The 57,671-nt window shown below is 69.5% G+C and carries 49 protein-coding genes (2 of these 49 running past the window's edge); 23 read left to right on the plus strand and 26 right to left on the minus strand.

Going from position 1 to position 57,671, the window contains the following annotated elements; genetic code table 11:
- Together ACEXQC_RS07395 and ACEXQC_RS07400 are read left to right on the plus strand one after the other, a co-directional pair.
- Positions 1–1,115: the 3' portion of an O-antigen ligase family protein gene (locus ACEXQC_RS07395; protein ID WP_374820005.1), read on the plus strand. Its footprint begins 226 nt before the window's first position; only the last 1,115 of its 1,341 coding nucleotides appear in the window; its start codon lies beyond the left edge, outside the window; its stop codon occupies positions 1,113–1,115.
- Between the two features lies 1 nt (position 1,116).
- Positions 1,117–2,022 carry a glycosyltransferase family 2 protein gene (locus ACEXQC_RS07400; protein ID WP_374820007.1) on the plus strand — a complete coding sequence of 302 codons (906 nt, stop codon included), beginning with the start codon at positions 1,117–1,119 and terminating at the stop codon, positions 2,020–2,022.
- Here the strand turns inward: ACEXQC_RS07400 and ACEXQC_RS07405 are convergent.
- Together ACEXQC_RS07405 and ACEXQC_RS07410 are read right to left on the minus strand one after the other, a co-directional pair.
- Positions 1,943–2,788 carry a glycosyltransferase gene (locus ACEXQC_RS07405; RefSeq protein WP_374820009.1) on the minus strand — a complete coding sequence of 282 codons (846 nt, stop codon included), beginning with the start codon at positions 2,786–2,788 and terminating at the stop codon, positions 1,943–1,945. The genes ACEXQC_RS07400 and ACEXQC_RS07405 overlap by 80 nt on opposite strands.
- Before the next feature lie 10 nt (positions 2,789–2,798).
- Positions 2,799–4,079 (minus strand): polysaccharide biosynthesis protein, encoded by a 1,281-nt coding sequence (locus ACEXQC_RS07410; protein WP_374820011.1) that lies wholly within the window; start codon positions 4,077–4,079, stop codon positions 2,799–2,801.
- 55 nt (positions 4,080–4,134) lie between these two features.
- Between ACEXQC_RS07410 and ACEXQC_RS07415 the strand changes: the two genes are divergently transcribed.
- Entirely contained in the window at positions 4,135–5,115 is a 981-nt protein-coding gene (locus tag ACEXQC_RS07415) for a glycosyltransferase family protein (protein ID WP_374820013.1), read from the plus strand.
- On the opposite strand, the gene ACEXQC_RS07420 is transcribed toward ACEXQC_RS07415, so the two are convergent.
- The gene (locus ACEXQC_RS07420) at positions 5,112–6,575 is read right to left on the minus strand and encodes a hypothetical protein (RefSeq protein WP_374820015.1); all 1,464 of its coding nucleotides are present in this window, start codon (positions 6,573–6,575) and stop codon (positions 5,112–5,114) included. The genes ACEXQC_RS07415 and ACEXQC_RS07420 overlap by 4 nt on opposite strands.
- Positions 6,576–6,661: 86 nt before the next feature.
- Here ACEXQC_RS07420 and ACEXQC_RS07425 point away from each other — a divergent pair, with 86 nt between their 5' ends.
- The 3 genes from ACEXQC_RS07425 to ACEXQC_RS07435 are packed head-to-tail and all read left to right on the plus strand — an operon-like array spanning position 6,662 to position 9,454.
- Positions 6,662–7,399: a glycosyltransferase family 2 protein gene (locus tag ACEXQC_RS07425; protein ID WP_374820017.1), complete on the plus strand. Its 738-nt coding sequence runs from the start codon at positions 6,662–6,664 to the stop codon at positions 7,397–7,399.
- Entirely contained in the window at positions 7,396–7,779 is a 384-nt protein-coding gene (locus ACEXQC_RS07430) for a DUF2304 domain-containing protein (protein ID WP_374820019.1), read from the plus strand. Before ACEXQC_RS07425 ends, ACEXQC_RS07430 begins: the two co-directional genes overlap by 4 nt.
- A gap of 7 nt (positions 7,780–7,786) precedes the next feature.
- Positions 7,787–9,454: a DUF2142 domain-containing protein gene (locus ACEXQC_RS07435; protein ID WP_374820020.1), complete on the plus strand. Its 1,668-nt coding sequence runs from the start codon at positions 7,787–7,789 to the stop codon at positions 9,452–9,454.
- Positions 9,455–9,482: 28 nt separating this feature from the next.
- On the opposite strand, the gene ACEXQC_RS07440 is transcribed toward ACEXQC_RS07435, so the two are convergent.
- Together ACEXQC_RS07440 and ACEXQC_RS07445 are read right to left on the minus strand one after the other, a co-directional pair.
- Positions 9,483–10,436: an NAD-dependent epimerase/dehydratase family protein gene (locus tag ACEXQC_RS07440; protein WP_374820022.1), complete on the minus strand. Its 954-nt coding sequence runs from the start codon at positions 10,434–10,436 to the stop codon at positions 9,483–9,485.
- A gap of 56 nt (positions 10,437–10,492) precedes the next feature.
- Positions 10,493–10,996: a GtrA family protein gene (locus tag ACEXQC_RS07445; RefSeq protein ID WP_374820023.1), complete on the minus strand. Its 504-nt coding sequence runs from the start codon at positions 10,994–10,996 to the stop codon at positions 10,493–10,495.
- Between the two features lie 148 nt (positions 10,997–11,144).
- Here ACEXQC_RS07445 and ACEXQC_RS07450 point away from each other — a divergent pair, with 148 nt between their 5' ends.
- From ACEXQC_RS07450 to ACEXQC_RS07465, 4 genes are read left to right on the plus strand one after another with little or no spacing between them, the layout of a single operon-like run.
- Positions 11,145–12,350 (plus strand): nucleotide sugar dehydrogenase, encoded by a 1,206-nt coding sequence (locus ACEXQC_RS07450; RefSeq protein ID WP_374820025.1) that lies wholly within the window; start codon positions 11,145–11,147, stop codon positions 12,348–12,350.
- On the plus strand, positions 12,347–13,099 hold the full coding sequence (locus ACEXQC_RS07455) for a glycosyltransferase (protein WP_374820027.1): 753 nt from the start codon (positions 12,347–12,349) through the stop codon (positions 13,097–13,099). Before ACEXQC_RS07450 ends, ACEXQC_RS07455 begins: the two co-directional genes overlap by 4 nt.
- Before the next feature lie 20 nt (positions 13,100–13,119).
- Entirely contained in the window at positions 13,120–14,145 is a 1,026-nt protein-coding gene (locus ACEXQC_RS07460) for an NAD-dependent epimerase/dehydratase family protein (protein ID WP_374820028.1), read from the plus strand.
- Complete coding sequence (locus tag ACEXQC_RS07465) at positions 14,126–15,838, plus strand: hypothetical protein (protein WP_374820030.1); 1,713 nt, start codon at positions 14,126–14,128, stop codon at positions 15,836–15,838. Before ACEXQC_RS07460 ends, ACEXQC_RS07465 begins: the two co-directional genes overlap by 20 nt.
- Positions 15,839–15,890: 52 nt before the next feature.
- Here ACEXQC_RS07465 and ACEXQC_RS07470 read toward each other — a convergent pair whose 3' ends face one another.
- From ACEXQC_RS07470 to ACEXQC_RS07490, 5 genes are all read right to left on the minus strand, one after another.
- The gene (locus ACEXQC_RS07470) at positions 15,891–18,497 is read right to left on the minus strand and encodes a hypothetical protein (protein WP_445451968.1); all 2,607 of its coding nucleotides are present in this window, start codon (positions 18,495–18,497) and stop codon (positions 15,891–15,893) included.
- A 95-nt stretch (positions 18,498–18,592) separates the two neighbouring features.
- Entirely contained in the window at positions 18,593–20,647 is a 2,055-nt protein-coding gene (locus tag ACEXQC_RS07475; protein ID WP_374820032.1) for a glycoside hydrolase family 99-like domain-containing protein, read from the minus strand.
- A gap of 26 nt (positions 20,648–20,673) precedes the next feature.
- Positions 20,674–21,483 (minus strand): rhamnan synthesis F family protein, encoded by an 810-nt coding sequence (locus ACEXQC_RS07480; RefSeq protein ID WP_374820034.1) that lies wholly within the window; start codon positions 21,481–21,483, stop codon positions 20,674–20,676.
- 5 nt (positions 21,484–21,488) lie between these two features.
- The gene (locus ACEXQC_RS07485) at positions 21,489–21,752 is read right to left on the minus strand and encodes a nucleotide exchange factor GrpE (protein WP_374820036.1); all 264 of its coding nucleotides are present in this window, start codon (positions 21,750–21,752) and stop codon (positions 21,489–21,491) included.
- A 104-nt stretch (positions 21,753–21,856) separates the two neighbouring features.
- A complete protein-coding gene (locus ACEXQC_RS07490; protein WP_374820038.1) occupies positions 21,857–22,390 on the minus strand; it encodes a hypothetical protein in 534 nt (177 codons plus the stop codon).
- Between the two features lie 62 nt (positions 22,391–22,452).
- Here ACEXQC_RS07490 and ACEXQC_RS07495 point away from each other — a divergent pair, with 62 nt between their 5' ends.
- From ACEXQC_RS07495 to ACEXQC_RS07535, 9 genes are all read left to right on the plus strand, one after another.
- Positions 22,453–25,023 (plus strand): glycosyltransferase, encoded by a 2,571-nt coding sequence (locus tag ACEXQC_RS07495; protein WP_374820040.1) that lies wholly within the window; start codon positions 22,453–22,455, stop codon positions 25,021–25,023.
- A gap of 82 nt (positions 25,024–25,105) precedes the next feature.
- Complete coding sequence (locus ACEXQC_RS07500) at positions 25,106–26,017, plus strand: ABC transporter permease (protein WP_374820042.1); 912 nt, start codon at positions 25,106–25,108, stop codon at positions 26,015–26,017.
- 2 nt (positions 26,018–26,019) lie between these two features.
- Positions 26,020–27,216 carry an ABC transporter ATP-binding protein gene (locus ACEXQC_RS07505; protein WP_374820044.1) on the plus strand — a complete coding sequence of 399 codons (1,197 nt, stop codon included), beginning with the start codon at positions 26,020–26,022 and terminating at the stop codon, positions 27,214–27,216.
- Between the two features lie 9 nt (positions 27,217–27,225).
- Complete coding sequence (locus tag ACEXQC_RS07510; protein WP_374820046.1) at positions 27,226–28,263, plus strand: glycosyltransferase family 2 protein; 1,038 nt, start codon at positions 27,226–27,228, stop codon at positions 28,261–28,263.
- A gap of 59 nt (positions 28,264–28,322) precedes the next feature.
- Positions 28,323–29,465 (plus strand): glycosyltransferase family 4 protein, encoded by a 1,143-nt coding sequence (locus tag ACEXQC_RS07515; protein WP_374820048.1) that lies wholly within the window; start codon positions 28,323–28,325, stop codon positions 29,463–29,465.
- Positions 29,462–30,340: a glycosyltransferase gene (locus tag ACEXQC_RS07520; protein WP_374820050.1), complete on the plus strand. Its 879-nt coding sequence runs from the start codon at positions 29,462–29,464 to the stop codon at positions 30,338–30,340. Before ACEXQC_RS07515 ends, ACEXQC_RS07520 begins: the two co-directional genes overlap by 4 nt.
- Positions 30,341–30,407: 67 nt before the next feature.
- Positions 30,408–31,595, plus strand: a complete 1,188-nt coding sequence (locus ACEXQC_RS07525) for a glycosyltransferase family 2 protein (RefSeq protein ID WP_374820052.1) — start codon at positions 30,408–30,410, stop codon at positions 31,593–31,595.
- The gene (locus tag ACEXQC_RS07530; protein ID WP_374820054.1) at positions 31,585–32,565 is read left to right on the plus strand and encodes an NAD-dependent epimerase/dehydratase family protein; all 981 of its coding nucleotides are present in this window, start codon (positions 31,585–31,587) and stop codon (positions 32,563–32,565) included. Before ACEXQC_RS07525 ends, ACEXQC_RS07530 begins: the two co-directional genes overlap by 11 nt.
- Positions 32,566–32,588: 23 nt before the next feature.
- Positions 32,589–33,419: a glycosyltransferase family 2 protein gene (locus ACEXQC_RS07535; protein ID WP_374820056.1), complete on the plus strand. Its 831-nt coding sequence runs from the start codon at positions 32,589–32,591 to the stop codon at positions 33,417–33,419.
- Here the strand turns inward: ACEXQC_RS07535 and ACEXQC_RS07540 are convergent.
- From ACEXQC_RS07540 to ACEXQC_RS07570, 7 genes are all read right to left on the minus strand, one after another.
- Positions 33,400–35,058: a cell wall-binding repeat-containing protein gene (locus ACEXQC_RS07540; protein ID WP_374820058.1), complete on the minus strand. Its 1,659-nt coding sequence runs from the start codon at positions 35,056–35,058 to the stop codon at positions 33,400–33,402. The genes ACEXQC_RS07535 and ACEXQC_RS07540 overlap by 20 nt on opposite strands.
- Positions 35,059–35,213: 155 nt before the next feature.
- On the minus strand, positions 35,214–37,604 hold the full coding sequence (locus tag ACEXQC_RS07545) for a cell wall-binding repeat-containing protein (RefSeq protein WP_374820060.1): 2,391 nt from the start codon (positions 37,602–37,604) through the stop codon (positions 35,214–35,216).
- Positions 37,605–37,673: 69 nt separating this feature from the next.
- The gene (gene rfbA / locus ACEXQC_RS07550; RefSeq protein WP_374820062.1) at positions 37,674–38,546 is read right to left on the minus strand and encodes a glucose-1-phosphate thymidylyltransferase RfbA; all 873 of its coding nucleotides are present in this window, start codon (positions 38,544–38,546) and stop codon (positions 37,674–37,676) included.
- Positions 38,546–39,172: a dTDP-4-dehydrorhamnose 3,5-epimerase family protein gene (locus ACEXQC_RS07555; protein ID WP_374820064.1), complete on the minus strand. Its 627-nt coding sequence runs from the start codon at positions 39,170–39,172 to the stop codon at positions 38,546–38,548. The genes rfbA and ACEXQC_RS07555 overlap by 1 nt, the downstream gene beginning before the upstream one ends.
- Positions 39,173–39,191: 19 nt before the next feature.
- The gene (locus ACEXQC_RS07560) at positions 39,192–41,066 is read right to left on the minus strand and encodes a glycosyltransferase (protein ID WP_374820066.1); all 1,875 of its coding nucleotides are present in this window, start codon (positions 41,064–41,066) and stop codon (positions 39,192–39,194) included.
- A gap of 8 nt (positions 41,067–41,074) precedes the next feature.
- Positions 41,075–41,968, minus strand: a complete 894-nt coding sequence (locus tag ACEXQC_RS07565; protein WP_374820068.1) for a glycosyltransferase family protein — start codon at positions 41,966–41,968, stop codon at positions 41,075–41,077.
- A gap of 74 nt (positions 41,969–42,042) precedes the next feature.
- Positions 42,043–43,131, minus strand: a complete 1,089-nt coding sequence (locus tag ACEXQC_RS07570) for an acyltransferase family protein (RefSeq protein WP_374820069.1) — start codon at positions 43,129–43,131, stop codon at positions 42,043–42,045.
- Between the two features lie 153 nt (positions 43,132–43,284).
- Here ACEXQC_RS07570 and ACEXQC_RS07575 point away from each other — a divergent pair, with 153 nt between their 5' ends.
- Entirely contained in the window at positions 43,285–44,367 is a 1,083-nt protein-coding gene (locus tag ACEXQC_RS07575; RefSeq protein ID WP_374820071.1) for an acyltransferase family protein, read from the plus strand.
- Here ACEXQC_RS07575 and rffA read toward each other — a convergent pair.
- The 5 genes from rffA to ACEXQC_RS07600 are packed head-to-tail and all read right to left on the minus strand — an operon-like array spanning position 44,352 to position 49,782.
- The gene (gene rffA / locus ACEXQC_RS07580) at positions 44,352–45,494 is read right to left on the minus strand and encodes a dTDP-4-amino-4,6-dideoxygalactose transaminase (protein WP_374820072.1); all 1,143 of its coding nucleotides are present in this window, start codon (positions 45,492–45,494) and stop codon (positions 44,352–44,354) included. The genes ACEXQC_RS07575 and rffA overlap by 16 nt on opposite strands.
- Positions 45,487–46,554: a glycosyltransferase gene (locus ACEXQC_RS07585; protein ID WP_374820074.1), complete on the minus strand. Its 1,068-nt coding sequence runs from the start codon at positions 46,552–46,554 to the stop codon at positions 45,487–45,489. The genes rffA and ACEXQC_RS07585 overlap by 8 nt, the downstream gene beginning before the upstream one ends.
- 14 nt (positions 46,555–46,568) lie before the next feature.
- The gene (locus ACEXQC_RS07590; protein WP_374820076.1) at positions 46,569–48,413 is read right to left on the minus strand and encodes a hypothetical protein; all 1,845 of its coding nucleotides are present in this window, start codon (positions 48,411–48,413) and stop codon (positions 46,569–46,571) included.
- Positions 48,410–49,255 (minus strand): glycosyltransferase family 2 protein, encoded by an 846-nt coding sequence (locus ACEXQC_RS07595; RefSeq protein ID WP_374820077.1) that lies wholly within the window; start codon positions 49,253–49,255, stop codon positions 48,410–48,412. Before ACEXQC_RS07595 ends, ACEXQC_RS07590 begins: the two co-directional genes overlap by 4 nt.
- Positions 49,255–49,782, minus strand: coding sequence for a GtrA family protein (locus tag ACEXQC_RS07600; RefSeq protein ID WP_374820078.1), 528 nt, complete (start codon positions 49,780–49,782; stop codon positions 49,255–49,257). The genes ACEXQC_RS07595 and ACEXQC_RS07600 overlap by 1 nt, the downstream gene beginning before the upstream one ends.
- 161 nt (positions 49,783–49,943) lie before the next feature.
- On the opposite strand from ACEXQC_RS07600, the gene rfbB reads away from it, so the two are divergent.
- From rfbB to ACEXQC_RS07615, 3 genes are read left to right on the plus strand one after another with little or no spacing between them, the layout of a single operon-like run.
- On the plus strand, positions 49,944–50,930 hold the full coding sequence (gene rfbB, locus ACEXQC_RS07605) for a dTDP-glucose 4,6-dehydratase (RefSeq protein WP_374820080.1): 987 nt from the start codon (positions 49,944–49,946) through the stop codon (positions 50,928–50,930).
- A gap of 18 nt (positions 50,931–50,948) precedes the next feature.
- Positions 50,949–51,812, plus strand: a complete 864-nt coding sequence (gene rfbD / locus ACEXQC_RS07610) for a dTDP-4-dehydrorhamnose reductase (protein ID WP_374820082.1) — start codon at positions 50,949–50,951, stop codon at positions 51,810–51,812.
- Positions 51,812–52,951 carry a glycosyltransferase family 4 protein gene (locus tag ACEXQC_RS07615; RefSeq protein WP_374820084.1) on the plus strand — a complete coding sequence of 380 codons (1,140 nt, stop codon included), beginning with the start codon at positions 51,812–51,814 and terminating at the stop codon, positions 52,949–52,951. Before rfbD ends, ACEXQC_RS07615 begins: the two co-directional genes overlap by 1 nt.
- A 156-nt stretch (positions 52,952–53,107) precedes the next feature.
- On the opposite strand, the gene ACEXQC_RS07620 is transcribed toward ACEXQC_RS07615, so the two are convergent.
- The 4 genes from ACEXQC_RS07620 to ACEXQC_RS07635 form a co-directional block, all read right to left on the minus strand.
- The gene (locus ACEXQC_RS07620) at positions 53,108–54,529 is read right to left on the minus strand and encodes an LCP family protein (RefSeq protein WP_374820086.1); all 1,422 of its coding nucleotides are present in this window, start codon (positions 54,527–54,529) and stop codon (positions 53,108–53,110) included.
- Positions 54,526–55,035 (minus strand): 5-(carboxyamino)imidazole ribonucleotide mutase, encoded by a 510-nt coding sequence (gene purE / locus ACEXQC_RS07625; RefSeq protein ID WP_374820087.1) that lies wholly within the window; start codon positions 55,033–55,035, stop codon positions 54,526–54,528. The genes ACEXQC_RS07620 and purE overlap by 4 nt, the downstream gene beginning before the upstream one ends.
- A gap of 53 nt (positions 55,036–55,088) precedes the next feature.
- A complete protein-coding gene (locus tag ACEXQC_RS07630) occupies positions 55,089–56,225 on the minus strand; it encodes a 5-(carboxyamino)imidazole ribonucleotide synthase (RefSeq protein ID WP_374820089.1) in 1,137 nt (378 codons plus the stop codon).
- A 287-nt stretch (positions 56,226–56,512) separates the two neighbouring features.
- Positions 56,513–57,671, minus strand: the 3' portion of a protein-coding gene (locus ACEXQC_RS07635) for a cell wall-binding repeat-containing protein (RefSeq protein WP_374820091.1). It continues 788 nt past the right edge of the window; the window shows 1,159 of its 1,947 coding nt (coding positions 789–1,947); its start codon lies beyond the right edge, outside the window; its stop codon occupies positions 56,513–56,515.

Here is a 57,671-nt window from a genome sequence, read left to right on the forward strand (position 1 = left end):
TCCTGCCGATCTCGCTCATCGTCTTCGTGGCCTGGTGCGCGGTGACGATGCTGTGGAGCTCCTACCTGCTCTCCACCCTCAACGGGCTCCTCTATCAGCTGGCGTACGCCTTCCTCGGCATCTACATCGCGATCGTGCGCGACCTCATCCAGGTGGTGCGGGCCGTCGGCGACGTGCTGCGCGTGGTGATCTCCGCCTCCCTGGCGCTCGAGATCGTGGCGGGGCTGCTGCTCGACACCCCCGTGGCCTTCCTCAACGTCACCGGCGGCCTGGCCACGGGAGGGCCCATCCAGGGTGTGCTCGGCACCCGCAACATGCTCGGCTTCGTGGCGCTCCTGGCCCTCGTGACCTTCGCCATCGAGCTCGCCACGCGCTCGGTGCGGCGCGGCCTCGGCATCTACAGCGTGGCGATCGCGTGTCTCGCGGTGGTGCTCTCGGGATCGCCCATCACCGTGGGCGTGGCCGTGGTGACCGCGGTGGCGGCCGTCATCCTGCTCGGACTCCGGCGGGCCGCGCCCGAGACGAGACGCGGCTGGCACTTCGTGCTGCTCGCCGTCTCGCTGCTCGGCCTCATCGTGGCGTACGTGACCCGCGGCAGCATCCTGGCCCTGCTCTCGGAGCGCCGGGAGTTCACCTATCGGCTCGAGATCTGGCGCGAGCTCTGGCGGCTCATCGACCTCAACGCCCTCGAGGGCTGGGGGTGGACGGGGTTCTGGCGGTCGAACGTCTCGCCCTTCTTCGCGCTCGACGTGATCGGCAACCGCTCGCACACCTCGGCGCTCAACGCCTTCGTCGACGTCTACTTCCAGACCGGACTCGTGGGCTTCGCCGTCTTCGTGGGCTTCGTGGCCCTCGCCTTCGGGCGCGCCTGGGTGCTCGCCGCCGCCCGCAAGAGCATCGTCTTCCTCTGGACCGCACTCGTGATGGTGGTGCTCGTGGCGACCTCGATGGCCGAGAGCGCCGTGCTCGTGGAGTACGGCTGGCTGCTGCTCGTGATCTGCTCCGTGAAGGCCGCCGGCGACCTCAGCTGGCGACGCCGGCTGCGACGCGCCGACGAACCCGCCGCGCCCATCGCGCCGGCCGGGCCCGCCGCGCCCGTGCCGAGGAGCTCCTGAGATGCCATCCGTGAACCAGACCATCGACGTGATGATGCCGTTCTACGGCCGCTTCGACCACCTCCGCGAGGCCGTCGAGAGCGTGCTGGCGCAGACGGATGCCGACTGGCGGCTCGTAGTGATCGACGACGTGTACCCGGATGCGGCACCCGGCGAGTGGGTCGAGGCGCTGGCTCGGGAGGACCCGCGCGTGGAGTACCGCCGCAACGCGGTGAACCTCGGGGTGGGCGGCAACTTCCGGGAGTGCGTGCGACTGCTCGCCAGCGAGCGAGCCGTGCTCATGGGGTGCGACGACCGCATGCACCCCGACTACCTGGCCACCGTGCGGCGGCTCGTGGCCGCGCATCCGGAGGCCAGGATCGTGCAGCCGGGTGTGGAGGTGATCGACGCCGAGGGTGCCGTGCACTCGCCGCTCGCCGACCGCGTGAAGGGGCTCATCCGCTTCGGGGGCACCGGCCCGCGGGAGTTCTCGGGCGAGCGGCTGGCCACGAGCCTGCTGCACGGCAACTGGGCCTACTTCCCCTCGGTGCTGTGGCGGGCCGACGATCTGCGGCGCTTCGGCTTCCGGCCGGGATTCGAGGTGGTGCAGGATCTCGCGCTCATGCTCGACATCGTGTTCGACGGCGGCTCGCTGCTGCTCGACGACAGCGTGTGCTTCTCCTACCGGCGCCACGCGGCGAGCGTCTCGGCGGTCACGGGGCCCGACGGCGCCAAGTTCGCCGAGGAGCGCGCGCTCTTCGCCGAGGTGGCCGAGCGCGCCGCCGCCGCTGGGTGGCCACGGGCCGCACGGGCTGCGCGATCCCACCTCACCTCGCGGTTGAACGCCCTCAGCGAGCTGCCGGCCGCGCTCCGCGCCCACGACCCTGTCGGCCGCCGGGCGCTGCTCCGCCACGTGTTCTCGCGCTGAGGCCTCCCCCTCGCCCCAGCCCGCGGCGCACCGCTTCGGCGATGAGACGCACGAACATGAGTCGGGCGCCCAGGATGGTGCCGAGCGAACGGATGCCGAGCGGTGTCTGGTTCGAGTCGTGCAGGCGGCGTTCGACCACCACGTCGGCGAGGTGCGTGATGCTCTGCCGAACGTTTCCGGTGATGGCGACCCAGACGTCGTGCGATTCGTGGAGGTAGGTCGGCACCGGGAGGATGCCGCCGTCGATGGCCTCGCGGCGGAAGCCCATGGCGCACCCGAAGTAGGGGCGGTAGCCGATGAGCACGGCGAAGAGATTGCGGAGCGGCGTGCCGTCCATGCGCGGCTTCAGCGGCGGGTACCAGAGCCTCGCCCCGTTGCGGCCGAGGATGGAGTGGTTGCCCGCCACCACGAGCGTCGTGCGAAGGCCCTCGATCATGCGCTCGTGCCGGCCGGGCGACCACACGTCGTCCTGGTCGGAGAGGAACACGTAGCGGCCTCGGGAGCGCTTGATCGCCGCCTCGAAGGCGCGCACGTAGCCGGCGTTGGAGTCGGTGATCGTGAGGGTCACCCTCGACTCGCCGAGCCGCGCGATGGTCTGCACCACCACGGCGACGGTGTCGTCGGGCGAGCAGTCGTCCACGATCACGAGCTCGTCGTCGGGGCCGAGCTGGGCCACGATCGACTCGATCTGCTCGGCCACGAACGCGGATCCCTTGTAGGTGGCCATGCACACGCTCGCGCGCACCCGGCCGTCGGCGGCGGTCATGCGATCTCCTTCACGGTGTGGTTGTGGCAGTGTCGTCGTGAGCTGCCCGGCGGAGCGACGTGATGTGGATGGCGAGGCCCGCGAGCGGACCGATCATGAGGGCGAGCACCGCCCGCAGCTCGATGTCGAGGGGCAGCAGCAGCACGAGCACGGCGAGCACGGTGGCCGCGATCCAGCCCGTGGAGTAGGCGCGGTGCCTGTCGACGGCGAGGCACACCGCACCGGTGAGCGTGACGAGGGCGAGCATCCCGGCGGCGATGACGAGGCCGGCGATGATCCATCCGTTCACGTCGTAGTCCTCGCCGTAGAAGAGCACGAGCAGCACCGGGCCGAGGAAGCCGCCGAGCACGGCGCCGCCCGCCGCGATGACGGCGACGAGTCGCGCCACCGGCCAGAGCGCCTTGAGGCCCGCTCGGCGGTTGTTCACGAAGTGCGCGATGGCCACGCCCTGATAGGCGTTGAGCGGAATGAGCAGCGGAGCCCTCGTGAAGGTGATGGCGAGCAGCAGGGGCGCCGCCGCGATGTAGACCTCCTCGGTGGAGGTGAGGGCGAGCACCACGGGGAAGCCCACCACGAGCACGGCGCTCGAGCCCGAGGCGAGGCAGGCGTGCCCGATGCGCTGCAGGAAGGGCACGAGCGAGGTGTCGGCCCGGGCGCTCGCGGCCTGGCGCAGGGTGGGCGAGAAGAGCAGTCCGATGAGCCAAGTGACGGAGGAGATGCTCGCGGCGAGCGCGAAACCGCCCACGAACGCGGCGGTGACGGCCGCCGTGACCACGAGGGCGAGGCGGAGCAGCGAGTCGCCGATCACGAGCCGGGCGAAGGTGTTCCACTGCAGGCGACCGCCGAGCACACCCACGATCGTGGCGTGGCCGGAGAAGAGGGCGATGGAGCAGCTGAGCGGCACGGCGAGGAACGCGTACTCCGCGGTGAGCACCTGCGGCGCCCACCAGAGGCTCGTGGCCCACAGCGCGACACCGATGGCCACGCCCACGCCGAGGCCGACCAGGAGCATCCGCGGCTCGCGACGCGTGCCCTGCGCTGCCGGATTCCGGTCGCTCACGTGCACGGCGCGCGTGCTCTCGGCCGAGAGCCCGCCGAGGATGCCGAAGAAGGCGAAGAGCAGCGACCAGAACGAGATGAAGACGGTGGTGTCGGCCCTGTCGAGCACGTTCGGCACGATGAGCAGCACCACGAACCCCACGATGGCCGAGAGCGCGGAAGCGGCCCCGACACCCGCGAACGAGCGGCGACCGATGGTGCTCCCCGAGGTCTCGGGGCTCGGCTCGGTCATAAGGTGCAAGCATAGTGTTCGCTCCCTCGGAGGGTCCGGGGGCGGAGAGGTGCCCGTGCTCGAGGATGTGGCGGCGGTCGTGACGGCGTACCGACCCGGGGGCGGGCTCGTGCCGCTCGTGCGGGCGCTGCTCGCGCAGGTGGCCGTGGTGGTCGTGGTCGACGACACCGGCGCCGGGCTCGACGCCTCATCCGCGGTGCTGGCCGAGGTGGAGGCTGCGGGAGCGCTCGTGGTGCGGCACGCCACCAACCGCGGCATCGCCACCAACCGCGGCATCGCCGCCGCCCTCAACACCGGCATCGCCGCGGCCCTCGACAGTGGCATCGCCGGGGCCCACGACTCCGGCGCCGCTCCCTCCGCGTCGGCCGGGGGCCTGCGGTTCGTGGTGACGTTCGATCAGGATTCGGCGATCGACGACGGGTTCGTGGCCGCGCTCGTCACCACCGCCGATCAGGCCACCGCGGCGGGCTTCGCCGTGGGCCTCGTGGCTCCCGCGACCGTCGAGGGACTGCCCTCGCAGGTGACGGGCCGGTCGCGTGGGTTCCTGCTCGGCTCGACGCCCATCCAGTCGGGCATGCTGCTCCCGGTCGGCACGCTCCGGCGTGTGGGCGCCTTCGCCGAGGAGCTCTTCATCGACGGCGTCGACACCGACTACGCCCTGCGTGTGACGGCGGCGGGCCTGCGGGTGCTCGTGGCCGACCGCACCACCCTCCATCACAGCCTCGGCGACCGCTTCACCCCGAGCATCCTCGGCCGCCCCCTCTCGACCGGTGCGGCGGGCGGCTTCGTGGTGAGTCGGCCGTTCCGCTACTACTACCTGCTGCGCAACCGCGTGCTGCTCAACCGCCGGCACGCGCGGGGTGACCGCGCCTGGTCGATCCGCGCGACCTTCGGCGATCTGCGGCACTGCGCCATCGTGCTCGTCATCGCCCCCGGCCGTCGTGCACGCCTGCGCGCCATGACCGCCGGCCTCCGCGACGGCTGGGCGGGCCGCACAGGCCGCATCCCCACCCCCCTGGAACGCCGCCTCCCCTAGCCCCCCGTGAGGGTGTCGCAGGGGATCACGGCGGTCCAGCCCAGGGGGTGCACCGGGAGGGTGACCTCGGTGCCGGCGTCGAGCGCCGCGCACTGCTGCTCGCCGGTCTCGACCGTGCTGGCCCAGTCCGGGCCCGACGTGCGGAGCGAGGAACCCGCCGTTCCCGCCACCTGCCAGGCGATGAGCCCCACGACCACCACGGCCATCCCGAGCCCCGCCCACCGAAAAGCCCGCCCGCCTGCGCTGCCCCTCGACGGGCTGGCGGCCGACTCCAGCACGCCGGCCAGAGCGGGATGGTCGAGCGCGGGACGCCCGAGGGCGGCACTGCCGAGGGTGGCACGACCTAAAACGGAGCGGGCAGGGTGCACGAGTGTCGTCAGCGCGAGGATCACCAGAGCGAGCACGCACATGCCGGGCACGACGCCGTAGCGGAGGGGGCCGAGACCCTCCCACTGCTCCTGCCCGAACCCGGCGTAGAAGAACGACGGATTGGGGTTCACGACGTAGCCGGCCGTCCACAGCACCACAGCGCACCAGGAGAGCAGCAGGGCGGCGAGCGCCCGAGCCCGGCCGCCCCTCCACAGCACCACGGCGAGCGCCGCGAGAGCCGCGAGCAGCACCGGCAGCACCACGAGCCCTCCCGTGAGCAGCACGAGCCGAGCCGTGTGGAACTGCCCCAGGAACGGCATCATCACGGAGTTCACCGCGAAGCCCAGCACCGTCGACCACGCATCGGGCAGCACGGCGGGCCGAGGCGCACGGTCGCTCGTGAGCGCGGCGACCACCTGCACCGCGGCGGCCAGCAGCAGCGCCGCCGGCACAGCCCATCCGGCCCACCCGCGCTGTCCGGCCCACCCCCGCCATCCGGTGGCGGAGAGGAGCGGGAGCAGCACGAAGGGCAGCACCACCGCGGCCTGGATGTCGGAGAGACCGACGACGAGCGCGAGCACCCCCAGCAGCACCCCTCCCGTGCGAGTGCGCGGCCGCGCGAGCAGCAGCCACGGCGTGAGCCACAGCAGCAGCCAGTGCAGGTTGGCGAGGTTGCCGAGCACCTCGAAGCTCGCGGTCGGCACGAGCACCACGATGCCGGCGAGCGCGAACCGCGCAGGCAGCGCGGGCACCACGTCGCGCGAGCAGACGTAGACGGCAGCGCCCACGAGCCCCGCCACGAGGCACGTGCCGACGCTGATCCCCACCCCCGCCCAGGAGAGCGGCAGCACCGAGACCACGAGGTCCGCGAGCACACGCGGCAGCACGTGGAGGTACCCGTCGTAAGGCGCGAACCAGGTGGCGAAGGGCCCGTCCGCGAGCCGCTGGGTGAGGAAGACGGCGCCGTCCTCCGCCCACACCACCCCCAGGTCGGCGCGCGGGATGCGCAGCAGGCCCACGGCGGCCACGAGCACTCCGACCACGAGCGCGGTGAGCCCCTCGTGCGCCAGGAGGATCCGCCGCACCCTCATCTCGCCCTCACAAGCGACACCCTAAGGCCGTGCCGCCCGGCCCGCCTGACGGCTCGCGGAGGGGCCCCGGAGCTATGATGGGCGTCATGCCGACCGCCCTCGAACGCACGCTGATCGTGATGCCCGCGTTCAACGAGGAGGAGTCGGTGGCCGCCGTGGTGCGCGAGGTCTTCGCCACCGTGCCCGGCGCATCCTGCCTCGTGGTCGACGACGGGTCGGTCGATCAGACCTACCGCCAGGCGGAGTCGGCCGGCGCCACGGTGCTGCGGCTGCCCATCAACCTCGGTGTCGGCGGCGCCATGCGCGCCGGCTTCAAGTACGCCCTCGAGAAGGGCTTCGACAACGTGGTGCAGGTCGACTCCGACGGCCAGCACGACCCGGCCGGCATCGCCGAGCTCGTGGGCCGGCTGGCCGACCACGACCTCGTGCTCGGCGCCCGCTTCGCCGGCGTGGGCCAGTACTCGGTGAGGGGCCCCCGCCGCTGGGCCATGCTCGTGCTCTCCTCCATCCTCAGCCGGCTCACCAAGACGAAGCTCACCGACACCACCTCGGGCTTCCGGGCGAGCGGCCCGCGGGCCGTGGCGCTCTTCGCCCAGCACTACCCCTCGGAGTACCTCGGCGACACCGTGGAGTCGCTCGTCATCGCCGCGCGCGCCAAGCTCACGGTCGCCCAGGTGCCCGTGGCCATGCGCCCGAGGGCGGGCGGCGTGCCCTCGCACAACCCCTACAAGGCCGCCGTCTACCTGGCCAGAGCGGGCATGGCCCTGTTCGTGGCCCTCATCCGCCCGCCCGTCATCCTGCGCGAACCCGTCGTGAGCCTGTGAACACCGTCACCTACGTCTTCGGCATCGTCGCCGCCCTCATCGCCCTCGCCGTGGTGATCGAGTCGCTGCGCCGACGCCACCTGCGCGAGCGCCATGCCGTGTGGTGGCTGTTCGCCGGCGTCGTGGCCCTCGTGGTGAGCGTGTTCCCCGACACGCTCGGCTGGGCCGCTGCGCTCGTGGGCGTCACCGTGCCCACGAACCTCGTGTTCTTCCTCAGCATCGCCGTGCTCGTGCTCGTCTCCATCCAGCACTCAGGCGAACTCACCGAGCTCGAAGCCGAGACGCGTACCCTTGCCGAGACCGTGGCGCTGCAGGATCTGCGCATCAAGGAGCTCGAGAAGTCGGTCGCCGAGGCTCTGCAGTCCCGCCGGAATCCGTAAGGCACTCATGACGTACGTCCCCTCCCCCTCCGCCCTGCGCGCGCAGCTCGCTGCTCCCCACCGCTCGGCGGGGCGGCACTTCCTGCTGCCGTGGCTGCTGCTCGCCCTGCTGGGCTCGCTCTGGGCCGTGGCCACCCCCATCGGCGGGTCTCCGGATGAGCCGGCGCACGTGGTGAAGGCCGCGTCGGTCGTGCGCGGCGAGCTGCTGCCGAGCGAGATGATCGCCACGGGCGGCGTGCTCCACGTGCCGGCCGCGTACGCCGCCGAGTACGCGCAGGGATGCTTCGCCTTCTTCGCCGAGATCCCCGCCTCGTGCGCCCCCGGGTTCACCGGCGATCCCTCCGAGATCGTGGAGACATACTCCTCGGCGAGCCTCTACAACCCGGTCTACTACGTGCTCGTGGGCTGGCCGTCGCTCGTGCTGCCCGACACCATCGGCATCTACGCCATGCGCATCATGAGCGCCGTGCTCACCTCGCTCTTCCTCGCCGCCGCGTTCTGGGTGGTGGCGGCCTGGCGGCTGCCCAGGGTGCCGAGCCTCGGCATCCTCATCGGCACCACGCCGATCGTGCTCTACCTCATGGGCACGGTGAACCCCAACGCCCTGGAGTTCACCGGAGGGCTCGCGCTCTTCGCGGCCATGCTGGGCATCGTGCTCGATCCGCAGCCGAGACTCCTCGGCTCCCGTCTCGCACTCGTGGTGGTGGCCTCCGCCCTCGTGTCGAACACACGCGGCATCTCGCCGCTCTGGGTGGCGCTGCTGCTGGCCCTGCCGCTGCTGCTGCTCACGGGCCGCGAGCTCGGAGCCCTGCTGAAGAAGCCCGGCGTCATCATCAGCATCCTGCTGATCGGCATCACGGCAGCCTTCAGCGCCTGGTGGACCCTCTCGAGCAACTCCCTCGGCACCGGCCCGAGCACGGGCCCCGAGATCGTGCAGACCAACCCCGGCGTGGGACTCACCCCGCTGGAGGGCTTCATCGGCGAGCTCGGCAATACCTACCTGCGCCTGCGCCAGATGGTGGGAATCCTCGGCTGGCTCGACACCCCGCTGTCACCCCCGCTCTACTACATCGCCTACGCCCTCTTCGGGCTGCTCGTGCTCGGCGTGATCGTGTTCGTGCGCGGCCGCAAGCTCGTGTTCCTCGCCGTGCTCGCTCTGGCCTTCTTCTTCCTGCCCGCCTTCATCCAGTCGTTCTACGTCACGAAGGGCGGCTACATCTGGCAGGGCCGCTACACGCTCGTGCTCATGATGGCGCTGCTGCTCGGCATGGCCGCGTGCATCGCCGCGAGCGACCGCTTCGTGCGCTGGCAGCAGCGCCTCGACGAGCACGGCGTGGCACGCCGAGGCGCGCGCGGCACCGTGACGGTTCTGGCCTGGCTCGCAGGCATCGCCTGGGCCTTCATCGTGTCGTGGGCGTTCCTCACCACGATGCGCCGCATGACGGTGGGCTACTCGGTGGACTGGCTGCAGATGTTCGAGCCAGGCGCGTGGGAGCCACCCTTGGGTGCACTGCCGCTCATGATCGCGTTCGCCGTGGTCGCGCTCGGTCTCGGGGTCACGGTGGCCGCCGGCTTCCGCGATCCACGCCCCGAACCCGTGCTCGAGGACTGGCCGGCCGACGACAGGTACCCGTCGTCGCAGCCCGAGGGCTACGCCGCCTCACCCCGCATCTGACTCGACGGGGCGCGACGGCCGCACCCGGTCAGAGCTGCGAGGCGATCCATTCCTGCAACCCGGCGACCCCGCGGTCGAGCGGCCAGCGCGGCTCCCACTCGAGCGCGGCCAGCGTGGCGTCGATGCGGCACTCGGCGTGCCGCACGTCGCTATCGCGGTACTTTCCCGTGATGTGCGGCGCCGGGGCCGAGTAGTAGGCGGCGATCGCCTCGGCGAGCTGCAGGATGGTCGTGCCGACCCCCGAGCCCACGTCGAAGGTGGGCGTGCCCGCCTCGATGCCGGTCGACGGCGTCTCCGCGAGCGCCGCCACGAAGGCATCCGCCACGTCATCGATGTAGACGAAGTCGCGCGTGATGGCGCCGTCCTCGTAGATGGGGATGCTCTCGCCGCGGCGGGCGAGCTGGCTGAAGAGAGAGACGATGCCCGTGTAGGAGTTGACGAGCGACTGCCCGGGCCCGTAGACGTTCTGCAGCCGCAGCACGGTGAGAGCGGTGTCGCGGGCGTTGACCCACGCCGAGAGGATGTTCTCCTGTGCGAGCTTGGTGGCGCCGTAGACGCTCGTGGGCTTCGGCACCGTGAGCTCGGCGGTGCTCGGCAGCGGCATGGCGCCGGCGAAGTCCCACTGGCCCGCCTCGAACTGCGCGTGGGAGCGCTGCCCGGGGTAGAAGACCTCTCCCCCGTCGCGCGCCCAGGCGCCCTCGCCGTAGACCGCCCGGCTCGACGAGAGCAGGAAGCGGTCGGGCACGATGCCGTGCCGGCCGAGGGCGTCGAGCATCACGGTGGTGCCCACCACGTTGACGTGCGCGTGCCTCGTGGCCTCGTCGAGCGACTGGGCCGTGCCGGTCTCGGCGGCGAGGTGGATGATGACGGTCGGCTTCACCTCGGCGAGCACCGCATCCCAGACGGCCGGGTCGGTGACGTCGCCCACCACGAGCTCGGCGGCCTCGTGCAGGGCGGCGGGGCGCTCCGAAGTCGGCAACACAGAGGCACCCGTTTACATCTCGACAGCGGCCGCCCTCGGGACGACCGAGAATCAAACTAGCTGGCCGCCTCCGCCCGAGCGTTCTCCTTGTTCTTGAGGGCGGTGTGGCCGTCGGCGCGAGTGGGGGCGAAGACCCAGAAGCGATACAGCAGAAAACGGAACGCGGTGGCGATCACGAGCCCCACCACGTTGCCCGAGATGTTGTCGGCCAGGAGCGACGTGAACCCCAGGAGGTAGTGGGAGATGTAGAGGCAGGCGAGCGAGATGCCCAGGCCGATGACGGCGATGAGACTGAACTCCGCCAGCTCGAGCATGAAGTTCTTGCGCCGGTGCTCGCGGAAGGTCCAGTACCGGTTGCCGAACCAGGTGGCGAGGGTGGCGATCGTGACGGAGATGAACTTCCCACCCAGCGGGGTCTCGTACCAGCCGTCGCCGAGCGCCCCCGACCAGAGAAGGTTCGAGATGCCGAGGTCGATGACGTAGCCGACGAGTCCCACCACGCCGAACTTCAGGGCATAACGCACGACGCGTTCCCAGAGGTAGTCCCAGAGCTTCTTCACGTGCTGCACTTACCTCCACCGAGCGCTGTACCGACTGAGCGCGCCGGGCCAGGATATGGTACCCCCTCATGTATCCTGGCCGATGTTCTACCGCTGTAGACTCTCCGCCCAACGAGGAATCTACCCCACGACACCTGAGGACAGGCGATTGCCAGAGAAGTTCGAACGAGACGTAGTCGTCATCGGCGGGGGCGGCCATGTCGGACTCCCTCTCGCCATCGCCCTCGCTGACCGAGGCTCCACCGTCGTGGTCTACGACGTGAGCGATCGCGCCGTCGCCGGCATCAACGCGGGCATCATGCCCTTCGCCGAGCCGGGTGCCGAGCCCGTGCTGCAGAAGGTGCTGGCCGCCGGCACGTTCACGGCCTCCACCGATCCCGCGGTCGTCGCGACGGCGGAGAACGTGATCGTGGTGATCGGCACGCCGGTCGACGAGCACCTGAACCCCGACCCGAACGCCATCCCCAAGGCGCTCGAGACCTGCATGCCGTACTTCCACGACGAGCAGCTGCTCGTGCTCCGCAGCACCGTCTACCCGGGCGTCACTGCGCTCGTCGAGCGCAGGCTCCGCGAGGCGGGCCTCTCCACCGAGGTGGCCTTCTGCCCCGAGCGCATCGCCGAGCACAAGGCCATGGAGGAGCTGTTCACGCTCCCCCAGATCGTCTCGAGCCGCACCGACTCCGGGCGCGCCAGGGCCTCGACGCTCTTCCGCACGCTGACCGACCAGATCGTCGACCTCGAGCCGGAGGAGGCAGAGCTCGCGAAGCTCTTCACCAACACCTGGCGCTACATCAAGTTCGCCGCGGCGAACCAGTTCTACATGATGGCGAACGACCGCGGTCTCGACTTCGAGAAGATCCGCAAGGGCCTCACGCACGACTACCCCCGCGCCAAGGATCTGCCCGGCCCCGGCTTCGCCGCCGGCCCATGCCTGTTCAAGGACACGATGCAGCTCGCGGCGTTCAGCGACAACACCTTCTCGCTCGGCCACTCGGCCATGCTCGTCAACGAGGGCCTGCCGCTCTACGTCGTGACCCAGCTCGAGAAGCGGTTCGACCTCGAGAACCTCACCGTAGGCATCCTCGGCATGTCGTTCAAGGCGGGATCGGACGACATCCGCTCGAGCCTCTCGTACAAGCTGCGCCGCGTGCTCAAGTTCCGCGCGAAGGCCGTGATCGGCACGGATCCCCACGTGACCGAGGAGACCGACGACACGCTGCTGCCCCTCGAGGCCGTGCTCGAGAAGGCCGACATCCTCATCGTGGCGACCCCGCACGCGGAGTACCGGGGTCTGGTCACGGAGAAGCCCGTTGCCGACGTGTGGAACATGCTCGGCAACGGAGTCGTGATTTGACCGCCGCACCCCGTTCCTCGATCGTCATCCCCGCCTACAACGAGGGTGAGGACATCGTGGCCGGGCTCGACCGCATCTTCGAGGCGGTCCACCTCGACTCCGAGGTGCTCGTGGTGGTCGACACACCCGGCGACACCACGGTGCCCGTGGTCGAACGCTACGCCGTGGAGCAGCCGCGGCTGAAGCTGCTCATCAACACCTACGGCCGTGGCCCCGCCTACGCCATCCGCTACGGCATCGATCACGCGCTGAGCGAGACCGTGGTGGTCACGATGGCCGACGGCTGCGACGACCCGCGCCAGATCGACGACCTCGTGCGGCTCGTGGAACGCGGCGTCGTGGTGGCGGCCGCCTCCCGCTACATGCCGGGCGGCCAGCAGGTGGGCGGCCCTGTCTTCAAGAGCTTCCTCTCCCGCATGGCCGGTGTCTCGCTGCACCTCCTCACCAACGCCGGCACCCGCGACGCCACCAACTCGTTCAAGGCGTACAGCGCCGAGTTCGTGCGCGACGTCGGCATCGACTCCGAGGACGGCTTCGAGATCGGCCTCGAGCTCACCGCCAAGGCGCGGCGACTGCGGCGCCCCGTCGCCGAGATCCCCACCATCTGGCTCGATCGGGCCTTCGGCGAGTCGAACTTCAAGCTCGCCAAGTGGATCCCCAAATACCTGCGCTGGTACCGTTTCGCGTTCGGCCGCAAGCTCACCCTCGATGAACTGCACGCCATGGCGGGCAAGATCACCCAACCCTGACCTGAAAAGGAACGCTATTCATGAAGAAGGTCCTCGTCACCGGATCCGCTGGATTCATCGGCGGCTACATCGTCGAAGAGCTGCTCGCCAAGGGCTACTCCGTCGTGGGAGTCGACAACTACTCCAAGTACGGCCCCGTCAAGAAGTCGTACGACGACAACCCCGACTACGAGCTCGTCGTCGGTGACGTGCAGGACGTCGAGCTCATGACGCGACTGCTCGAGGACTGCGACCACTTCATCGCGGGCGCCGCCCTCATCGGCGGCATCTCGTACTTCCACACCTACGCCTACGACCTGCTCGCGCAGAACGAGCGCATCATCGCCTCGAGCGTCGACGCCGCGATCGCCGCCCACAAGAAGGGCCGCCTCGAGAAGGTCACCTACATGTCGAGCTCGATGGTGTTCGAGTCGACCGACCGCTGGCCGTCCAAGGAGGGCGACGAGCGCGAGGTGCCGCCGCCGCTCTCGTCGTACGGCTTCCAGAAGCTCGCCGTGGAGTACTTCGCGCGCGCCGCCTGGGACCAGTACAAGCTGCCGTACACGATCCTCCGCCCCTTCAACTGCGTGGGCATCGGCGAGAGCCGCGCCCTCGGTGACGTCGAGATCGACTCGGGCAACGTCAAGCTCGCCATGAGCCACGTCGTGCCCGACCTCGTGCAGAAGGTGCTGAAGGGTCAGGACCCGCTGCACATCCTCGGCTCGGGCGACCAGGTGCGTCACTACACCTACGGCGGCGACCTCGCGCGCGGCATCGTGATGAGCCTCGACCACCCGGCCGCGCTCAACAACGACTTCAACGTCTCGACCGCTGCGGGCCACTCGGTGCTCGAGCTCGCCGAGACGATCTGGCAGAAGATCAAGGGCCCGGATGTGCCGTTCAACTACACGAGCGACCCCGGTTTCGAGTACGACGTGGCCAAGCGCGTTCCCGATGTGACGAAGGCCAAGGAGCTGCTCGGCTTCGAGGCGACCACCACGCTCGACGACATGCTCGACGAGGTCATCCCGTGGATCGAGAACGCCGTTGCCGACGGCACCATCTAGCCAGCACGGATCGGGCAGCGCACAGCGCCCGGCCTCTCCGGCCCGCCGCGTCGACGATCTCGTCGACCGGCGGGTCAGGGCCGTTCACGGTTCGCTCACCGCCCTCGGCCGACGGATCGACCCGAGGTTCGCCGCGGCCGCCGCGCTCACGGTGGTGGTGCTCGTGGCCGCGGCCGTCATCGTGGCGAACGTGCGCACCCAGTGGTTCATCTACGACGAGTTCGACTACCTCGCTCCCCCCGAGGGTGCAGGGTGGCTGGGGTGGCTGATCGCCCCGCACAACGAGCACACGATCCTCTTCACCAAGCTGTGGTTCTCCACCCTGTACTCGGTCATCGGGCTCAAGGGCTACGTGATCTACGCCGTGCCGATGATCGTCTGCCACCTCGCCGGCGGCGTGGCCGTCTACAAGCTCATGCGGCTCGTCATCCCCTCGCGGGCGATCGCCGTGGCCGCCGTGGCGCCGATCGCGCTCATGGCCGCGGGAGCGGGCACGCTCACCTGGGCCGGCCAGTTCCAGTACACGGCCGCCACCACGGCCGGTCTGTGGCTGCTGTTCGTGGCTCTCACCTCCCGACTGGGCGGCAGGACCCAGTGGATCCTGGCCATCGCGCTGTCGCTCTTCGGCACCTTCAGCGGGTCAGCGTTCATCCCGCTCGGCGTGGCCGCCGGCTTCGCGCTCATCAGCCTGCGCCGCTACCTCCTCGGCGCCGTCGTGGGGCTCATCCCCGCGGTGTGGTTCGTGCTCGTGCGCGTGTTCTGGGACATACCGAGCGGCAACGGCGCGACAGGCATCGTGCAGATCCTCCAGGAGGGTCCCGAGTTCGTCTTCGCCCTGCTCAACAAGGCCGTCAGCGACACCATCCCCGTGAGCGGATCGTTCACCTCCGTGGTGATGGTCGTGAGCGTGCTGGGCGTCGTGGCGTTCCTCGCCGTGCGCACCTCGACCATCGAGCTCCCCCGCGCGCGCCGCACCTACCTGTTCCTCCTCGTGGCCCTCACGCTCAGTCTCGTGATCACCATGATCGGGCGGCTCAGCCGCAACGTCGCCGACTCGGCGAGCGGCGGCTACTCGTACTTCATCCTGATCGCCGCCATCCCGATCTTCGTGCTCTCGATCGCGCGCTTCGGCGCGAAGACCAGGATCGCCACCACCCTGATCGTGCTCGTGCTGCTGGGGTGGGCCGCGGTCGGTTCCGCCGCGCTGACCACCACCTCGCAGGGCCTGGCGGGGTGGAAGAGCGAGAACGCGAAGCTGCTCACCAGTTCCGCCTACCTCGCCCAGAACGGGTTCGAGACGGCATCGGATGCAGCGCCCTCACCGGTGCAGGCTCCCATGATCACGTGGTCCGACATCGAGGACATCCTCGCCGAGGGGCGGATCCAGCCCGCCGAGCCTTCGCAGCTCACCCAGGACGAGATCTCGCTGCAGGTGCAGTGGGTGGTGGAGGAGCCGGAGACCGGCGTGGCGATCGCGTGTGCGGTGCTGCCTTCGCACGAGACCACGGCGCTCACGGCCGACGCACCCGTGGTGCTCGAGTCGGCCTCCTCGACGCAGGTGACGCTCGAGTACCCCACGAGCCCCGCCTCCAGGGCCCTCGACATCTCGGACACCCGCCTCGAGCTCGACTCGGTGGCCGGTCGCGACGCCACGCTGACGAGCGGCGATCAGGCCGTGACCGTCTGCCGCTGACCCAGCGGCAGACGGTCACCCTGCTGTCGGGGGTGCACCGGAGCGTGGACCGCTACGGCACCACGACGGTGGAGCAGCCCAGGTTGCGGCCATCGAACGTCGACGTGATGCACACACGGTGGCTGCCCGACGAGGCCGGCACGAGAGCGTCGATGCCGTGGTTGGCGCCGACTCCCGGGAAGTAGGAGTTGATCCAGGGCAGCGGCGTGGCGGCCGCGACCGCGGTGCCCTTGCCGTCGACATCGACCCACAGGTAGGTGGTCGCGGTCGAGGCCCTGTCGACCGACCAGCCCATGATCTTCACGCCGCCCGCGACGCCGGTGACCGAGTCGATGCTCGCGGCACCGGTGGAGGGCACGTCGACCTCACGGCATCCGAGATCCTGATTGTCGAAGGTCGCCGTGATGCAGACGGTGTGCTTGCCCGCCGTGGCCGGGATCGTGAGATCGAAGCCGTGGTTGGGGCCGACGCCCGGGAAGTAGTTGTTGATCCACGAGAGCGGCTTGTTGGCCGCGTACGCGGCGCCCTTGCCGTCGATGTTGACCCACACGTACTTGACGCCGTTCGACTTCCTGTCGACCGCCCAGCCCGTGACCTTGATGGACTTGTCGGCCACCGAGACGGAATCCCACGAGGCGGCGCCGCTCGAGGGCACTGTGACCTGCTTGCAGCCGTAGGAGACGTTCTCCTTCGTGCCCGTCACGCACACCTGGTGCACGCCGGCCGAAGCCGGGAAGAAGTCGCTGAACCCGTGGTTGGCGCCCTTCTTGAACATCCCGTCGATCCACGGGAGCGCGACGTTCGCGAGGATCCCGCGACCCTTGCCGTCGACGTTGACCCACACGTAGGTCGACTCCGTCCTGGTCTGGTCGAGCGACCAGCCCGAGACGTTGATGCCGCCCTGCACTCCCGCGGCGGTGTCGAACGAACCGACCTCGTTGTTCGGGACCGTGACGGTGCGGCAGCCGTACGACGTGTTCTCCGTGGTGCCGTAGACGCAGACCTGGTGCGGCCCTGGTGTGGCCGTGATGGTCGTGGAGAAGCCGTGCTTGTCACCGGAGGCCGGCCACGCCTTCGCCGCCGAGGCGGAGACCGCGTTGGCGTAGACGGCCTTGCCCTTGCCGTCGACGTCGACCCACACGTAGGTGGAGGCCGTCGACCTCTTGTCGAGGCTCCAGCCGCTCACGGTGATGGTGCCGAGGGTGCCCACGGCGTTCTCGATGGTGCCGGCCTCGTTCTTCGGCACGTTCACCGTCTGACAGGCGAGCAGCACCGAGTCGTAGCCGTAGACGCAGACGCGGTGGCTGCCGGGAGACGCGGGCACGACACGGTCGAAGCCGTGCGTGTTGCCCGTGTTGGGGTAGAGCACGGGGGTCCAGGAGAGCTGCTTGTCGACCTTGAAGGGCTGACCCTTGCCGTCGATGTCGACCCAGATGTACGTCTGGGCGGAGCTCTTGGTGTTGAGCGACCAGCCGGCGACCCTGATGCCACCCACAACGCCTTCAGCGGTGTCGAGGTAGCCCGCCGCCGTCTTGTTGGGGATCACCACGTTCTTGCAGCCGAGGTTGGTGCCGTTCGACTTGGCGACGCACACCTTGTGGCTGCCCGGCGATGCTCCGACGATGCTGGAGAAGCCGTGGTTCTGGCCGAGCGAGGGATACAGCACGGGGATCCAGGCGAGCGGCTTGTCGGCCGTGATCTGCGTGGGCCGGTCGTCGACGGTGACCGTGAGCGACACGGCGGCGTCGGAGGAGGGATCGACAGCCCACCCCGTGACCTGCACACCACCGGCGACGGCGGCCACGGTGTCGAAGGCGCCGTGCGGGTTGTTCACCCCGGCGGGGTCGCCGAACCAGTCGGTGTAGAGCCGCCAGAAGTTGCGGTTGCCGTACGAGGAGCATCCGTCGCTCTGCCCGCCGTAGATGTTGGACATCGCGGTGGCGTTGGGCTGGTACGGCGTGTAGTAGTAGAGGCCGGCCGTGGCGCGGTTCTCGATGAGCACCGGCGAGGTGCCGCAGTTGGCATTGGGGTGGTACGGGATGTTGGAGTACTTGCCGACGGGGATCCAGGTGAAGAACGCCGAGGTGCCCGGCGGGTTCGAGTACCGCTTGTACTGCCAGGCGGCCTTGTACACCTGGTTGTAGAAGCCGGAGTACTCGGCGTCGCACGGAGCCGTGTCAGGGCACGCGAACCCGGTGGCCGCGGCGTACTGCCTGGCCGTCGGGTTCGTGGAGGTCACGAGGGACTGCTCCTTCTGCAGCAGCACGAGCAGCACGGCCTGGCTGATGTTGCAGGCCTGGCCCACGCGCGTGATGATCGTGGCGGCCGTCTCGTTGGCCGCGCCCTGGTAGGCGTTGCACATGGGATCCGCGGCGCGGGTCCAGGTGGTCTGGGTGTAGTTCTTGAGGCAGTTCGCGCCGACGTTGCACGAGGCCCCCTGCGAGTTGAGGAAAGCCTGCACCACACCGGAGTTCATGGCGTTGCCGTTGAAGAAGTTGGCGTCGCTGATGATGTTGCCCGGCCGGAAGTCGACGGCGTTGGCCGCCGAGGCGGGTTCCGGTTCGGAGACGGCGACCGAGATGGCCGTCAGGCCGCTGAGAACGACGAAGAAAGCCGCCGCTGAGGCTACGAACCGATGCACCCGAGATCTACCCATCACGGGTTCATCCTAGGCAACGACTGTCGGCTGGCCTCAGATCTGCTGAATCGCGGCGAGTCGGCGGCCGTCGGCCACCCGAGGGCACAAGGACGTGCTCAGCGGTGCAGCACGTCGCGCACGGCCAGCAGGTAGGTGCGGGCGTAGCGCTGGGAGGGCTCGAGCACGGCGCCCTCCGCCCACTCGTTCCAGGCGTTGATGAACACCACGCGCTGGTCACGCTCGCGGTCGCTCACCGACGAGACCGTGGTGTTGAGCCACCGGCGGAACGTGTAGGGGTTCGATCCGTACCACATGTCGGGCTGCCACTGCCGGCGGGCCGTGTTGTCGAAGTTGACCATCACGCCCGGGTAGCGGTGCTCGGGGGGCGCCGAGTTGAGGCGCTCCTCTGCACGCTCGGCCATGGCACGGTAGCTCAGCAGGTTGCCTTCGAACCGCGGATCGAGACCGCGGTGATCGCGCGGGATCGCACCCCAGAACATGTTGTGGGGGGCGAACTCCATGTGCGCGTCGAGACCGTGCTCGGCGAGGTCCTCGCCCTCGATACCCTGCATCGAGGTGCCCACGTCGACCGTGAGCAGGGTGAGGCCCGGCAGTCCTGCCTCTTCGGCGGCCTTCCGCCAGTACTCCACGACCTCGATGTGGTTCGGGATCTGGGTGATGCGGTAGACCGCGATCACGGGCTTGCCGTCGATCGTGGAGTAGCGCGGGTCGGTGATGAGCGGCATCACGTCGTGGATGAACTGCGTGGCGGGCACGCGGTCGTAGTCCTGAGCGATGAGGATGTTCTTCTCGCTGCCGTCCCAGCGCCTGGTCCAGTTCTCGTTGGCCCACATGATGCAGAACTTCTGGTCGCCGTCGCCCGCCACGAGATCCTCGATCGGCATCTGCATGAGCTTCTTGCCGGCGAACCAGTAGTAGTAGTACATGAAGCCCTCGATGCCCATCGAGTTCGCGAGCTCGTACTGGGCATCCCGCACGCCGGGCGTGGTGAGGTCGTAGAAGCCGAGCTCGCTCGGCAGCAGGGGCTGGATGTGGCCGGGGTAGAGGGGAACACCCGAGGCCACGTTCGACCACTCGGTGAAGCCCTTCTCCCACCACTCGTCGTTCTCGGGGAACGTGTGGAACTGCGGCAGATAGAAGGGGAACACCCTGGCGCGCGGCACGGTCTCGAACTCGGGGGTGAAGCGCTTCCACGCCTCGGAACCGGTCGAGCCGGCCTCGAGGGCGGGCAGCGTGGTGGTGTCGCGGATGCCGTACCCGGCTTCGCCGGCCACGATGCCGATGATGCGCTCGATGGCGTGAGCCGTGGTGGCGTCGACCTGGCCGGCCTCGGTCTCGAAGTCGCCAGCGGAGAGCTCGAACGAGCGGAGCCCCTGCAGGATGAAGCCGCGGATCCAGTAGATCGAGCCCGCGGCGAAGCGCAGGCCGTCCACGTCGAGGTCGAGCTGGATGCGCCTGAGGAGCGCCCCCACGATGTCGCGGTCGCCGCCCCAGAACTCCGGCCCGAGCACGTTGCCCGACGAGGTGAGGATGCCGAGGGAGGGATCGCCGGCGAACTCCTCGAGCACACGCGTGACGTTCTCGACCGAGCCCACGAGCTCCTCGAAGAAGCTCTCGCGCCACTGGTCGCCCGAGCCGCCGAGTTCGGCGTGCCCTTCGCGCCAGGCGCTCTTCTTGGTGTGCACCTTGAAGACGAGCTCGTAGTCGTCGAGAAGCCCGGCGTTCACGAGCGAGACGAGGGGGAGGATGTCGCGGCCGTGGTTGGCGATGTCGAACACCTGCAGGCGGTCGAGGTTCGGCATGCCCGACGTGTCGATCTCGAGCGGCGTGCCCGAGGCGTTGGTGACGAGCAGGTCGAACTGCACGGGGAGGGCGGCGAGCGACTCGAGGATCTGCGGCACGAGGTCGGTGTAGAACACGTGCACCACCACGGCCACGCGGGAGGTGGTGGGCTCGGAGGTGAACTGCTTCTTCCACTCACCCGGGTAGAGCGCCTTGAGGCGGTTGGTGCGCGAGGAGGCCCAACGCGCGAAGCTCGCGCGGAAGTCGTCGGACACCACGGGCTGGGGGGTGGTGGCGAGCACGGTTCCCGCGCGCAGCAGCGCGCGACCTGTGCGCCGTTTGACGCCTCCGACGGTGATTTTCCTCATGTGCCCTTAACTCGCTCGGCGACCGGTCAGACCCAGGTCGTCGGGTCGATCCCGAATTTCTTCTCCACCACGGCGCGGACTTCGGGACCATCGCCCACAATACTGGGGTTCGTCACGAGCTCCCTCTTGACGAACGGAAAGCCGAGATCCAGCAGCCTCCTCCAGCCCAGGATGGTGGGGTTCTGGGTGTACTCGACCACGAGCTCGTAGTCGAACCAGGCGCCGGTCACGAAGCCCTCGCCCTGCAGCAGTCGATTGAGGCCGAGCTCGTACTTGTCGATGATCTCGAACTTGGTGCGCTGCTCGGGCAGCTCGCTCCAGAAGTGGCGGAGCGACGGGTCGTCGAGCACGCCGCCCTTGAACCCCAGCAGGAAGCTCTGCAGGTGAGGCATGTACTGGCTCGTCCAGGTGCCGCCCCAGACGTCGAAGTACGACTCCTCGAAGTCGGCGAGCATCGGCCCGAGGCTCGAGAACGGGCCCACGAGCGAGTCGTTGGTGATGATGACGTTGGGCGTGCTGCGGATGGCGGGGAAGAGCTCGAACGCGGTGGCCCACGACCCGAAGTCGTAGCCGATGTTCGGCTTGCGCACCACGATCGCCTCGTTGGCGGGCCCGCGGGACCAGTCGAGCGGGCGCTTGTCGTCCGACGCGCGCACGACGACGACCGAGTAGTCCTGCTCCTCGAGGCGAGCGACCATCCACGAGAGCGAGAGCGAGACCTCGGGCCCCGGGGCGTAGCTCGCCACGACCGCGACCCGATCGGTCACGGGCAGCGTGGAGCGCTCGGACTCGATCCAGCTCGCCGGGAGGACGCTGTCGAGGACTCTGCCACCCACGCCGCTCAGGTCCAGCCGTTGTTGAGCGACTTGCGGCGGCGCATGCGCAGCGGGCGCGTGATCGACCACGAGGTCGATGCGCGGAGGGCCTTGAGCTGGGCGCCGTAGCGCTCGCACTGGTTGCGGCTCGCCTGCAGCCGCCGACGGTACTCGTCCGTCTCGGCGGTCTTGCGTGCGAGCTGAGCGCGCAGCGAAGCCACCTCGAGCCGGAGCTCGCGGAGTTCGTTGGTGACGTCGACGTCGCCGGTGGCTGTGAGACGTGAGCTCATGACTGCTACCGCACTTTCGAACAGGAGGAAACGCCCCCCATAGTAGCCACGATGTCGGAGGCCCGCCTGCGAGGGAGCCGAGTGCGACGGGGGCGCCGGGGCGCCTACTCGAGCGCGATGCTCGTGCTGGCCGAACCGGAGTGGCTCGAGTCGGCGAACGCGAGCTCCACGGTCCAGGTGCCCGTCGACCCCGCGGGGAGCGTGATCGTGAGGTCGGAGCAGTAGGTCATGCTCGGGCCGGCGACTCCGGGCGACTGGGCGCTGGCCGACGCCGCGTCCTGCGTGGCTGTGGCGATGCAGACACCCGTCTCGCTCACCAGGTCGCCCACGATGCCGGCCACCGAGAGGGTGCCGGCCGCCGGGTCGTAGGAGGTGTTGAGGATCTCGATCGAGACACCGGAGATGGCGGGGGTGGTGGGCTCGGCGGTCGGCGTGGGAGTCGGCGCCGTGGTGGGGGTGGGAGCTGCGCTCCTGGTGGGCGTGGGGGTGGCCGAGCCTGTCGGCGTCGAGGTCGCCGAGGAGGTGGGCGTCGGCGTGGGCGATCCGCCGTCGCCACCGATGCAGCCGACCAGGGCGGCGGAGACACCGAGCGCGAGGAGGCTGCTGAGGGTCACGCGGAGAAGAGTGGATCTGGCCATGCCCCGATCATAGGGACGGCGGGCTCCCCGGCCCGCTGACGCTCCGGCGATAGGCTGAACGGGTGAAGAATCCCAGCGTCGTCCGAGTTCCCGGGGTCGTCTCGGTGGTGGTGGTCAACTACCGCGGTGCCGACGACACCATCGAGTGCGTGAAGCAGCTGGGAGCGGTCGACTGGCCCTCGGCCGACCTCGAGATCATCGTGGTCGAGAACGGATCGGGCGACGACAGCCTGCCTCGGCTCACCGCGGCCTTCGCGGGCGACGAGCGCGTGCGCGTGATCTCCTCCGCCGAGAACCTCGGCTTCGCGGGCGGCAGCAACCTCGGCGCGCGGAGCGCCAGGGGCGAGTTCCTCGCCTTCCTCAACAGCGACGCCAAGCCCGCTCCCGGCTGGGTGCGCGGAGCCGTCGCCCAGTTCGAGACCAGCCCCGCGGTGGCCGCGGTCGGCAGCAAGGTGCTCGACTGGGAGGGCAAGGTGGTCGACTTCGTGGGCGGCAGCCTCACCTGGTTCGGCATGGGGTACAAGGATCACGAGAACCAGCCCGACGACGAGCGCTTCCAGGCGCCCCGCGACATCCTCTACGGCACCGGATCCGCACTCTTCGTGCGGGCAGCGACCTTCGAGGAGGTGGGCGGTTTCGACGAGCGCTTCTTCATGTTCTACGAGGACGTCGACCTCGGCTGGCGCCTCAACCTGCTCGGCTACCGGGTGCGCTTCGCCCCCGCCTCCGTGGTCTACCACCGCCACCACGCCTCGATGCGGAGCTTCGGCCCGTACCGCGAGAGCTACCTGCTCGAGCGCAACGCCCTCGCCACGCTCTACAAGAACCTCTCGGCCGAGAACCTCGCCCGCTTCCTGCCCGGCGCCATGGCCCTGCTCGCCCGCCGCGCGGTCTCGAAGAGCGACCTCGACTCGCAGCTCTTCGACATCCGGAGGTTCGAGGGCGGTGCCGACGAGTTCGACGAGACCACCCCGGTGGCCAAGGAGTCGCTCGCTGGCCTGTTCGCGCTCGACCAGTTCGTGGAGGAGCTCGAGTCGCTGAGCGTCTCGCGCGACGACATCCAGGGCCGCCGTCGGCGCACCGACGCCGAGCTGTTCCGGCTCTTCGGCAACATGATCCATCCGCTGCTCGGCGGATCGTCGTACCTCACGGGCTTCCGGGCCGTCGTCGACGCCTTCGAGATCGAGTCGTCGTCCGATCGCCGCCGCATCCTCGTGATCACGGGCGACTCGCTCGGCGAGAAGATGGCGGGGCCAGGGCTCCGGGCCTGGAAGATCTCCGAGGCCCTGGCCGACGAGCACGACGTGCGCCTCGTCACCTGGAACGCGGCCAACCGGCACTCCGACCGCTTCGAGGTCGAGCACGTGCAGCTGCAGAACGAGCGCCAGATGAAGGTGCACGAGCAGTGGGCCGACGTGATCTTCTTCCAGGGCTACGCGCTGCACCACTTCACCACGCTGCAGAAGTCGGAGAAGATCGTGGTCGCCGACATCTACGATCCGATGCACCTCGAGCAGCTCGAGCAGGGCCGCGAGTTCGGCACCGAGCGCTGGACCAACATCGTGCGCTCGGCCACCGAGGTGCTCAACCAGCAGCTCTCGAGGGCCGACTTCTTCCTCTGCGCCTCCGAGCGGCAGCGCTTGTTCTGGCTCGGCCAGCTCGCAGCCCTCGGCCGCATCAACCCCGCCAACTACGCGGCCGACGACTCGCTCGACGAGCTCATCTCGATCGCGCCGTTCGGCCTCGACTCCACGCCCCCGAGGCACACCCGCGACGCGATCCGAGGGGTGGTGCCCGGCATCGGCAAGGCCGACAAGGTCATCATCTGGGGCGGCGGCATCTACAACTGGTTCGACACCCTCACGCTCGTGCGGGCCGTGGGTCAGCTGGCCGAGAAGCGCCCGAACGTGCGGCTCTTCTTCATGGGCACCGCCCACCCCAACCCGGATGTGCCCGAGATGGCCGTGGTGCAGAAGACGAGGCAGCTCTCGGCCGATCTCGGCCTCACCGGCCGCCACGTGTTCTTCAACGAGTCGTGGGTGGATCTCGACGACCGCCAGAACTACCTGCTCGAGGCGGATGTGGGGGTCAGCACGCACTTCGACCACATCGAGACCACCTTCTCGTTCCGCACCCGCATCCTCGACTACCTGTGGGCCGGCCTCCCCATCGTCACGACGGGCGGAGACAGCTTCGGCGACCTCGTGGAGAAGGAGGGGCTCGGAGTGGCCGTCGGCGAGCGCGACGTCGACGCCCTGGCCGATGCCCTCGAGCGCATGCTGTACGACGCGCCGGCCCGCAAGAAGGCCGTGCAGGCCGTCGCGCGGGTGCGGGAGGACTTCACCTGGGAGCGCACGCTCGCCCCTCTCGTGGCCTTCTGCCGCGACCCGCACCCCGCGGCCGACCGCGTGCTCGGGTCGCTCTCGGCACCGCTCGACCTCGCGGCAGGGGCAGGTGGGCGACGTTCCCGGCCGGTGACGGCGGAGGAGAAGTTCCAGGCCATCTCGACGAGGCGGCACGGCATCCGTCGCGATCTCGCACTCGCCCGCCACTACGTGGAGAACGGCGGGCTCTCCTCGCTGGGCGGCAAGATCCGCTCCCGGCTGGCATACCGCAAGGCCGGGAAAGCCTGAGCGACTGCTCCGGCACCGTCATGTATCCTCGATCCCGGCAGTTCTCCCGACTGCCGCATGCAGTGGCTTGGAGGCCGTGAACATGGCTGGACTGGACGAGTCCCCTACCGAGCGCTCGACCCGCTTGCTCAACGAGCCCTGGCAGCACGCCGGCGCCGTCAACGGCGGAGTCTCCGGCACCGTCGAGTCGGTCAAGGAGATCTGGGCGCACCGCCAGCTGCTCGGCCTGCTCACGAAGCGCGAGCTCAAGAGCCGCTACAAGGACAGCGCGGGCGGGTTCCTCTGGAGCCTCGCCAAGCCGCTCACGCAGCTCTTCATCTACTACCTGGTGATCGGCCAGTTCCTCGGCGCCGCCCGCGGAATCGAGAACTTCGCGATCTACATCTTCGCCGGGTTGACGGTGTACACGCTCTTCAGCGAGATCGTGGCCTCGGGAACGGCGTCGATCATCGCCAACCAGGGGCTGGTGAAGAAGGTGTATCTCCCACGGGAGATCTTCCCCCTCGCCGCTGTCGGCTCCGCGCTGTTCAACTTCGTCGTGCAGATGGTGATCCTGCTCATCGCGGCGGCGGTGCTCGGCACTCTCGGCTTCGGAGCGAACCTGCTGTTCTTCGTGGGCGCGCTCGTGCTCGTGCTCGTCTGGGGCACTGCGATCGCGCTGCTGCTCTCCGCTTTGAACGTGTACCTGCGCGACATCCAGTACCTGGTCGAGGTCGTACTCCTGCTGCTCATGTGGGCCTCGCCCATCCTGTACTCGTGGCAGCAGGCCGCCGCGGTGTTGCCGGCGTGGCTCCTCGAGGTCTACGTGAACTCGCCGATCACGCTCGCGGTGCTCGGCTTCCAGGAGGCGTTCTGGTCCGAGGCCTCCAACGGTGTGCCGCTGCCCCTTCTCGGCATGCGCATGCTGATCGCGTTCGCCGTGGGGCTCATCGCCCTGTTCGGTGCCCAAAAAGTCTTCAGTCGCCTGCAGGGCGACTTCGCACAGGAGCTCTGATCGTGGCCAGTCATGTCCCCGTCGTCCAGGTGAACGACGTCTCGAAGCGCTTCATCATCCGCAAGGAGAAGAGCCTCAAGGAGCGTCTGGTCAATGCCGGTCGTTCGAAGCAGTTCAAAGAGGACTTCTGGGCCCTCAAGAACATCGATCTCGAGATCACGTCCGGCACCACGATCGGTCTGATCGGACCGAACGGTTCCGGCAAGTCGACGCTCCTGAAGATGATCGGCGGCATCATCCAGCCCACGTCCGGCTCGGTGCAGCGCCGCGGCCGGCTCGCCGCCCTGCTCGAGCTCGGCGCCGGCTTCCACCAGGATCTGACCGGTCGCGAGAACGTCTACCTCAACGCCTCCATCCTCGGGCTCTCGCGCAAGCAGACCGACGAGTACTTCGACGAGATCGTGGACTTCTCGGGCATCCGCGACTTCATCGACACTCAGGTCAAGTTCTACTCCTCCGGCATGTACGTGCGGCTCGCCTTCGCGGTGGCCGTGCACGTCGACCCCGACCTGCTGCTCGTCGACGAGGTGCTCGCGGTGGGCGACGAGGCCTTCCAGCGCAAGTGCCTCGACAAGATCCGCTCGTTCCAGGCCGAGGGCCGCACGATCGTGCTCGTGACCCACTCGCTCGGTCAGGTCACCGAGCTGTGCACTCGCGCAGTACTGCTCTCCAAGGGCAAGGTCATGTTCGACGGCGCCCCACACGAGGCGGTGCGCGACTTCCGCGACATCCTGGAGGAGCGCCGGGTCGATGAGGCCACCACCCAGCACGTCGAGGCGGTGCGCCACGGTCGGGTGCTCTCCACCACGGCGCACGCGAAGGGCAAGGCCGAGGGAGAGCCGATCGAACCCGGCGACGACCTCGTGGTCTCGATGCAGTTCGAGCACGACGGCGAGGGCATCGTGGACTGGATCGCTGCGGTGCAGATCGACAACGTGCAGGGCCAGGTGGTCTACGGCACCACGTCCAAGCGCCTCGGGTTCTCCCTGCCGCGCCTCACCGGCCCGCGCACCGTGGAGTTCACGCTCAAGAACGTCAACTTCGGCTCCGGCAAGTACTTCGTCAACACCTCGCTCATGGACTCGGAGGGGCGGCACCTGCACGACATGCCGCAGATCACCTCGTTCGATGTGCCGTTCTACTCGCTCGCCGTGGGCGTCATCCACGCCGTCCCCGAGTTCGACGACCTCGGCAGCTGAGCCGTGGCGGTGACCGGTGCGCCGTTCCGGGTGACCGCGGTGGTGGTGAACTGGCGGCAGCCGGAGCTGACCTCGGCGGCGGTGCGGTCGCTCGAGACCCAGGAGGGCCTCGAGGCCGATGGTGGGCGGCGCGGCGTCGACCTCTCGATCGTGGTCGTCGACAACGGATCGGGTGATGACTCCGCGCGGGTTCTCGCCGAACGGCATCCGCAGCACCGCGTGCTGACCGTGCAGGTGAACGGCGGTTTCGGGGCCGGTGTGAACGCCGGCATCCGCGCCGCGGGCGACGACCAGGATGCGTTCGTGCTGCTCAACAACGACGCCTCGGCCGGGCCCCTGTTCGTGCGCTCGCTGGTGGATGCCCTCGTCGAGGATCCACGAGCGGGCGCCGCCACGGCGCGCATCGTGTTGCGCGATCTCTACCGCAGGGTGCCCAGCGGTCAGCCGCAGGGCGGAGACGCCCGCGGCGCCCTCGTGGCCGCCGACGGCACCCGCTGGGTGCCGGATGCCTCGGGCGAGGCGCTGCTCAACAGCACCGGCAACGAGATGACCAGGTCGGGAAACGGCCGTGACCGCGACTGGCTCGTGCCCGTCTCGCTCGACTCGCGCGCGGCGGGAGAGGCGATGGGCTTCTCGGGCGGCGCGTCGGCGCTCCGAGCCGCGGCCCTCCGCGAGGTGGGACTCTTCGACGAGAGCCTCTTCATGTACTACGAGGACACCGACCTGTCGTGGCGGCTGCGACGCGCCGGCTGGAGCATCCGCTACGCCCCCGGCGCCACCGTGCACCACGCCCACGCGGCCTCGAGCGGAACCGGGTCGGCGCTGTTCCGCTTCCACAACGAGCGCAACCGCATCCTCGTCGCCGCGAAGCACGCACCGCTCCCGGTGCTCCTGACCGCCCTCGCCCGCACGGCCTTCCGCCGTCGCCTCACGTCTCTGGCCGCCGCGGTGCGCCGCCTGCCCGCCACCCTCGGCGAGCGCCGGCGCCTCGACCGCGAGGCCGTGGTGCCGCGCTCGGCCGTCGCCGCGCTCCTGGTCGAGGACTGAGCCGGAGTGGCCGCGGCTATGCTGGAGGTTGCTCCGAATCGGCACCAGGAGGATGACCGGTGACCCCCTCCACCCCCGTTCTCTTCGACGCGACCTCGTTGCCGCCGAACTGGGGAGGCGTGGCCCGCTACATCCAGGGTGTGCTGGCCGGTCTCGACGAGCTGGGCGTGCGGTTGCACGTCGTGGCGAAGCCGAGTGACATCGAGCGGCTACGCGACGGCGCCCCCGGCCACGAGTACCACGCCGCTCCCGCCCTCATCTCGGTCCGACCCGCCCGCTTCCTCTGGGAGCAGCTCGGCCTGCCCCGGATGGCGCGACGCCTCGGGGTGCGCGCCATCCACTCTCCGCACTACACGCTGCCGCTCGTCACCGGGGCGGCCCGGGTGGTGACGCTGCACGACGCCACCTTCTTCACCGACCCCGAGGTGCACTCGCGTCTCAAGCGCACCTTCTTCACCTGGTGGACCAGACGTGCCGCCCACCGCGCCGCGGCGCTGCTCACCCCGAGCGCCGCCACGGCCGACGCCGTGCGCTCGAGCGTGCGACGTGTGCGCCCCTCCATCGTGGTCGCCTACCTTGGGGTCGACCCCGAGGTGTTCCACGAGCCGACGGCCGCCGAAGTGGCCCGCTTCGCCACCGCGCACGGGCTCGAGGGCGGCTGGATCGGGTTCCTGGGCACCATCGAGCCCCGCAAGAACATCCCCGCGCTGCTGCGCGCCCACGCCCTCCTCCGCGCGAGCAGCTCCGCTCCCGTCCCCCCGCTCGTGCTCTCGGGCTCGCGCGGCTGGGACGAGGAGGCCGCACGACTGCTCGACGCTCTGGGGCCCGACGACGGCGTGGTGGAGGCCGGCTACCTGCCGCTCGACGAGCTGCCCGCCTTCCTCGGTGGCGCCGAGGTCGTTGCCTATCCGAGTCTCGGCGAGGGGTTCGGTCTTCCCGTGCTCGAGGCCATGGCGAGCGGCGCCGCCGTGCTCACCACGCGTCGCCTCTCCATACCTGAGGTGGGCGGATCCGCTGTCGCGTACACCGAGCCCGACGCCGAGGCCGTCGCCGACGCGCTCGGAGCGCTGCTCGCCGATCCGACCCGCCGCGAGGCGCTCTCGACCGCAGCCCGTGCACGTTCGGCGGAGTTCACCTGGGCGGCCTGTGCCCGCGCGCACGTGGAGGCCTACCGGCAGGCGGGCGTCGAGGTGGCCGCATGAGCGCCGCCGCTGCCCGGGTGGCGGTCGTCACGGTCACCTACGACTCCGCCGTGGTGCTCGAGCCGTTCCTCGCCTCCGTGCCGCCCGCGGCGGCCGCCACGCCCACCGCCGTCTACGTGGCCGACAACAAGCCGGCCTCCACGGAACGGCAGCGCATCGAGCGGATGGCCGCCGAGCACGACGCCGAGTACCGCCCCATGCTGAGCAATCTCGGCTACGGTCACGCGGTCAACGTGGTGGTGGCCACGCTGCCCGCCGACGTGGAGTTCGTGCTCGTGTCGAACCCCGACGTCGTGCTGTCGCCCGGGGCGATCGACCGCCTCGTGGAGGCGCTGGACGAGTTCCCCGACGTGGGAGCGGTCGGCCCCAAGATCCTCGAGCTCGACGGATCGGCCTATCCCTCCGCGCGGGCCGTGCCGTCGATCCGCAACGGCATCGGGCACGCCCTGTTCTCGACCGTGTGGCCGCGCAACCCGTGGACCCGCTCCTACCGCAACGAGGTGGGCGCGAACCCGATCCGCCGCGATGCCGGCTGGCTCTCGGGCGCCTGCTTCCTCATCCGGCGCGCGGCCTTCGACGAGCTGGGCGGCTTCGACACCCGGTACTTCATGTACTTCGAAGACGTCGACCTCGGGTACCGCCTCGGGGAGCACGGCTGGCGCAACCTCTACGAGCCCGCGGCCGAGGTGCTGCACACCGGCGCCCACTCCACCGCGGGCGGCGAGTCGGAGCGCATGCTCAAGGCGCACCACGACAGCGCCAAGCGGTTCCTCGCCAAGAAGTACTCGGGGCCCCTGCTCTGGCCCGTGCGCACGGCGCTCTCGGCCGGTCTGTCGCTGCGCTCGTTCGCGATCAGAGCCCGCACCCGCCGATAGGGTGGTGCGGGACCAGCCGGAACCCGAACCGGCGAACACGAAGGAAGGTCTATCCGTGAAGCTCGCCATGACACTGATGGTCCGCGACGAGGCCGACATCGTGTCGTCGATGCTCGACCACCACCTGGCCCAGGGCGTCGACGTCATCATCGTGACCGACAACGGCTCCGTCGACGGCACCGCCGAGCTGCTCGAGGGGTACGCGGCCCGCGGCCTCATCGACCTGAGGCACGACCCGGTGCAGCGCAAGCAGCAGAGCTCCGTCGTGACCGCCATGGCCCGCGACGCGTACACGGTGCACGGTGCCGACTGGGTCATCAACGCAGACGCCGACGAGTTCTTCCTGCCCGTCGACCGCTCCCTCACGCTGCACGAGGCGTTCGAGGGCATCCCGAAGAGCATCGAGGCCTTCCTGGTGCCGGTCACGAACCTCACGGGCTCCGCCGCCCGCCGCGGTTCCGGTGTGCAGCGCCTGCACTACCGCGACCTGCGCTCCGACGCCGAGCTGGCCGCGGCGGGGCTGCGCGCGCATCCCACCGCCGATGCCGTGCACATCGGAGTGCCCGACATCGACGTGATCCAGGGCAACCACTTCGTGAGCCTCGCCTCGAAGGGAGTGCCGGACGAGGCGTTCGCCCTCGAGGTGCTGCACCTGCCGTGGCGCTCGTACGAGCAGTTCCGCAACAAGGTCGAGGTCTCGGGTCGCGCCTACGAGAGCAACCCCGAGCTCACCCCGAGCCCCAACCACCACGGCATGCGCGACTACGCGCGGTTGAAGGCTGGCCTGCTGCAGCACCACTACCTGCTCCGCCACCCCGACGAGGCCGAGCTCGCCGCCGGTCTCGAGGCGGGCCGCTACGCCGAGGAGCGTGTGCTCGCCGACACCGTCGTGTCCGCGGTCGAGGATGAGGGCTTCTCGCCCGAGGAGCAGGCCGAGTTCGACACGGTCGCCCCCGCGCTGCGCGAGGCCGAGTCGCGCTTCGGCCTGCTGCAGCTGCGCTACGAGGCGCTCGAGGCCGAGAGCGCCGCCACGATCGCCGACCTCCACGCGGAGATCGACGCCGCGAAGTCACGGATCGCCGAGGTCGAGGCGACCGTGGCGGAGCGCGATGCCCGCGTGCTGCAGCTCGAGCAGCTCGACACCCTCACCCAGGCCCACGTGACCTCGCTCGAGACCCGGGTGGGCGAGCTCTCCGAGCGCTGGGAGGTGCGCGTGTCGAACCGTGTGCGCCGGGGCGGTCGACGTGCCCGCTGACGGGGGCGCCCGTGCCCTGAAGGTCGTGGTCACGGGGGGCTGCGGCTTCATCGGCAGCAACCTCTGCCGCCTGCTCGCGGCCGATCCGCAGATCGAGCTCGTGGTGCTCGACGACTTCTCGGTGGGCGACGCCGGGCGGCTCGACGGCCTCGACCTCACGATCATCGAGGGCTCGGTGCTCGACCCCCAGGCGATCGACGCCGCCTTCGCGGGAGCGGACGCCGTGGTGCACCTCGCGGCCGTGGCCTCGGTGCAGGAATCGGTCGAGAACCCGCTGCGGGTGCTCGACGTCAATGTGACGGGCACCGCCCTCGTGCTCGAGGCGGCACGCCGGAGCGGCGGCGGGTCCGGTGACGCGGCCGGCGGCGGCGCCCATGTCATCCTGGCCTCCTCCTCGTCGGTCTACGGCAGCGATCCGACCCTGCCCAAGCACGAGGGCCTGCTGCCCCGCACCGAGAGCCCCTACGGCGTGAGCAAGCTCGCCGCCGAGGCCTACGCCCTCACCTGGCAGCGCGTCTACGGGCTCCCGGTGCTCGCCTTCCGCTTCTTCAACGTCTTCGGTCCGCGCCAGCAGGCCTCCTCCGCCTACCCGGCCGTGGTGCCCGCCTTCCTCGAGAGGGCGATCGCCGGCGAACCGCTCGTCGTCTACGGCACGGGCGAGCAGTCACGCGACTTCACCTACGTCGACTCGGTGTGCTCGGTCATCGCCGACGCCGTGCGCCGCCGCGTGGTCTCCGACACCCCCGTCGACCTCGGTTTCGGGGTGCGCACGAGCCTGCTCGAGCTCATCGGAGCCATCGAGACCGCGATCGGGCACCCGGTCGAGACGGTCTTCGACCAGGCCAGGCGGGGCGACGTGCTGCACTCCCAGGCCGAGGGAGCCGAAATGGCGCGGTTGTTCCCCGCCCTGCAGCCGGTCTCGCTCGAGCGCGGTCTGGCGGCGACGGTCGAGTGGATGCGGAGCCGCTGAGCACCACCGGGTAGGCTTCCGGGGTGCCGCTCCTCGCTCGTCTCCGCTCCTCGCGCCTCGCGCTCCTCGCGGAGAAGCCGGTCAAGGCCGTCATCCGCCGCCGTCTGCTCGCGGGCCGCTTCCGTTCCGACGACTTCGACATCTCCGCCCCCGGCGCCGGCCGCCCCCGCGGCGTGGCCGTGCTCATGTGCCTGTGGAACCGGCCCGGTCACTTCCGCACCATGCTCGAGCTGCTCGACGCGCAGACCGGCACGCCGCCGATCGACCTCTACCTGTGGAACAACAACAAGGTCGAGCACGACCTCTACCTCGAGGAGCTGGCCTTCTACCGCCCCTCCGGCGCCCTGCGGAGCGTGCGCATCGTGCGCTCCCCCTACAACCTCGGCTCCATCGCCCGCTTCTACTGGGCCAGGGCGCTCGCGAAGAAGCGGGAGCAGCCGATCATCGTGATCGACGACGACGAGGTGATCGAGCCCACCTTCGTGCAGACGGCGCTCGAGGTGCACGAGCCGGGCGCGGTGCACGCCTGGTGGGCGTTCACCGTGGCCTCCGACGACTACTTCGACCGCACGCCCGCCGTGGTCGGTGGCCCCGTCGACCACGTGGGGCCGGGTGGCATGGTCTGCAGCTCGGCCATCTTCCTCGACGACGAGTTCTTCACCGCGCTGCCGCAGCGCTACTGGATGCTCGACGACCTCTGGTTCACCTGGTTCGCCACCTCGCGCGGCTACACGCTGAAGAAGCTCCCGGTCGAGATCGAGTTCGTGCTGAGCGACACCAACCAGCACTGGTCGCTGGGCGACCTCAAGCGCGAGTTCTTCCGCTACCTCTCCGTCAGAACCAGCACGCGCTGAGGTTCTGCACCGGGGCCGCGAGCGAGGCGGGGCCACCGAGGAGCACCACGTTCGAGACGCCCAGCGAGGTGAGGGCGCCGAGCACCTTGCGGGGCACGCACTCGGTGGGAACCACGAACAGCGGGGCGTCCTGGATGCCGGCGAGCGCAGACCCCGCGAGCGCATCGGGGAAGTTGGTGCCCGTGGCCAGGTACGCCGTGGTGGCCCCGCCGTACGCGTCGAGGTTGATGGAGGTGGCGGCCTCGTAGCGATCCGCCCCGGAGAGCCGCTGCACGCTGCCGATGGCCGCGAGGCCCGCCTCCACCCCGGGGCTCACCGAGTTCGGTCCTCCCGCGATCTTGACGGCCGACACCCCGAGGCCCTGCAGCGTGGCGATGCTCGCGGCATCCGCACCCGTCGTGGATCCGTTGACAAGAAGCACCGGGCTGCCGCTCGAGCCGCCGGCCGCCCCTGCCGCGAGAGCGTCGGGGAAGTTGAGGCCCGTGGCCACGTAGGCGGTGGCGGCCTTCGGCTCTCCGAAGGCGTACTGCACGATCGCCCGGGATGCCTCGAACCGGTCGGCGCCCGAGAGGCGCACGACCGTGGGGGCCAGGGCGGCCAGGCGGGATTCCACCGCAGGCGACACCGAGGCGGGGCCTCCCACGATGACGATCCGCTGCGGGGCGAGCGCCGCGATGGCCTGCTCCACCTCGGCCGGCACGACGTCGGGCCGCGTGAGCAGCAGAGGGCCGCCCTGGAGGGCCGCGGCGGGGCCGGCCGAGAGCGCATCCGGGTAGTTGGTGCCTGTGGCCACGTAGACCACCGGTGCGGTTGCGGGATAGGCGCGCCGGGCGATCGAGACCGCCACCGCGTACCGATCCGGTCCGCTGATGCGGTCGACCGTGAACGGCGTGGTCACCTGGGGGCTCGGCGGAGGGCTCACCGAGACCGGCGTGTAACCCGGCCGCGATCCCGTGACCGAGACCGTGATCGAGCGGCCCACCATCGACTGGTCGGGGTAGAATACGGGTGCGGTGGCGCCGGGCACCGGGCTGTTGGCCACCGACCACTGGTACGACACCGAGACCCCCGCCGCCCAGGTGCCGGGCGACGCCGTGAGCGCCTGACCGACCCCCGGCGTGCCCGAGATGCTCGGCGGGCTCGACGGCGCGGAGACCGGCGGCTGCGGGTTCGAGGCGTAGCCGCCGAAGATCTGCACCCACATCGTGCCGTTGGGCGTCATGGCGTAGCCGATGCCGATGCGGGTGAAGGCACCGCCCAAGATGTTGCTGCGGTGGCCGGGTGAGTTCATCCAGGCCTCCATCACCGCGTCGGCCGTGCCGTAGCCGTAGGCGATGTTCTCGCCGTTCGCCGTCCAGCCCGGGGGCATCCTCGAGGCACGCCACTCGCGGGTGCTGTGCGTGAGCGGGTTCGCCAGGGTGCCCATGTGGTTCGCCCACTCCTCGGCGGCCGCGTCGATCGTGGCGTCCCGCACGAGCGAGGGCAGGCTCGAGGCGATGCGGTGGTAGTTGACCAGGTCGTGCACCCTGTCTTCCTCCGCGGCGGCGAGGGCCGCGGGGGCCGGGCCGCCCACCGTGAGACCTCCCACGGCCAGCACCGCGGCGAGCACGGCGACGAGCAGAGCTCTGGGGCGGATCACCCCCCGGGGAGTGCGCGCCGGAGCCGCCATCCTGCTACCGATGTGGGTCACCATGCCAGTCACCTCCGCGAGCGTCGTGCGCTCAGGGTACTCCCACGGGACTTCAGCTGGGTATCAGCGGGCTACCTACGAGTTACCGACAGGTGACCGGCGGATCACCAGCTGCAGGCGGACAGCGTGGCCACCGAGTCGCTGAGCGACGAGGGCCCACCCAGCAGCACCACCTTGGTGGCCTTGAGTCTGCTGATGTCGTCGATCACGCCGCGCGGCACGCAGTCGCCGGGCACCATGTAGAGCGGGGCCTTGCTCTTCGCGGCGAGCACGCCGCCGGCGAGCGCGTCAGGGTAGTTGTAGCCCGTGGCGAGGTACACCGTGGAGCTCGAGGAGTAGGCGGCCCGGTTGATGGCCAGTGACGCGGTGAAGCGATCGCTGCCGGAGAGCCTCTCGACCGTGGCGGGGATGCGGGTCTTCAGAGCATCCGCCACCCCGGCGCCCACGGAGTTCGGGCCGCCCGCGATGGTCACCGCGGAGGTGCCCATGGTGCGGAAGTGATCGACGGTCGCGGCGTCGGCGGTGCCTGCTCCTCCGTTGACGAGCGTGATGGGGATGCCGGCGGATCCCGCCGCCGAGCCGGCCGAGAGGGCGTCGGGGAAGTTGCCTCCCGTGGCCACGTAGCTGCGGGGAGCGGTGCCGAAGGCGAACCGGGCCACGGCACGGGAGGCCTCGTAGCGGTCGGCACCGGCGAGCCGGGTGACGGTGGCGGCGAGCGGTCGGAGCTCGGCGAGCACCGCGTCGGAGACGGAGGCCGTGCCTCCCACCACCACGATGGCCGCGGGCGCCAGCCGCCTGATCTCGGCGGCCACCTCCGGCAGCAGCCGATCGCTCGGCGTGAGGAGCAGCGGGCCGCCCTGCTTGACGGCCGCGGGCACCGAGCTGAGCGCATCCGGGTAGTTGCCGCCTGTCGCGAGGTAGACCGTTCCCGAGGGGATGGCCTGGGGGTGCGCGCGCTGGGCGATCTGCAGCGCCACGGCGTAGCGGTCGGCGCCGCTCACCCTCTCCACGGAGGGCTTGGCCTTGAGCTCGTAGGTGTCGCTGACCGTGGAGGAGAGCGAGAAGCTGCCCCAGCGCGCCGTGACCGAGAAGGAGCGCCTGCCCGACTGCAGGGCGGCCGGGATGGCGAGCGACCACTGGCCGGAGGCGTTCGGCGTGACCGAGAAGTTCGTGCTGTCGATCGTGATCTGCACCGTGTGGCGCGGGCCGGCGCCGGGCAGCGTGCCCCGGATGCTGTCGCCCACGAAGGAGGGCCTCACCACGGTCGGCGTCGCCACGGCGACCTTCATCTCCCAGTCGGGCACCGTGTTCGACACGCTCTTCTTGGCGCTGTTCGTGGTGAGCATGGGGAAGAAGGCGCTGATGGCGTTCGGCTGGGCGCCCTTGTCGCAGTTGTTCTGGAACGTGCCGGCCGATCCGAGGCCGAAGGCTGCGCTGCCGATGACCGCGCTCGCTCCGCTGTCACCCGGGAGCATGCAGACGTCGGTGAGGGTGAGATTGACGTACACGGGGGTTCCGGCCCGGTTGTACACGGGGTACGACTCGTCGACCACGATGATGGTGCCGCAGGTCCAGCCCGTGGTGCGGCCCGACTTGCAGACGGGAGCTCCCACCACCCCCGTCGTCATGTCGGTGATCGTCACGGGGCTGCCGTCGCCGAGCGCGCCCTGACCGCCACCCCAGGTGGAGACCTTCGGGGTGGGCGTCCACTCGTCCGAGAGGGCCACCACGCCCACGTCGGATCCGCCGCCGAAACGGAAGAGGCTGTCGACAGGGGCGCCGATGATCGAGCCGCGCGAGGGGGCCGAGCCGGCTCGGGACTGCCGCGACTCGTAGAAGTAGTTGCCGCTCGAGCGGTCGGGCTCGATGCAGTGGCCTGCGGTGATGAACTGCATCTGCGGGTAGGGGCCGTAGCGGCCGCCGAAGCCCGCCGTGCAGACGTAGGTGGATCCGGCGGAGAGGAACTGGAACGCCTGGCCACCCACCAGCTCGGCGAGGGCCTCGAGCCGTTCGCCGGAGTAGTCGGGCACCGTGGGGTCACCGATCTCGGCGACCGCTCCGGTCTCGCCCACCGTGGCCGCGGAGGCCTCGTCCGGAACGTTGACGACGAGCTGTGTGCCCTCGAGCCTCGAGCCGAGCACCTCGACACCGGTCTCGACCAGGGCCTCCACCACGACTCCGGCGTCGAGGGCGGCGGCCGTGCGGGCCAGGTAGTCCTCGGGGGCCTCGTCGAGGTCGCGGGCGATGGCGTCGTGCAGCTCGGCCGGCAGCTCCGCCGCCTGGGCCGTGAACTGCTCGGCCGTGTAGGAGTCGTCCATCCGCGGCAGGGCGGGAGCGGCTGCGGGCGCCGGCTCCGTGGCGGATTCCGGCGTCTCGGTGGTCGGCTCGGAGACCTCCACCGGCGGCTCGACCTCCGCCGAGGCCACGCCACCCGTGCCCAGCACGGCGGCGATCACGAGCATGGTCACCGCGAGGGTCGAGGTCGAGTTGCGCACGACCCTACGGTACGACCACGCCGCTCGCACGCCGTGCGGCCACGCCGCGCCCCGGCAGGGCCCGCCGCCTCAGGACTGAGCGTCGGCGATGAGCGTCTCGAGGTAGGAGCCGTAGCCGCTCTTCACGAGCGGGGCGGCGAGCTTGGCGAGCTGCTCGGTGTCGATCCACCCCGCGCGCCAGGCGATCTCCTCGATGCAGCCGATCTTGAAGCCCTGACGGTCCTCGATCACGCGCACGTACTCGGAGGCCTGCATCATCGACTCGAAGGTTCCGGTGTCGAGCCAGGCCGTGCCGCGGTCGAGCACCTGCACCTGCAGGTCGCCGCGCTCGAGGTAGCGCTCGTTGACGGTCGAGATCTCGAGCTCGCCGCGGGCGGAGGGCTCGATCGACTTCGCGATGGCCACCACGTCGTTGTCGTAGAAGTAGAGACCGGGAACGGCGTAGTTCGACTTCGGCTCGACCGGCTTCTCCTCGATGGAGAGGGCCTTGAAGTCGTCGTCGAACTCCACCACGCCGTAGGCGCGCGGCTCGGCCACGTGGTACGCGAAGATGCGCGCACCCTTGATCTCGCCGTTGGCCCGGAGCGACGAGCCGAGGCCCGCGCCGTGGAAGATGTTGTCGCCGAGCACGAGCGCCACCGACTCCTCGCCGATGAAGTCCTCACCGATGATGAACGCCTGCGCCAGACCGTCGGGCGAGGGCTGCACGGCGTACTCGAGGCGGATGCCGAGCTCGCTGCCGTCGCCGAACAGCGCCTTGAACTGGTCGTTGTACTCCGGGGTCGTGATGATGAGGATCTCGTTGATCCCGGCCATCATGAGCGTCGAGAGGGGGTAGTAGACCATCGGCTTGTCGTAGATGGGCATGAGCTGCTTCGAGATGCCCTTGGTGATGGGCCACAGCCGGGTGCCGGATCCGCCGGCCAGGATGATTCCGCGCATCAGCGACCCTTCTCGTTCTGTGCCTTCTCGTTGAGCGAGGCGTAGAACGCGCGCGCTTCGTCCCACGTGGGGAGGAGGCCGGAGGCGGCGGCCTCGGAGAGGCTCGGTGCATCCGTGTCCTTCGGCGAGAGCAGCAGTTCACCTGCGGCCTCGGGGAACACGAGCGCCACCTCCTCGTCGAGGGGGTTGATGCCGTGCTCGCGCTCGGCCGCGAAGGTCGACGTGACGAGGTAGCTCACGGTCGCGTCGTCGGTGAGCGCCACGAACGCGTGGCCGAGACCCTCGGCGAGGTAGATGCCCTTGCGATCCTTGTCATCCAGCAGCACGGAGTCCCACTGACCGAAGGTCGGCGAACCCACCCGGATGTCGATCACGTAGTCGAGCACCGCACCATGGGTGGCGGTGACGTACTTGGCCTGCGACGGCGGGATGTCGGCGAAGTGGATGCCGCGCACCACACCGCGCTTCGATACGCTCGTGTTGGCCTGCGCGAGGTCGATGGAGTGCCCGATCTCGGCCTCCAGCTTGTCGAAGCGGTACCACTCGAGGAACACGCCCCGGTCGTCGCCGAACTGCTTCGGCGTGATCTCGTAGCTGTCTGGGATGCTCAGTTCGCGGAATTGCACCTTGCGAGTCTACCCATTGTCAGCGACGGCGCAGGAGGCGGGTGACCCTCCACGACCTCGACGACTCGATCGCGTCGATCACGGCGCTCAGTTCGGCGTCGCTCATCAGGAGCACGTGGCTGGCCTTGATGGGCTTGCCACGCCCCACCAGCACGCCCGCTGCCCGGATGCCGGAACTCGCCCGCCACGACCGTGACTCGAGCAGGCTCACCACTCGGAGGTGCAGCCGATCCCGCTGAGCCAGACGTTCGCGCACGACCATCTCCACCTTGGCGGCGACTTCACCGTCGACATCGCGTTCGGGCGCCGGGATCTGCACCTCGACGGGCGGTCGACGGATGAGCTTGCGGATGGCCCTGGTCTCTCCCGCGGGCAGCAGGATGGGCCGGGCATCCAGCTTGCGGTCGACCGCGTACTGGTTGAGCATCCACTCGTCGTGCACGTGCTCGGTGATGGACGAATCCTGCGACACCCAACCGCGGTAGATCGCCGTCAGGGCTCCGGAGTCGGCGATCCCCACTGTCGAGACGGCACGCAGCAGGTAGTCCCAGTCCTCGGTGGTCGTGAGCGTCTCGTCATACCGGAAACCGAGATCGCGATACAGCGAACGAGGGATCGCCGCCGACATGAACGGCGTGCTGTTCAGCGACAGATGCTCGATGAAGGAGAACTCGGTCGCGTACGGCATCGTGACACCCGAGGCCGCACGGGTACCTCGCTCATGGCGCACCTCGACGCGATCGGCCTGCTGCCGAGCGCATACGCTCCGGAGTACCCTCCCGGAGTGCTTCTTCTCCAGTTCCGCGAAGACCTCAACCCAGTGCGCGAACACCAGGTCGTCGTCGTCCAGCGCCACGACGTAGCGACCGCGCGCCTCTTCCAGGCCGGTGTTGAGCAAGGTGGCCCGGTTGCCGTGGTCGACATGCACGATGCGCACCTTGCGGCCGAGCCATTCGGGCACACCGTCGACGGCCGCTTCGATCGCGATCTGCTGATCGAGGTCCACCCGGTGCGCGATGATCACGACCTCGAAATCGGTGCTCGTCTGCCCGGTGAGGCAGAGCAGCACCTCTTCGAGTTCTGCCACCCTGCGCCCCTGGGTACGGATGACAACTGTCAGGAAGGGTTCCTCGATCGGTGCTGCGGGCACCAGACTCTTGATGGGACCGGCCACGCAGGCCCAGACGAACTGATTGACGCGAGCATGGGGTTCGGCGTCGTCTCGGAGCTCATTCAGGAAGCGGTTGAGGTTGGTGCCCGGCTGCAGAGCGGGGTGGCCTGCCGGATAGTGCTGGTCGCTGGCCGACAGCGAGAAGTCGTTGCGCCCGACACGGTACAGCCCCGCGGCCTCGAGCACCCGAGAGAGCTCGCGATCGCCGTAGAGACGCAGGTGCGTCACATCCAGCAACCCCGTGGACGTGTACTCCCATGACCCGAGCGCGAGCTTGTAGCCGACGTCGCGGTGCGTCACGTTCGGGATGCTGAAGAGCACGACCGCACTGTGCTCCACAACGACACCGCGGATGGCGGCCAAGAGTTCGCTGCCGTCGGCGATGTGCTCGAGGCCGTCGAGCACAGTGATGGATGCGACGGAGCGGCCCGCGATGACACGCTTCAGGGTGGCCGCGATCGACCCCCGCTCCTCGAGGTTGGCCACATGGGCCTCGAGACCCCGCTTCGAGACCTCCGACACCGCGAGCTGATCGATGTCGACCCCCACGTAGTGCAACCCGAACTCACCCTCGACCACTTCACCGATCGCGGCGTAACCGCTCGCGATGTCGAGGTGGATCGACCCTGGCGCGATCTCATTTCCGAGATGGCGACCGAGCAGGTGGATGACATGCCCGTACAGGTTTTCCGGAGAGTAGGCGTTGTCATACTTCTTGTCCACGTCAGACCTCACCATCGGTGCCCCGCATAGTTACCGTTCACGAATTCCGCCGTCGTGTTGCCCTCGTCGAGTCGCAGGGGAAGCGCCCCCTCGTCGCGGCGCTTCAGGAAGGCGGTGACCGCGCGTTGGATGATCGGATCCGGGAAGTCAGTCATGTTCTCCAACAAGCGATCGAGGATGTCATCGCGCGACCACTTGTACGCCAGCATGAGAGCCGACTCGGCGGAGTAGTACTGTTCGGTCTCCGAGGCGAGCCACTCGCCGCTGCCTCCGAGCCGCTTGTCGTGGAAAGCGATGGCGGCAGGTTGGAAGATCACCTGGAAGCCGCGCAGACGGTACCGCCAGGAGAGGTCGACGTCGTCTCCGTACATAAAGAACGACTCGTGATCGAAGCCCCCAAGATCGACGAACTCGACGGTCCTGAACATGGAGAAGGCGCCTGAGGCCCAGGAGGTCGCGCCCGACGCGCGGTCGTACTCCTTCGGGTGCTCGAGCGGAAGCTGCTTAGCCTCGGCGATGCCTATGGTCTTGTCCTCCAGCACCGCCGTGAGCTCCCCGAGCGTGCGGTGCGAGGGGAGGACGTCGGGGTTCGCCGTGACGAGTCGGTCCGTCTCGGTGCGGGCCGCCAGCTGGTTCTGAGCGCCGCCGTGCCCGAGGTTCCGTCCGAAGTGGGTGTAGCGGATCTTGATACCGCTGAAGCGCTTGTTGAGCGAGTCGATCTCGTCGTCCTGGAAGACCGGCGAGGGGGAACAGTCCCCGTACGACACGTCCACGAGTCCGTGGCGCCCGGAACTCTGGCCAAGCTGCGACACGCGGTCGACACTCTCGAGAGCCCGCACCAACGACTCCGCAGGGGTATGGAAGAGCACCGACTGCAGTGTGATGCTCGTGTATTCGGTCACTGACCCCACCTATCGTTCTTTGCACTCTCGCTCATCCAAACCGTGATGACGCGACTCCCACACGATCCCCGGCTTCATAGTAGGGCCTGAGGAACTCTCTTGATGGGACGAGCCGTCCCATCAACGTTCCGTTCGGGTCTGCCCTCCCCTGATCGCAATCGTCGAATGACTGGACGTTCAGCGAGGAGCCACGATCCGATCGCGAACGGCACGGTGGCGAGGACGCTCAGGGCGAAGAACGCCCAGACGCCGTCCACGAGAGCGGGCACTCCGAACACCCGGAGCAGCATCTGCACGGCGTAGCTGTACATGAACGCACCCATGGCGAGGTCATTCGCTCGCAGCACCCTCGGTGCCGGGAGGATGTTCCCCAGTACCAGAAGACAGTAGGCGATCAGAGGAGACGCCATCTGCAGCGCCCATGCTGGGAACAGCAGCGCCAGCAACGCCGTCGCCCCAGCGGCCGGCAGGGCGAAGAGCACCGAGAGACGGAGCCGACGGCGGAGCTCGTAGATGATCGTGCCGCCTAGGAAGAAGGGGAGGAAACGCAGGACAGGGGCGACCCGGCCATCCTGGGCGTAGGTCATGACCGCATCGATGTTGGCGTGCGCGACGACGGTCAGGACGAAGACCGACACCAGCACGAGGAGCCGCACGCGCTCCCGCCTGATCCCGAGCACCACTCCGATCGCGACGTAGCACACCACGGTGAAGAACACCGTCCAGAGGTTGCCGATCCAGCCCGCGGGGTCGGTGTTCGGGGTGCCAGAGACGGTGTACTGACGGATCTCGAAGAGGGAGTTCGAGAGCAGGAAGGGCCCGGGGCCACTCTGTGCCCCGAAGAATCCGGAGATCGAGCCTCTCTCCAGGATGTACGCCACCGGCGCGAAGAGAAGGACAATCACGAGCAGACACAGCATGAAGGCCGGCCACAGCCGGAGCACACGATGCCAGAGGTAGAGCGCCAGTCCCCGGCGAAGCCGGCCGCTCGAAACCAGGAACCCCGATACCGAGAACAGACCTGCGAGCGCCCATTGCCCGGAGGTGTTGCCGAGGTAGAGCGGAGACCCGCCGTGGCGGCCGATCGTATACGAGTGAGAGAGAATGACGAGTACAACCATCGCCAGTCTGACGAGGTTGAGGCCGTTGTCTGGCTTCAGCATGGTGTCCTAGGGAGGATCCCACCGTCGGGGCAGGGAGGGACGGGCGGCGACCCCCGGGGGGTCGACACCCGTCGATGACGGATCCGGCGAGTCTATAGGCCCAGTGCTCCGGAGCGGGCGGAGGAGGCTCCGGGCTGCCGCTACTCTTGGCGCATGGGGGACGTGAGAGCGCGCGACAACAACTTCGATTTCCTGCGCATCGCTGCAGCTCTCGCCGTCATCATCGGGCATTCCTTCGCGCTCCGCGGCAACCCCTCGTCGATTCCCATCATCGGCGGACTGCCCATCCACGTGGTCGGCGTCGATGTCTTCTTCGTCATCAGCGGATACCTCATCATGAAGAGCCGATTGGGCCGCAACACCGCCCTTCAGTTCTCGGTGAACCGCGTGCTGCGCATCTTCCCTGCGCTCATCGCCGTCGTGATCGCTTCCATCGTGGTGCTCGGCATCCTGTTCTCCACGCTGTCGAACGGTCAGTACTTCTCTGAGATGGGCACGTGGGATTATCTCTGGAACATCCTTCTCCGTCCGGCGTACGCCCTGCCCGGTGTGTTCACGGATCTGCCCTATCCCGTGGCGGTCAACGGCTCCGTCTGGACTCTGCCTGCCGAGTTCTTCTGCTACGTGGTCGTGCTCATCATCGGGTTCCTCCCGCGCCGCCTCATACTCCCTGCGGTGGTCGCCCTGCTGCTGGCCGCGTCGATCGGCTGGCTGCTCCTGCTGCGCACCGGTGAGCCCATCGTGGTCTGGGGCACTCTGCTCAACGAAGCGACGAGGCTCTGGGTGTTCTTCGCGGTGGGTTCGCTGATCGCGGCGTTCTCACGACCGGGCTTCTTCCGCCTCGACATCGCGGTGCTGGCATCGGTGCTGTGGCTCACACTTCCTTCGCTCCGCGCCGACCCGACGGTGGTCTCCTGGGCCCTCACTCCCTACATCGTGCTCACCTTCGGTCTCGCCAGCACCCCTGTGCTCCGACGCAGTGCCCGGTACGGCGACCTCTCGTATGGTCTCTACCTCTACGCCTTCCCTGTTCAGCAGGCTGTGATCGCCACGATCGGCATCATCCCTGGGGCACTCAACCTCGTGCTCGTCACCGGTGTCACGGCGGCGCTCGCCGTAGGGTCGTGGCATCTGATCGAGAAGCGTGCGATGGCGCTGCGGTTCCGGATCGGCGGGGGTCGAGTCTCGCCGGTGCCGACCGTGGTTGAGGACGCCCCGGCTCAGCCGACGCGGTAGGAGCTGACCGCGGCGACGACGCGGGCAACCTCGGCGTCGGTGAGGGACGCCCAGAGGGGGAGGCGCACGAGGCGGCCTGCGAAGCGGGCCGTGCGCTCGAGGGGGGCCGCCGTGCGGCCGAGGCGGCGGCCCGCGGGGCTCGAGTCGAGCGGCACGTAGTGGAAGGCGGCGCGGATGCCGAGGGCGCGCAGGTGGGCGAGCAGGCCCTCGCGCGCGGCCTCGGAGGGCAGTTGCAGCCAGAACAGGTGCGAGGTGTGCAGCAGTGCAGAGTCGTCCGACATGAGCCGCACGCCGTTCTCGGAGGCCCACTGCGCGAGGCCCGCGGCGTAGCCCGACCACACGCGCAGCCGGTTCGCCTGGATCTCGTCGAACGCCGCCAGCTGCGCATCCAGCACCGCCGCGTTGAGCTCGCTCGGCAGGTAGCTCGATCCCTGGTCCTGCCAGGTGTACTTGTCGATCTCGCCGCGCAGGAAGCGTGCCCGGTTCGTACCCTTCTCGCGCAGGATCTCGGCCCGCTCGAGGTAGCGCTCGTCGTTCACGATCAGGGCGCCGCCCTCACCGGAGTGCACGTTCTTGGTGTCGTGGAAGCTCTGCGTGCCGAAGACGCCCACCGTGCCGAGCATGCGCCCGTCGACGGTGCGCCCGCCGAGGCCGTGCGCGTTGTCCTCCACCACCGCGATGCCGGCCTCGGCAGCGATGGCCTCGACCGCGGCGAGATCCACGGGCACCCCTCCGTAGTGCATGACCGTGACGGCCTTCGTGCGCGGCGTGATGGCCGCCGCGAACTCGGCGGGATCGAGGTTGCCCGTGCTCTCGTCGAGGTCCACGAACACCGGCACCGCTCCGCGCTGCACGACCGCCGTGGCCGCCGAGGGGAACGTGAAGCTCGGCATCACCACCTCGTCTCCCGGCTCGAGCTCGAGCAGCAGGGCGGCGAGCTCGAGCGCGTGGGTGCACGACGTCGTGAGGAGCGCTGCGCGGGCGCCGAGCATGCCGGTGAGGCGGGCCGAGGCCGAGGCCGTGAACGCGCCGTCGCCGTGCGCGTGATCCGACCGCAGCACGGCAGCGAGGTTCTCCAGCTCGCCCGGGGAGCGGAAAGGGCGGCTGAAGAGGATGTCGTCAAGCACCGGAGGCGGGTTCCGTTCGTTCTTCCACGGGGGCTGCGGCGGCGACAGCATCTGCCGTCGCGTCGTCCTCCGGCATGATCGTCTCCGGGTCGTCGACCACGAGGTAGAGCGGCCGACCCATCGACACGTTGAGCGACACCCCGATGTACTCGGCGATCACCCCCAGCGACACGAGGATCGCGCCCGAGCACAGCAGCACGGCCACCATGAGCGACGCCCAGCCGGCCGTCTCCGGATCCTGCCCCACCTGGGGCGCGATGAGGATGTAGACGATGAGCGCGAAACCGAGCGCGGCGATGACCCCGCCCAGCACGCTCACCGCCCTGAGGCCCGTGGTGCCGCTCGTGAGCACCATGCGCCAGAAGTAGGCGATGAGCGCGGGCAGCGAATAGCCGGAGACCCGGCCGTCGGCGGTGCGCAGCACGGTGGGCACGGTGGCCACGCGGTTGGTGACCCACGAGAGCGCCACATCGAGGTAGACCCCCGTCACGGCGAACGACGCGAGTTTGCGGCCCACGTCGCCGCGCACGAGGCGGTAGCTCTGGAACTGGCTCGCATCCGGCAGGTTGAAGGCCGTGCGCATGAGCCGCTTCGACGACTTCGAGGCCGCGTTTCGCAGGAAGCCGTGCGGCCGCTCGTTGGTGAAGCGCGCGTAGACCACGCCGGCGCGCTCGCGGATGGCCGTGTCGAGGAACGGGCCGATCGCGGCCGGGTCGTGCTGGCCGTCCTCGTCCATCGTGAGGATCCAGCGCCCGGTCGACACGGTCATGCCCGCGATCGTGGCCGCGTGCTGCCCGAAGTTGCGGCTGAGGAACAGGATGCTCACGAACGGATGCGCGGCCTCGAGCTGCTTCATGACGGTGTCGGAGGCATCCGGACCGTTGTCGTGCACGAGGATGACCTCGGAGATGCGGAAGGCCACGCCCTCGGGCGTCGTGCCGCCGCGCGTGTAGGGCACGAGCTCGTCGACCACGGCCCCGAGCGTGCGCTCCCCCTGGTACACGGGCACGATCACACTGATCGTGTACACCGTGGAATCGACCGCGTCGCTGGTGCCCACGGGATGAGAAGTTATCACGCCGGCAGCCTCACGAAGAGGAAGCGGCCGTCGTCGGAGGCGAACGCGTCGCCGCCCGAGGTGGTGTCGACGCGCGTGACGGCCACGATCTGCTCGAGCAGCGCGGAGCCGCCATCCGTGAACGCCGCCTTGTCGATCACCATGCCGCACACCCCGAGCTCGCGGAACGCCATGATCATGGCGGGCACCGGCAGCGAGGCGAGGGCACCCACCTCGTCGATCGGCGCACGGCCCTTGATGCCGCCTGACGACCAGCGCAGGGAGTCGGAGTGCAGGAACATGCGCATCTGCTCGGAGTCGGTGACGCCGTTGACGGGCGGCGACTCGGGGAAGGCGATGTAGGGCAGCTGGTAGATGAGGCAGCCCTCCTCCACCGTGCCCTCGATCTGCTCCACGAAGGCCTGGTCGGAGTCGAAGCTCGCCACTGTGGCGGCCCGCGCGGCGGAGTCGACGGGCGGGATCTGGTCCCACACCGCGAGCACGAGCAGCAGCACGGCCACGACGGCCGCGAGCACGGGGCGCGTGCGGCCGGTGCCCGACAAGGGGGCGGAGGCGGCGAGCGCGGGGATGACCGCCGACCGGGTACGGCGGGCCCGCAGGCGCTTCGCCACCCGGCGCACGAGCCGGTCGAGCAGCAGGCCCACCGCGGCGAGCGCCAGCAGCGCGAGCAGGATGGCGATGCGGTTCCACGAGCGGATGGGGAAGTTGACGAACGACAGGAGGGTCGAGAGCCCGCCCACCGTGCCGAAGAGGAAGGTCACGAGCGCGAGCCCCGAGAGCACGGCGAGCTTGCGGGTGTACGACTTGGGCGCGCGCCAGCCCGTGCGGCCGGCGCTCAGCAGGAAGAACACCGCCACCACCACGAGCGCCACGAACCCCGCCGCGGCGATGAGGCCGAGCGCAGGGGCCTCTGAGGGCAGCGGATACGACTCGTCGTAGAGCTGGCGCAGCGTGGCGAACGGCCCGAAGCGGTGCCCGGGCACGGGCAGCAGCAGCGACGAGAGCTTGAACGAGTAGAGCTCGGCCTCGGGAGGGCTCCGCACGAGCACGGCCTCGTTGGCGCCGTTCGCGAGCCGGTACAGGATGCTCGGCAGCAGGTTGATGAGCATCGTGCCCGCGATCACGAGCCCGGCCGCCGCCGCGCCGAAGAATGGGCGCCAGCCGCGGGTCTGCCACAGCTTCGCCACACCCACGACGGCGAGCACGAGCGCCACGAACACCGAGTAGTAGCTCGAGGCGGTGCCGAGCAGCGCGAGCGTGCCGACGGTCGCCAGGTTGCGACCGCTCAGGATGCGCCGCGACCACAGCGGTTGGCCCACGGCCACCTTGTAGACGACCCCGAGCGCGAGCGGCACCACGAAGTAGGCCGCGAGGAAGAGGTGCCCCTCCCCCTTGATGAAGTGGTACGGCGCGATGGCGAAGGCCACGGCGAGCGCCACACCGAGCGTGCGGCTCACGCCCACGAGCCGCAGGAACCACAGGCCCGTGATGGCCGCGAGCGGAAAGCCGAGCACGAAGTAGACGTTCATGAGCACACCGAAGTCGCCCGAGAACACCCGCAGCAGGTTGGCGGCGATGAAGTGCAGGTTGTCGGCCTGCGGGTAGTCGCCGTAGTACTGGCCGTAGGGGGCGCCGAGCGCGGACTGATGGGTGAACCAGCCCGTCTCGATCACGGTCTTGAAGTGCGAGGCCACGGCGAGCGCATCGCCCGAGTAGTAGAGGGGGACCTTCCATTCGAGGTTCCAGAGGTCGAGGCCGTACCAGGTGGCCGCGAGAGCGAGCAGGGCGGCCAGGGCGTAGGGCACCCAGCGCTGGGCGAGCATGCTGCGGGCCCCGCTCACGCGCGCGCCCCCGCCTTCATGCCGCGGCTGTTGAGCGTGTAGTAGGCCCGCCTCGCGAGCGCCATGAGCTCGGCCCGACGGTCGCCGAGCCGCACGTCGGCCGCGCTGATGGTGTCGGGCGCCTGCTCGCGGCACCACGCGTGGTACGCCTTCGCCTGTGTGGCCTGGTCGTTCATGAGGGCCACGCTCCACTGGGCGTCGTTCACGCGGAACGCCCCGAGAGTCTGATCCACCGGCAGGTAGTCGCCGCGCAGCAGCACCTTGGTGTACCCGGTCTGGTCGATGAGGTAGGGGAACCGGGCGTCCCAGCCGCCGGCATCCTCGAGCACCGAGCGGCGCATGGTGACCGAGCCGGGCTCGCCGAACACGTTCGTGCCCTTCCGCACCGTGGTGCGCACGGCCTCGACGCCCGGCTGCACGCGGCGGGCGACTCCCTGCAGGCCGCGGTTGCGGATGGTCGCGCGGCCCCTCGCGTCGACGATGTCGCGTGGGCTCGACACGAGCACCACGCCGGGGTGCGCGTCGAGCGCGTCGGAGTGGGCGCTCAGGGCGCCGGGGTACAGCACGTCGTCACCGGGCAGCAGCTTCACGTACTCGCCCGTCGCCGCCTCGGTCACCCGGCGCCAGTTCGCCTCGGCGCCACCGCCCGTAGGGGTGGTGATCAGCCGCACGCGCGGGTCGGCCGCGTACTTCTCGAGCAGCTGAGGCGTCGCATCCGTGGAGGAGTGGTCGGCGATCACGAGCTCGAAGTCAGGATGCCGCTGCGACAGCACCGAGCGCACGGTCGCCTCGATGTAGGCCGCGTTGTCGAACGCGGGCACGACCACGGAGTATCTGGGCATCAGCGGGTTCCTTCATCGGTACGGTCCTCGAGGTGCGGATCGATCTCGGTGGCGGCCTCGACCTCGTGGTCGGTGCGCTTGAACGAGAACCGCTTGTGGCCGAACCAGCTGATGGCGACGGTCACGATGAGGATGGAGAGCTGGGCGAGGATGCGGTTCCAGCCGATGTTCACGAGGATGGGCAGCACGATCGCGTTGATGGTGATCGAGACCAGGTAGACGCTCTCGAAGCGCACGAGGTCGCGCCAGACGTGCCCGCGCACGGTGAACACGAAGCGGCGGTAGAGCACGAAGGCGATCAGCACGCCGATGACGTGCGCGCAGAAGAGGGTGGCGAGCGAGCCTACGGTCTCGTTGACCTCCCGGTCGAGCCAGGTGCCCACGGTGAGGTCGAACGCCACGAAGAGCACGAATCCGAAGCCCGTGTTGAAGCCGCCGACGAGAAGGAACGCGATGCGCTGATCCTTCACGAGACGCAGCAGCAGCCCCGGTCGCGGGCCGCTGTTCTCCTCGCCCGGCTGTGTCACGTGGTCACTCTAGAGCCCACGGCTGGATTCGACGGCCCCCACGCTCGACGGCCGGTACCCCCGCTTCTGGGGTCAGAGGGCTCCGGTGGCCCTGCCTCGGGGCGCGCGGAGGGCCGCCCGCTACAATCGGGGGCGACCACACTCGAGGAGAACGCCCCACCATGAAGATTCTTGTCACCGGAGGAGCCGGGTTCATCGGCTCCAACTTCGTCCGCCGCACGCTCGAAGACGCCTATCCCGGCCTCGAGGGCGCCGAGGTGGTCGTTCTCGACGCGCTCACCTACTCGGGCAACCTCGACAACCTGCTGCCCGTCAAGGACTCCCCGCGCCTCACCTTCGTGCACGGCGACATCCGCAACGGCCAGCTGCTCGACGACCTGTTCCCCGGCCTCGACGCCGTGGTGCACTTCGCCGCAGAGTCGCACGTGGACCGCTCGGTGCGCGACGCCTCGATCTTCGTGGAGTCGAACGTGCTCGGCACGCAGCAGCTGCTCGACGCGGCTCTCCGCAACAACCTGCCCCGCTTCGTGCACGTCTCGACCGACGAGGTCTACGGCTCGATCGCCGAGGGCTCCTGGGCCGAGGACCGCCCGCTCGAGCCGAACTCGCCCTACTCGGCCTCGAAGGCCGGCAGCGACCTGCTCGCGCGCTCGTACCACCGCACGCACGGCATGAACGTCTCGATCACGCGCTGCTCGAACAACTACGGGCCGTACCACTTCCCCGAGAAGGTCATCCCGCTCTTCGTCACCAACCTCATCGACGACAAGCACGTGCCCCTCTACGGCGAGGGCAACAACATCCGCGACTGGCTGCACGTCGACGACCACACCCGCGGCATCGCCATGGTGCTCGTCAAGGGCCGCGCCGGCGAGATCTACAACATCGGCGGAGGCACCGAGCTCACCAACAAGGAGCTCACCCAGATGCTGCTCGACGCCACGGGCAAGAGCTGGGACTACGTGGACCGCGTGGCCGACCGCCTCGGCCACGACCTGCGCTACTCGGTCGACATCTCGAAGATCCAGAACGAGCTCGGCTACGAGCCGCTCGTGCCCTTCGAGCAGGGTCTCGCCGACGTGGTGCAGTGGTACCGCGACAACCGGCAGTGGTGGGAGCCCCTCAAGGCCCGCGCCGCACTCATCTGAGCGGGCGGTCACTCCCTCATGACGCGTTATCTCATCACCGGCGCCGTCGGCATGCTCGGCCGCGACCTCCAGGAGGCGCTGCGCGAGCGCGACGCCTCCGTCGACCTCGTCGCCCTCACCCGCAGTGAGCTCGACATCACCGACGCCTCGGCGGTCGCCGCCGCGGTCGCGGGGGTCGACGTGGTCTTCAACTGCGCCGCCTACACGGCCGTCGACGCCGCGGAGACGGACGAGGAGGCGGCACTCCAGGTGAACGGAGTCGGCCCGGCGACCCTCGCCGAGGCGACGGCCGCCACGGGGGCCGCCCTCATCCACATCTCGACCGATTACGTCTTCAAGGGCTCGGCCACGAGCCCGTACCCCGAAGACGGCGAGCGCGATCCGCTCAACGCCTATGGGCGCACGAAGGCCTTCGGCGAGGAGGCCGTGCTGCGGCTCAACGCCGCTCGCGGCTACGTGGTGCGCACGGCCTGGATCTACGGCCGCCACGGCAACAACTTCCCCGCCACGATGCTGCGGCTGGGGCGCGAACGCGACTCCGTCTCGGTGGTCGACGACCAGGTGGGGCAGCCCACGTGGACCGCGGATCTGGCGCGTCAGCTCATCCTCCTGGCCGATTCCGGAGCCCCCGCAGGGGTCTACCATGGCACCAATTCGGGCCAGGGATCCTGGTTCGACTTCGCCCAGGCAACCTTTCAGGAAGCCGGACTCGACCCTGCTAAGGTCAAGCCGACAGACAGTTCGCAGTTCGTCCGTCCTGCCCCGCGTCCCGCGTACTCCGTACTCGGGCACGACGCGTGGTCCCGAGCAGGCCTGGATCCCATGCGCGACTGGCGTGCCGCCCTTCATGAGGCGGCTTCCTCGGGAGTATTTGGAGACTGATGGCCACGCTTCGGGTGATCATTGACCAGCTGGTCGCACCCGTTCCAGGCGGTATCGGTCGCTACACCCTCGAACTGACGCGCCAGCTGATCGCCACGGCGCCGCGCAACTGCGACGTCGAGGGCATCATCTCGGCGGTGCCGCAGGAGCGGGTCGACGAGGTGTCGGCCAAGCTGCCCGGGCTCGCCTCGCTCAGTCGTGCTGCCCTCCCCCGTCGCGAGCTCGCGGCGGCCTGGCAGCACGGCGTCATCGGCGGATCGGGTTCGGGCATGGTGCACGCCACGAGCCTGCTCGCGCCGTTGCGCAAGCACGACCGGCGGGCCGAGCTCGGCACGCAGACGGCCGTGACCATCCACGACGTGGTGCCGTGGACGCATCCGCAGACCCTCACCCCTCGCGGGGTCACCTGGCACAAGGCCATGGCCAAGCGCGCGTACAAGCACGCCGACGCGATCGTGGTACCCACGCACGCGGTGGCCGAGGAGCTGTCGCGCTACTTCGACTTCGGCGACCGCATCCGCGTGATCGGCGGGGCCGTGAGCGACGAGCTGCGGCTGCCTGCCGATCCCGCCGCCCGGGCTGCCGACCTGGGGCTGCCGGAGCGGTACATCCTGGCCGTGGGCACGCTCGAGCCGCGCAAGGGGCTCGCGGCGCTCATCCAGGCGCTGGCGCTGCCGGCCACCGGATCGCTGCCGCTCGTCATCGCCGGGCCCGAGGGCTGGGGCGATGTCGACGTGGCCTCGGTCGCCGCATCGGCGGGTGTCGATGCCTCGCGGATCAAGGTGCTCGGCTTCGTGAGCGACAGCGACCTCGCACTCGCCATCGAGCGCGCCACGGTCTTCGTCTACCCCTCCCTCGCCGAAGGCTTCGGCCTCCCCCTCATCGAGGCCTTCAACTTCGGCACCCCGGTCATCCACGCCGACGTCCCGGCCCTCCTGGAGGTGGCAGCAGGCTCCACCCACGTAGTAGAACGCACAACCCCAGCCGCCTACGCATCCCAACTGGCCACAGCCATAGAAGCAGTCACCACAGACGCCGCCCTCTCCCGCCGCCTCTCCATCTCAGGCCTAGACAGAGCCAGAGCCTTCAGCTGGCGAGACAGCGCCGACAAGGTCTGGCAACTGCACGCAGACCTCTAACCGAGGCCGCACTACCCACCACCCCCGCCGTTCCCCCACGCAACAGGCCGTACTCGCCGCCCCAAGGCGGTACACCTGCCGGGGCGCGCCGCGAAGCGACGTGACCCGACAGGTGCACCGCATATCGCCCGCGCCGCAGAAGCGGCGGCGCGGCAACTAGCCCGCCGGAGCCTCAGTCGCGTTCGACAGCACTAACGCGTCGGAAACCGTCTGCTGCACCACCGCCCAGTCCGGGTACTCCGGGTCGATCAGCGGCGGCGTCAGCTCCACGTGGTCGATCGGCAGATCCTTCGTCTTGAGCGCAAGATCGATGAAGTAGCTCAGGGTCGACTGGGGGATGTCCGTCTGCACCACCTGAGTGCCCGCCTGCACGATGCCCTCGAACTTGGTGATCACGTTCACCGGCTCGAACTGGTTGAGGATCGCCGTCTGCAGCTCGCGCTGCCGTTCCATGCGGTCGTAGTCGCTCGTGGTGTGGCGCGACCTGGCGTACCAGAGGGCCGTGTAGCCGTCCATGTGCTGCACGCCGGGCCAGATCCAGCCCTCGATCTCGTTGCCCTCTTCGTCGCCGCCCATGGGCAGCTCTTCCTTCACGTCGATGGTCACGCCACCGAGCGCGTCGATGAGGTCGGAGAAGCCCTGCATGTCGATCATCACGTAGTACTGGATGGTGATGCCGAGCGCGCCCTGGACAGCATCCTTGGTGGCCTCGACGCCGGCGTTGGAGCCCTCGGCCTCGGCGTTCGGGTACAGATCCTGGTCGAAGGCCATCACGCGGGGGTAGAGGAAGCTGATCTGGCAGTCGCTGCCGCAGTCGTAGGAGCCGTCGGGGGCGTAGTCGGTGCCCACGAGCGGGGAGTCGGCGGGCAGCGGAACCTGCTGCAGGTCGCGCGGGATGCCGATCATGGTGGCGCGGCCCGTGTCGGCCTCGATCGAGACCACTGTCATGCTGTCGGGGCGCATGCCGTCGCGGTCGGGGCCGGCGTCACCGCCGAGCAACAGGATGTTGTAGCGGCCGTCGACGGGCGGTTCGGCGGCGGCCTGCACCGAGAACACGGAGGCGAGGCCGGACTGCGCCACGTTGGCGATGTACGCGGCGGCACCCGCACCACCCGCGGTCACCACCATGAGCACCACGGAGAAGATCGCGATGGCCGGCCGGGCCCGCGGGCCCACGCGCACGAGGCGCACGAGCCGGAGCGCATCCAGGGTCAGCACGACCCACAGCACCGCGTAGGCCACGAGCAGCACCTGCACGATGGCGAGCGGCACGAGGTTGGTGGCGATGGAGAAGATGACCTGCGGCCAGATGAGGTAGATGACACCCGCGATGATGGCGAGCGTCCACAGCACGAGCGTGCAGCCCAGACCGAAGCGGCCGAGGCGGCGGTTGCCCGCGAGCACCTGCGCCGAGCCCGGGATCAGCACGTTGAGCACCACGAGCCACCAGCCGCGCACGGTCATCGCCTTCTCCGACGAGACGTCGGGGTAGCGGATCGGGCTCGCGGTGGCGTTGGCCGACGCCGAGCCGGTCTGATAGCCGGTTCGGGTGGGGGCTCCTGCGGTCATGCTGGTCATAGGCGGGTCTGGAGGCCTTCGTTCTTCTGGGCGACGAGCTCGGCGAGCCCGGTGCGGTAGCGCCCGAGGGCAGCGGCAAGCTCATCATCACCGGTCGAGAGAATGCTGACAGCGAGGAGACCGGCGTTCGTGGCGCCGCCGATCGAGACGGTAGCCACCGGGATGCCTGCGGGCATCTGCACGATGGAGAGCAGGGAGTCGAGGCCGTCGAGCTTGGCCAGCGGCACGGGCACGCCGATGACGGGGAGCGTGGTGACGCTCGCGATCATGCCGGGGAGGTGGGCGGCACCGCCGGCACCGGCGATGACCACCTTCAGGCCGCGATCGCGCGCCGTCTTGCCGTAGTCGATCATCTTCTCGGGCGTGCGGTGCGCCGAGACGACCTGCACCTCGTGGGGCACGCCGAAGTCGGTGAGCACCTGCACGGCGTCGCTCATGACGGTGAAGTCGGAGTCCGACCCCATGACGACGCCCACGACGGGCCTGTTCTCGGGCATGATGCCCATGCTAGGTGCAGGTTCTGTGGGCGCCCGGTAGCGCGTCGGGCGTGCCGGGCCTGTCAGTCCTGGAAGAAGGCGGCGGCGGCGCGCGCCTGGAAGACGACGTCGTCGAGCTCGTCGCCCGAGACGGTGACGTGCCCGATCTTGCGACCGGGGCGGGGCTCCTTGCCGTAGAGGTGGATCTTGGCGGTCGGGTGCGCCTCCGCCGCGCGCCGCACGGGAGTGTCCAGGTCGCCGTGGCTCGGCCCGCCGAGGATGTTGATCATGACCGACCACGGCTCGCGGTAACCCGTCGCGCCGAAGGGCAGGTCGAGCACAGCGCGCAGGTGCTGCTCGAACTGGCTCGTGGTGGAGCCGTCGATGGTCCAGTGGCCGGTGTTGTGGGGGCGCATGGCGAGTTCGTTCACGAGGATGCGGTCATCCGTGGTCTCGAACAGCTCCACGGCGAGCACGCCGGTGACGCCGAGCAACTCGGCGATCGTGGTGCCGATCTGCGCCGCCATCTCGGCCAGTCGGCCGGCCGCGCGGGGGGCGGGGGCGATGACCTCGGCGCACACGCCGTTCTGCTGGATCGACTCGACCACGGGCCACAGGGTCACGTCGCCGCTGGGGCGCCGCGCCACGAGCTGGGCGAGCTCGCGGCGGAAGTCGACGAGCTCCTCCACGAGCAGCGCTCCCCCGCGGCCGTCCTCGGCGAGAGCGGCGAACCAGTCCTCGGCCTGATCGGCGCCCGTGATGACGCGCACACCCTTGCCGTCGTAGCCGCCGCGGGCGGTCTTCACCACGGCCCTGCCGCCGTGGTCGGCGAGGAAGCCGGCGAGCTCCTCGGTGGTCTCGACACGGGCCCAATCGGGCATCGGGATGCCGAGGGCGCCGAGCCGCTCGCGCATGGCGAGCTTGTCCTGGGCGAACAGCAGCGCATCCGGGCCGGGGTGCACGGCCACACCCTCGGCCTCGAGCGCCCGCAGCACGGCCTGGGGCACGTGCTCGTGGTCGAACGTCACGACGTCGACGGTCTTCGCGAAGGCGCGCACGGTCTCGAGGTCGGTGTAGTCGCCCACGCCGGTGGCGGCGATGGCGGCCGACATGCCCTCGGTCTCGGCGAGCACACGGATGTCGATCCCGAGCTCGATCGCGGGCGGCACCATCATCCGCGCCAGCTGTCCGCCACCTACAACACCCACACGAAAAGTCACGAGCTCAGTTTATTGCCGCGCCGCCGCCTCTGCGGCGCGGGGCGACATGCGGTGATGTGCTGGATGCCGCGCCGGTCCCTGCCCGGCGCGGGCGACATGCGGTGATGTATTGGTTGCCGCGCCGCCGCCTCTGCGGCGCGGGCGACATGCGGTGCCGCCGTCGTGCGGCGTCGCTGCGCGGCGCCACCCGGCGACGATACCGCCTCGGGTCGGCGGGTACGGCCTGTTGCGTCGTGCGGGTGCGGTTGTTGCGGTCGGTTGGGCCGTGCGGCCGGTTGAGTGGGCTCTTATCGGGGGAGGTAGGTTTCGAGTTGGGTTTCGACCTGTTCGGAGACTGTGCTCGGGCCTCCCAGGACCACTACCCGGTAGGGGTCGAGTCTGTCTAGTTCGGCGGCAACCGGCGCTGGAATGGCGTCCTTAGTCACCAGCAGTACCGGAGAGTCCTCGGCAATGGCCGCTGCGGAGCCCGACAGGGCGTCGGGGAACACCGCACCCGAGGCTAAGTAGACCGTGTAGGCCCCGTCGCTGAACGTTCGGGCCGAGATGGCGGCCGAGACTGCGTACCTGTCTGCACCGTCGACGCGGATGACGGGCCACGACTGCTGCAGCGCAGTGACGACCGACTCGTCCACCGTGGCGAGGCCCCCGAGCACCATGACGACCTTGGGCTTCAGGCGCCGCAGCTCGTCGAGCACCTCGGCCGGCACGCCGTCCTTGCGCGTCAGCAGCACCGGGCCGCTCTCGCGCCCCGCCGCGGCTGATCCCGAGAGCGCGTCGCTGAAGACAGCACCCGACGCGAGGTAGGCGACGTCAGCACCTTCGGGGAAGGCCGCCGCCGACACCCCCGCCGAGACACCATAGCGATCCGCACCCGCGAGGCGCGTGACAGAAGGGCTGTACGCGCTCAGCTGCTTCTCAACGGCCGCACTCACGCTCGCGGTGCCGCCCAGCACCACGATCCGCTGGGGCCGCAACGACTTGAGGCGCGCTGCGACCGCCCCCGGCACAGAGTCCTTCGACACCAGGAGCACGGGCCCGCCCTGTGCACCCGCCGCGGCCGATCCCGACAGCGCATCCGCGAAACCCCCACCGCTCGCGACATACGCCACAGGCCCCCCGGAGTCGAAGGTGTCGGCGGCAACGCCTGCGGAGACCTCGAACCGGTCGGCTCCACCGATCCGATCCACCGACGCCAACGGCCGAGGCTGCGGATCGAACATCACGACCTCCGACGGCCTCCCGAAGCGGGGAGTCTCGCCGACCAGGAGACGATGGGTCACGGGATCCACGACGACGGAGTTGAAGTAGTCCTCGGAACCGCCACCTTCAAGAACGAGATCCGTGGAGCGGAGAGCCCGCACCCCCGCCACCCCACCCGCGGCACTGCCGATGTAGATTGCGCGCAGTGCGGGGTCGGCAGCGAGACCGAAGGGCATCGCGCCGAGC

Origin of the sequence: Herbiconiux liukaitaii, from assembly GCF_041927495.1 — a bacterium.
GTDB classification, from domain to species: domain Bacteria; phylum Actinomycetota; class Actinomycetes; order Actinomycetales; family Microbacteriaceae; genus Herbiconiux; species Herbiconiux liukaitaii.

Coding starts and splice junctions, on each gene's coding strand:
- ACEXQC_RS07475 (WP_374820032.1), bottom strand. CDS start 20,647: ATGAGGAAAATCACCGTCGGAGGCGTCAAACGGCGCACAGGTCGCGCG.
- ACEXQC_RS07410 (WP_374820011.1), bottom strand. CDS start 4,079: ATGACCGAGCCGAGCCCCGAGACCTCGGGGAGCACCATCGGTCGCCGC.
- ACEXQC_RS07400 (WP_374820007.1), top strand. CDS start 1,117: ATGCCATCCGTGAACCAGACCATCGACGTGATGATGCCGTTCTACGGC.
- ACEXQC_RS07420 (WP_374820015.1), bottom strand. CDS start 6,575: ATGAGGGTGCGGCGGATCCTCCTGGCGCACGAGGGGCTCACCGCGCTC.
- rfbA (WP_374820062.1), bottom strand. CDS start 38,546: ATGCGCGGAATCATCCTGGCCGGCGGATCCGGCACCCGGCTGTGGCCC.
- rfbB (WP_374820080.1), top strand. CDS start 49,944: ATGAAGATTCTTGTCACCGGAGGAGCCGGGTTCATCGGCTCCAACTTC.
- ACEXQC_RS07595 (WP_374820077.1), bottom strand. CDS start 49,255: ATGCCCAGATACTCCGTGGTCGTGCCCGCGTTCGACAACGCGGCCTAC.
- ACEXQC_RS07575 (WP_374820071.1), top strand. CDS start 43,285: ATGGGGGACGTGAGAGCGCGCGACAACAACTTCGATTTCCTGCGCATC.
- ACEXQC_RS07435 (WP_374820020.1), top strand. CDS start 7,787: ATGACGTACGTCCCCTCCCCCTCCGCCCTGCGCGCGCAGCTCGCTGCT.
- ACEXQC_RS07460 (WP_374820028.1), top strand. CDS start 13,120: ATGAAGAAGGTCCTCGTCACCGGATCCGCTGGATTCATCGGCGGCTAC.
- ACEXQC_RS07525 (WP_374820052.1), top strand. CDS start 30,408: ATGACACTGATGGTCCGCGACGAGGCCGACATCGTGTCGTCGATGCTC.
- ACEXQC_RS07490 (WP_374820038.1), bottom strand. CDS start 22,390: ATGGCCAGATCCACTCTTCTCCGCGTGACCCTCAGCAGCCTCCTCGCG.
- ACEXQC_RS07485 (WP_374820036.1), bottom strand. CDS start 21,752: ATGAGCTCACGTCTCACAGCCACCGGCGACGTCGACGTCACCAACGAA.
- ACEXQC_RS07520 (WP_374820050.1), top strand. CDS start 29,462: ATGAGCGCCGCCGCTGCCCGGGTGGCGGTCGTCACGGTCACCTACGAC.
- ACEXQC_RS07425 (WP_374820017.1), top strand. CDS start 6,662: ATGCCGACCGCCCTCGAACGCACGCTGATCGTGATGCCCGCGTTCAAC.
- ACEXQC_RS07405 (WP_374820009.1), bottom strand. CDS start 2,788: ATGACCGCCGCCGACGGCCGGGTGCGCGCGAGCGTGTGCATGGCCACC.
- ACEXQC_RS07615 (WP_374820084.1), top strand. CDS start 51,812: ATGGCCACGCTTCGGGTGATCATTGACCAGCTGGTCGCACCCGTTCCA.
- rfbD (WP_374820082.1), top strand. CDS start 50,949: ATGACGCGTTATCTCATCACCGGCGCCGTCGGCATGCTCGGCCGCGAC.
- ACEXQC_RS07570 (WP_374820069.1), bottom strand. CDS start 43,131: ATGCTGAAGCCAGACAACGGCCTCAACCTCGTCAGACTGGCGATGGTT.
- ACEXQC_RS07500 (WP_374820042.1), top strand. CDS start 25,106: ATGGCTGGACTGGACGAGTCCCCTACCGAGCGCTCGACCCGCTTGCTC.
- purE (WP_374820087.1), bottom strand. CDS start 55,035: ATGGGCATCATGCCCGAGAACAGGCCCGTCGTGGGCGTCGTCATGGGG.
- ACEXQC_RS07620 (WP_374820086.1), bottom strand. CDS start 54,529: ATGACCAGCATGACCGCAGGAGCCCCCACCCGAACCGGCTATCAGACC.